Below are 57,671 nucleotides of genomic sequence, written 5' to 3'. Positions count from 1 at the left end.
TCTGCTTGACCCGCTTCGCGCTGTTACTGGCGAGGACTGGATTCCCGGCAAGCGTTACAAGGTGCGTGGTTTCTGGGTTGCTGATGCAAAAACCATGTGCTTTGACCTCAATGAGGGCGTTCAGGAGGACTTTCGTCCTGTTACGCCGAGCAATGACGCAGAATAATCCCTGATATTCAGGGAGAAAAGTGAGAGTAAAAGAGCGGCGGCAAGCCGCCTGAGCGAGAAAGCCACCTCTCCCTTTTCTCCCTCGCTGCAGCTATGGAAACCGTGGAAAACCGCAAGCGGTTTACGCACCGTTCCCACAGCCTGCGCTCACTCTCTTTTTCCTCTCTTGCTTTCTCCCTATACAAAGATAAGTGTCCATTTTCTATCCCGAAAACGCACAGTCGCCACGACGAACAGAGGGCAGCGTGTCAATATGTCAAAGAAAAGCAAACGGCACACAGGCGGTTTTATCCTCAAAAAAGCCCCGAAGCACGACAAAAATAAGCCCAGCACCACGCCGTTTGACGTGATGCTGGGTTTTTAGCCGTAAACTCACTCTGATATTAAGCCAAAATGCCGCAGCGCATCCTTGATTGCCTCGACCTTTTCAGGCGGGCAGGGATGATACTCATGTTTTCTCTGCTCCACTGCGTTCGGTGCTTTGTGCATATCCAGTCCGACCATACGCTTGACCTCTGCAATATATGCCGTATGGACTTTGAAGCCGTACTTCTCCTGCACATACTCCTGAATACGCTTATAGGTCGGATGCTCCTTGACCTCGCCGGTTTCCACTTCCATTCTGACCTCAACCGTCAGTGGATTTGTTCCCGTGACAAGAGGGCGACCGTCTCAACAGTTGTTTCAGTTTCCAAGGGAAGTTCTTTCACTTCCTCACCATCAACAGGCACAGGGAAGTTGAATACAATCTTCTTTATCCAACTTCCGTCTTTCCTTTTCTCCGGGAACATCTCAATTCGCTCGATAAAGGCCTTCATAAACTCTTTCTGCTCCGCTTCCGTTGCGGAATGGTAGACTTCATCAAATGCCAGCAACAAGCGATAGATATTGTCACCGGAAATCTTCTCCTGCTGAATGCTGCGGATCTGACTTTGCAATTCGCCAATCTGAACTTCAATTTCCTCTATGGTATCATACTGCTCATCATAGCGGCGCTGCAAGTCCAAAATTTTTCTGTCATAGTGGGCATCGTTGATGTCCAAGGTATCCATCTGACGCTCCAAGCGGCTTTTCGTTCCAAAGGCTTGCTTTAGCCGCCCTTGTAGGACAGCTATCTGCTTTTCCATATCTTCTGTATCAACTGCTGTTCCGATTTTCGCCTGAATCGCTTCTACAAACCGTGGATTATTGACCATAGCGGAGATAACCTTCGCCACAAATTTGTTGATCTCTGTCTGCTCGATATTCAGCCGGAAGCTGCACTCATGTCCGGTAGGCGTAACCGTATTTTTGCAGTAGTAATAATACCGGGTTTTCTTGTCCTTGCTGTGTGCCTTGGCGATATTGCCGTACATACTCTTGCCACAGCATGGGCATTTCAAGATACCGGACAGGATGTGGGCGTGGTCTGGATTATTGACCTTTTCCCGCTTAAAGGAATTGACCTTGCGCTTTTCCTGTGCCAGATACCAATCTTCTTCGGAAATAATGGCTTCGTGCTGCCCATCGTAAACAGGGAACTCCGACTGCTCGACCACGTGCATCTCATTTCTTGTACCCTGTTTCTTTTCGGTTCTCCGTCTGCCGTAAGCAATTTTACCCATATAAACGGGATTGTCCAGTACGTCCTGCACAAAGTTCCTTGAAAATCCGGGAATGGTGTTATTCTGCCGCAGCTTCTTGATAAAACCGTTGCGGTTCAGATATTTGGCTACTCCGGCAACGCCCTCGTTGGTATGGATGTAGCGGTCATAAATGACCCGGATCACCTCAACTTCATCCTCTGCAATGACAAGGTTTCCATTTTCCAGTTTGTATCCATATGGAGCGAAACCGCCGTTCCATTTGCCCTCACGAGCCTTTTGCTCACGTCCTGCCATTGTCTGTGTGCGGATATTTTCTCGCTCAATCTCTGCCACCGCAGACAGCACAGAGATCATCAGCTTTCCTGCATCCTTGGAGCTGTCAATGCCATCCTCCACGCAGATCAGATTGACACCGAAATCCTGCATGAGTTGCAAAGAGTTCAGAACATCCGCCGCATTTCTGCCAAATCGGGACAGCTTAAAGACCAGCACATAAGAAACATCATCTTTGCCGTCCTGGATGTCATTCAGCATCCGTTGAAACTCCTGCCGCCCTTGGATGTTCTTGCCGGAAAATCCTTCGTCAGAATACTCCCCGGCAACGATCATATCCTCGTATGCCGCATACTTCCGCAGCTTGTCACGTTGGGCATCCAAGCTGTACCCGTCAACCTGCATGGAGGTGGACACTCTCGTATATAGATAACATTTAAGTTGTTTCTTTTTCAGAATCGCCACCTCCTTCGTTCATTTCTTTTACCACAAGTCCTTCGTTACGGATATAATACTCCAAAAGCCACAGCACATAATCCGGTGCATGGCGGTTGTCCAATTCCCACTCGGTCATCGTCCGGTATGGTATATGAACCAACTTGCAAAAGTCCTTCCGGTTTAATCCCGTGCTTTCCCGCAACTTTATAATTCTGTTTTTACAATCCATCTGCCTATCTCCCTAAAAGCAAAAATACACGTTGCGTACATATTATAGCATATCCGCAACAAGTACGCAACGTGTAAATTGTAAATTTTTACGCAGCCTTATCCGTCAAAGGCTGCGCTTGATTACTTTCCTCGGAATGCTCCACTTCCTGCGGAGCGTCCTGTTCCAATTTATCCAAAACCTGATGTCCATATTTCTGGAGCATCTGGCTCATAACATCCACACAGCGGTCAAATGCCGCATTATATTTCGCTTCCTCATAATATTTCTTCAATAGGCGATTCCTCCATCAAAGTTCCATATCCTGTCCACGCTTCCGTGCAGTGTGTTCGTGCTCCTGCGTTTCTTTTCCTTTGCTGAGGACAACATCAAGAAAAGCCCGAACCCTTTCGGATGCGATTTCCAGTGCATCCAAGAAGGGCTGGGCTTTCTTTTTCAGCTCTTGATATTGTTCATGCAGCGCATCGTACCGCTGCTTCCATGTTTTTGCACTTTTCTCCGCTTGCTCGAATTTCTGCTTGTACTTGATCTTCTCTGCCTTTTCCGCAAAGCTACTGACAGCATAATCTTTGAGTGTGCGGCATTCATCCGGTGTCAGAGTGATATTGTTTCCGAATGTGGCCTTCTTGCCCATCGCTTCAATATCCTGCACCGTCAGTGCAAGAGTCTTTGCCGTCTTGGTTTCCTTTTGCAGCGCTTTCAGTTTCCTTTTCTGTTTCTCCGTGGCAGCTTTGGCATTCTCCAAACTCTGCTCCGCCTGTGCCACCTGTCCGGTCACAGCTTCCAAACGCTGCTGTTCTGCCTGCACCTTGAACTGCGTCACCGTCAGATGTTCCTCGGTGCTGCCACGCTCTCCACGCTCCACATCGGTGTAACCGGCAGTTCGCATGAAATTGAAAAAGTCATCCTGCAACACACTGTAGGATGACTTCAAAATCTTTTTCCCTTTTGCATTCAACATGGGATTTCCGTTCTCACCAAGCACCGGCTTGGACTCCCATTTCTTACTGCGGCTGACCTGTGTGATGACCTCCTTGACGGTTCCCCGGAGGGCTTCATCCTTGCATCGCTTCGACCAAAGGATCTGCTTTTTCACCACCGGGATATAAACCACATGAAGATGATAGTGGTACACATCCTCGCCCAGAGCTTCGGACATTGCCCGGTTGCGCTCATCGGCGTGCATCACAGCGGAGAGGATATACTGTTCACCGCCCACGATCTCCACGGCTGCTTTGTAGGCATCGGCATAAAACTGTTTCGCAAATTCATAGCCGCCGTGGTTGTAGAAGTAAGCAGAGTTCACATCGAAGATCAACTCGCCGTATTTGACGGCATCCGGTTTCAGACCTCTGGTGGAGATCACGCCATCCTGTTCCATCTGCTCAAACATTTTTACATAATCGTCCGTGGGTGCTTTGAAATGGACATTCAGAGAAGTGCGTTCCGGCACGATGTCCTGATTGCTGTAGCTGTCCTTTTCACGCTCATTGTGTTCCTGTACCTTAGCCACATCTGCCGGGGTTTCCAAGTCCTGATTTCTGGCTACGGTACGGTCTATTCCATCATTTCTTGCCATAGAATTTTTGTCCTTTCTTTGAGATTTGCAGACAGCGGAGAACTACGGAGAGGCACTTTTTCAAAGTGTAATAACCCACTATGACACTTTCATCCATACTGGCTGCAAAGTGCCGTGGGCTCTCCGAGGGCTCTCCCGAGGGGGAATGCGGTCACTGCGGTGACCTCTGCTGAACTGCCCGAAAACTGTCTGCATCGTTTTCTGTTGTTCAGCCCGGATAGCTGCTGTTTTGCGAAACACCACCCATCCCGGCGGCAGTGAAAATCAAATCTTTCACTGCAATAGAAACAGCCCAAATAAAGGAAATGAGCTGTTTCTATCACAAGCGTTTCACGCTCTTTTGCTGCGTACATACGTACCAGCCAATGGGATTTACTCGACCTGCCGCCATTCCTCCGGAATGTCCTCCGGTACGTACGTACACGGCGAATCTCCGTAAAACCCATTTATATGAGGTCGTGCAATGGCTTCCACTCCCATGAATCCCCAAACCCGCCGTCCGGCAGAGTTGGTGATATTGTTGCAATGTTCCAGATTAAATTTCTTGGCATTGGCAATCATGGCGTCGCTGAAGCTGCGGGCTTTCAGCGGTGCAAGGGAATTTTCTTCGCACCACATCCGGTAGATTTCATAGAAATCCTTGGAACTGATGGACGCATCCGCTTTACGCTGGATGTATCCCTCGGAATCCATGAAATCAAAGATATTGTTGTCACGCTTGACCGCTTCCCGGTTTTCCCGGATACGCTCACTCTCCGTAAACTTAAAGTTGTTGGTAACAAGCCGCTGTAAGCCTTCAAATGCCCACAGGAAGATACCCTCGGCTTCAGGTTTCATCTTCTCCGCAAGGTCGGGATCGTCAGCTCTGTCCACTGGCTTTTCCTTGGTGGTCAGCACAAGCTGTCTGCGATAAAATCCGTCACTGCGGTCATACAAGGCTTGCAGATCACCGTTGCTGAATGCCAGCAATCGGGCGAACATCCAACCCTGATAACTCTGCTTGCCTTTGCGTTCCAAATCCATCTTGCCCTGTGCGGTGACAATGGATTTTACATAGTTGGTCTGGCGCAGAGCTTCCATCCGCATATCATCATCCACGCACAGGAGAATGTGTTTCAAATCGGCACGGGCGAAGCGGTTTTCAGAAATCTTGCCGATGCTGCCGTCTTTCATATCCGTGCCGAAGATGGTAGACAGTACCGCACCGATTTGAGATTTACCCTCGCCGCCGTTGCCTTTAATCACCATCATGCGCTGCCCCTTGTTGGAGGGAATCAGGCAATAGCCGATAAACTCCTGCAAAGTTGGAATGTCCTCGGCGTAAAGCAACCCATCCAGAAAGTTCAGCCAGATCACCGGCGCAGTAGCATCGGGATTGTAAGCAACCGGCAAACGGCTCCGCACGATAGCCGGTCTGCCCTCGGTAAATGTGCCGTTCAATAGCAGCGTACCGTTGGACAAATGAATCCGATCCTGCTCCGGTGGAAAGTCCGGCACTTGCGCTTCCAGTTTCAGCACTTCCAGAATGTTGGTGATCTTCCGGGGGATATTGTTTACGGCACAGAATTTCAGCTTGTCGTAAATCTCCCCACGCAGAGGAAGATCGTCCGTCACTCGACCATCGGGCGTGAAAAAAGCTCCGTTTGCGAAGATGATCCTGCGCTCTTGCAGAAATTCTTCACAAAACAGAGCTTCGTTGATGTTCTGCCCGTCAAACCACATGGGCAAGTTCATATCAGGCGTTTTCCGGTTCTTCGCCATGGTGCGCCACCTCCTTTTTCTTTCGTGCGGTATACTCTTGCAGAAAAGCAATTTTGCCGTCCTGCATCAGCTTGTCCACCAATGCCACCCGTTCTTCCAGATCACCCACCGTCAGCACATCTGCCATATATTCGATATGGCAGTGCATCTGGCAGGCTTCCACAAAACGGTCATCCAGAGCATCTTCCGGTGTCTTGGGAGCATAGCGCACTTTCCAATCTTCCAACAGATGCAAATAATCCGTCAGCACCCGGAAGCACAGCACTTCATCCTCCCGGAACTGACGGATATAGGGACGCTTCGGCTTGACCATAGCTGCGGCAGTGGGCGGTTTCGGGTCAAGCCCGAAGTCCAAAGCCAGCTTTTGCGCTGCTTCATAACTGCTCAGATTGAACAGCCTTGCCACAAGGTCGATCACATCCCCTTTGGCTCCGCAGCCGAAGCAGAAAAAATAGTCCTCATTCAGCTTCAAGCTCGGATGCCTGTCGTTGTGGAACGGGCAGCAAGCCATGCCGTTGTGGCTCACTTTCAGCCCGTAGTGTTCGGCGGCTTGCTTGACGCTGATTGCCGCCTTGATGGTTTCATAGATTGTCATAGAAAACCCTCCGTTCATAATATTCTGGAAAGCACGAAGCACCCGCCGTGATTGGCAGGTGCTTCGCTCCTTCTATTATGGTTATGACGGATTTTTCAAAAAACAGGCTAATGACAGGACAATCCTGTTTCAAAAAACAGGACAACTTATCTGAGGACGTAGATTTCTTCACATTTACATGATATAATTAGAAAAATGAAAAAACAGGACAGGAGGGCAAGCATGAATCAAGAATTGATGACATTGGATTTCTGGCAGGATACGGTCATATATGAGAGCAAAACATTTCCTGTCGGTACGCTTGCCTGTGATGCACTGAATGTTCCTGTGAATACCATTGCAAAAATAAACGAGCAATGCGAGAAAATCAATCTGCTGCTTGGAATATTAAACGCCGGACAGGATGCTTCTGCACTCTGTCCTATTGCAAAGGAAGCTGCTCTGACGATGCTCGATATTCTCAGTCAAACACCGCCGTTCTCCTATATGAATATCTCAAAGCACAGAGAACGGATTGAAAAAGTCTTTACTGTGGACAATGCGCTGAAATATGTGGAGTTTGCCATAAAAGCCGCAACCAATTCTTTGCAATTTGAAGAAATCCAGAACTTTACCGATGCGATGATGCTCCAACGCTATACCGCAGTTTTCGGGCATCTGGCATACTCCCTTAGGGAATACCAAACGGCCATGCTTGATTTTGCAGAAAAAACAGACGGCAACGAAGCAGACCGCACCGCAGAGGGTTTTGCAAAAATGTTCGGCAGCTATTTCCCGCCGGAGTTTTCCATCACGGAAGGCAATGCCTGGATGTCTACCCTGAACAATTCCGTTCAGTATGTATCCGTCATCCGTCCCGGCGAAAAAGTTGCGAAGCTGGTCAAGCGGATGCACTATGTATCCTTTGTAGGGATGTTCCGGTCTGATCTTTTTGAGGGCTTATGTGTTGGTCATGCCCCGAAAAAATGCAAAATCTGCGGCAAGTGGTTCCTCACCACCAACGCAAGGCACACCAAATACTGCGGCGGCTATGCACCGGGGGACAAGCTGCACCGCACTTGCCGGCAGATCGGCAATCTAAAAGGCAGAGAACAGCGAGAGCTTGCAGACGATCATCCGATTATCCAGATATATGAAAAGAGGCTGAACACCATAAATCGCTATGTAAAGCGTGGTACTCTGGACGCTGACCTTGCGGAGGTCATGAAGAAACTGGCAAAAGATAAAGAACTCCGGGCAAAAAGTGATGTTGCTTATGCCAAAGGAGCTTATGAAAAAGAAATGGAACAGGCTGCTTTGCTTGCAGAAGCTAAGATACATATTTAGTGGGGGAACAATATGAAACAAATATATGTGCATGGATTAGGACAAACATCTGACAGTTGGACAAAAACAATAGATATTTTGCAAACTACTGATTACAGCTTGTGTCCGAATCTTCCTGATTTAGTTCATAGCAAAGAAGTGACCTATGATAATCTATATGCTGCATTTTCAGATTACTGCAATCAATATGATGAGCCTATTGATTTGTGCGGTTTATCGCTTGGGGGCGTATTAGCTCTGAACTATGCTATACAATATCCGAAAAAAGTTCGCTCCTTGGTGCTTATCGCCACACAATATAAAATGCCCAAGAAGCTTCTGAAATTTCAAAATCTTCTCTTTAGATTTATGCCTAAATCCATGTTTCAACAAATGGGATTTAGAAAAGCTGATTTCTTACTTCTATGCGAAACCATGATGGAGTTGGACTTTAACAACTCTCTGCACAAAATATCATGCCCTACACTATTGTTATATGGCGAGAAAGATACTGCGAATAAAAATGCTTCTATTGAATTGGCAGAATTGCTTAAGAACGTGGAATTAAAAACGATTATTGGTGCCGGACATGAAGTTAATATTGAATCACCGCAGGAATTGGCAGAAATACTTCATGCTTTTTATGAAAGAATGTCTTAAGGGATTCTTATAGAAATGAGAAGGGAGGTGCGCTATGCTGAGTGATTTTTCATGGGACATGACCGGATACATACCAAAACACGCTGTCAATCCGCACGGTGACGGCATCATTCCTTATGCGGCAGAGCGCATCTTTCAACTGGAACCGGAGCCTCCAGCGGTGGGCAATCTGAACGAATATATCCTGTCTGCCTTGCAGGAAAAGAATTTGATATATTTCTCATTCTTCCTACACCACTACGAGCCGCAGCTTAACAAGCGCATCAAAGACTTTCTCGGTGTGGATGGCGGCGATCTGTATGACACAGACCGATTTATAGATATAAAGCTCTCCTGCCGGGAGCAAATGCTCCAAAAGCTGATGGACTATGACCTTGCCAAGGGTGCAGAGTATGCTACATACATTTTCCCGTTCATCCGGGATGCTATGCTCCGTTTTCGCATGGGCGAAGAAAAATGGTCGGTGTCCTCTCTGACCAATTACAAAATGGTGCGGTCAATGGCTTGGCTGTACCACAATACCAAGGATGCGGTCAACGAATTTTCCAAGAAATACAACTGCGATCTTGCCCTTGCGGAAGAATATCTGAAAGTTGTCCGTGGAATCCGCAATCAGCAGCCTTTCTATGTCACAGACGAGGACGGCGAAGAAACAGGCGAGGATGTAGCCCTTGACGATAGCTGGAACTATACCGATATCCTCTGGAACGGCATACAGGCAGAAAAGGTGCAGCGGGCATTTGAGAAACTGAATTACCGGGAACAGACCTTGCTCGAAAAACGGTTAGCAATTTGCATGACCTGTGGGCGAGTTGGCTCATGGAAGAACCGCCCCACCTTTGAAGAACTGGCGGTTATGTTTGAGGGCAGTACAGCCAGCGGTGCAGAACGAGCCTACCGAAAAGCAGTGGACAAGTTGACGGAATTGTTGGTTGCCGAGGGCGCAATCCATGCAGTCCGGCTAAAACAGAAATCCAAGATCAAGCGAAAAAAGAAAATCGCCGCCGCAATCTACGAATATCAGGCAGACTGCGACGGCGAATGGGGCGAGATTTCATTTGATTTTGAGAATGGTACGGCAGAGATCATTCGCCTTGCCGATTGGGATACGATAAAAACCAACCGCTTTGCGAACAAGGCCGTAGCCTATCTTCTGAACTGTGAGAACGAAAAATTGCCCAAGGAAACGATGGTGGCATTTGAATAACGAAGGAGTGAGATACATGGAACAATTATTGATTATTGAAGATGATATCGGTTTGAATCAAGGCTTATGCAAAGCGCTGAAAGCAGATGACCGTCAGATTATATCCTGCCATGATCTAAAAGCGGCAAGAGAACAATTGCTTTGCGGGAGTGTATCCCTGATCCTGCTGGATATCAATCTGCCGGATGGCAGCGGGCTCGAGCTGCTCCGGGAGGTCAAGGAAAACACACCCTATATTCCTGTTATTCTGCTGACTGCCAATGACACCGATCTGGACATCGTAGACGGACTGGAGAGGGGCGCTGATGATTACATTACCAAGCCCTTTTCTCTTTCGGTTTTGCGGGCAAGGGTGAATACCCAACTGCGAAAGCAAGCGTCAAACCATAAAAATGCGCCGTTCCATATGGATCTATTTCACTTTGACTTTGAGGCTATGACCTTTTATGTGGGAGATTCAAAAGTGGAATTGAGCAAAACAGAACAAAAATTACTGCGTCTGCTTGTTGAAAACCGAGGCCGAACCATGACCCGTGGAGACCTTGTAGACCGGATCTGGACAGATGGCTCAGAATATGTGGATGAAAATGCTTTGTCTGTTACGATCAAGCGACTGAGGGATAAGCTTGGCGCACAGAAATATATTAAAACCGTCTATGGAATCGGTTATAGCTGGGTGACAAAAGATGAATAAAACCGGCATTGTGATCATACTGCTATGTTTTCTGGCGGCGATAGCTGTTGTATTATGGGAGCGGAGAAAGGCCAGAAAAACGATGGAAGAAATCGAAAGGATGCTGGACGCTGCCATAACCGGTTCCTTTTCTGAAACCAATTTTGATGAAAGCCAGCTGTCTGCATTGGAAACGAAGTTTGCGCACTATCTTTCCGCCGCAGAAGCATCTTCTCAAAATATAGCGCAGGAAAAAGACAAAATCAAAACCTTGATTGCGGACATTTCCCACCAGACGAAAACGCCGATTGCAAATCTGCTGTTATACAGCGAGCTTCTGATGGAGGAAACTCTGCCTGCATCGGCGAAGGCAAATGTGGAGGCGCTGTACAAACAATCGGAAAAGCTGCGATTTCTGATCGATTCTCTCGTAAAGCTTTCCAGACTGGAAAACGGGATCATTTCACTCTCCCCTCAGCAAGCAGCGCTGCAGCCGCTGCTTGAAAGCGTAGTAGAACAATATGCCGCCAAGGCTTCTGAAAAAGGATTGTCTTTGCGACTGCAAGATACCGATGCTTTTGCTGTATTCGACTTCAAATGGACAGCGGAAGCGCTGGCTAATATCGTAGACAACGCCATCAAATATACCGAGCATGGCACCATTACTATTTCTGCCGTAAGCTATGAAATGTTTGCAAGGATCGATATATCGGATACCGGTTCAGGCATCCCGGAAAATGAGCAAGCGAAGATATTTGCTCGCTTTTACCGCTCAAATAGTGTGCAGAAACAAGAAGGGGTCGGCATCGGCTTATACCTTGCCCGACAGATCGTATCCGGCGAGGGCGGTTATATCAAGGTTGCTTCCGTTCCGGGAAAAGGAAGTACGTTTTCCATATTTCTCCCGAAATAACAACAATTCTATCAAAACTGTTAGATTTCATTTTTCGCCGGAAAGAATGTGGAAAGATTCCTATGCGATAATCTGTATGTATCAAAGGATCATTTCCTTTCATACATACAGATTTTTTCATGGAGGTACTCATTTATGGAAGTTTTACAGGCAAAAAACCTGAAAAAGATTTATGGCTCCGGCAATAACGCAGTTCATGCGTTGGATGGAGTTGATTTAAGTGTAAAGAAGGGCGAATTTGTTGCAATCGTCGGCACATCCGGCTCCGGCAAGTCTACCCTGCTGCACATGCTGGGTGGGCTGGATCGCCCTACAAGCGGCACAGTCATGGTGGACGGACAGGATATTTTCTCCTTGAAGGATGAAGCCCTGACCATCTTCCGCCGCAGGAAAATCGGCTTTGTGTTCCAAGCATATAATCTTGTTCCGGTGCTGAATGTGTATGAAAATATCGTTCTACCCATTGAGCTGGACGGTGGCAAGGTCAACAAGGATTTCGTACAGCAGATCGTGCAGACCCTTGGACTGGATGAGCGTCTGGATGCCCTGCCCAATCAGCTCTCCGGCGGTCAACAGCAGCGAGTAGCCATTGCCCGTGCGCTAGCGGCAGCACCCGCTATCATTCTGGCAGATGAACCCACCGGCAATCTGGATTCCAAAACCAGCCAGGATGTATTGAGCCTTTTGAAAGTCACCAGTCAAAAGTTCGCCCAGACAATCGTAATGATCACTCACAACGAAGAAATTGCGCAGATGGCAGACCGCATTATCCGTATCGAAGATGGTCGGATCGTCTCCCAGAACTAACGGGAGGTGGCTACGATGAATGTCAAAAACAGAAAATGTATTCGAAAGCTCAGCTTAAAATCTCTTTATGCGAACCGTCGCCGCAATCTGATCGCCATTTTTGCCATTGCGCTGACAACGCTGCTATTTACGTCCATGTTCACCATTGTCTTGTCGTTGAACGCCAGTTATGAAACCTACCAGTTTCGGCAGGTAGGCGGCTATGCGCATGGCACCTTTAAGGATGTTTCCCCCGAGCAGGCGGAACGCATCGCTGCCCACCCAAAGGTGAAGGCTACGGGGGCACGGAAGGTAATCGGTATCACTGCGGAGGGGGTCTTTGCCAAAATACCGGCAGAGATCAGCTACATGGATGCCAACTGCACTAAATGGAGCTATGCAACCCCTACTATCGGACGGATGCCCGAAAGCGGCAAAGAGGTAGCCATGGATACGGCAGCGTTGCAGCTGCTTGGCGTAACGCCGGAGCTGGGCGCCGAGGTCACGGTTTCCTATTCCATTACGGACAAGGATCAAACCGCCTTTACTGTAACAGATACCTTTACGCTGGTAGGCTATTGGGACTATGATGAACTAATGCCTGTTCACTGCATCAACATCAGCCGTGATTACGCAGATGACATCGAAGCGCAGGCAGTGAAAACAGGGCTACAGCCCTTCCGCACTGACCTGAATGTCATGATGGCTTCCAGTACAAACATTCAAGGGCAGATGGAGCAGGTGGATACCGATCTCGGCTACACATGGGACAGCTATACCGATCCCAACAGCGTCCGGATCGGCGTCAACTGGGGATATACCTCATCCCAGCTGGAGTCGCAGCTCGATCCGGAACTTGTGATCGCCATAGCAGCTTTTTTGCTGCTGGTGATTTTCACCGGGTATCTTATCATCTATAACATTTTCCAGATCTCTGTTGCGGGGGATATCCGGTTTTACGGGCTTCTGAAAACCATTGGCACAACGCCCCGGCAGCTCAAACGCATCATTCGCCAGCAGGCACTTCTGCTTTGTCTGATCGGCATTCCGGCGGGGCTGCTGTTGGGCTACGGCATCGGCGCTGTTCTGGTACCTGTTGTCTTGCGCTCCACCCAGTTGGAGGTGGGCATCGCTACCATCAGCACCTCGCCTGTGATCTTTGTTGGCTCCGTGCTGTTTGCTCTGCTGACAGTGCTCTTGTCCTGCTCCAAGCCCGGAAAAATGGCAGCCAAGGTTTCTCCGGTGGAGGCTACCAAATATACGGATGCAATGCAGACCAAGAAAAAACGGCGCAGCACCCGGGGAGCAAAGCTCCATCAGATGGCCTTTGCCAATCTGGGACGAAACAAGAAAAAGACGGTACTGGTGGTGTTGTCTCTGGCACTGTCGGTGACACTGTTCAATGCGCTGTGTGCCTTTGTGGGCGGCTTCAGCATGGAGAAGTATGTATCCTTCATGACCTGCGCCGATTTTATCGTCAGCACGCCCGACTATTTCCGTTACAACCCGGCAGATGAATTCATCACGCCGGAACAGATCGAAGAGATCGCAGCAAACACAAAGGCCAGTCTTTCCGGCACGGGATATGCTGTGCGAAAACCCGCATATCTGTGGATGACGGAGGATGCTCTGCGGCAGGACTATGCAAGGTACGAAAGCGCCGAGCAGTTGGACAGCCATATGAGCCGTCTGGAGCACCGGGGCAATATGGTGATGGGAGATACCAGAATCGAGGCTCTGGATAACAGCCTGTTTGACAAGCTGCAAGTGTTCGACGGAGATATTTCTCCTATGCTGGAGCCGGACAATAACGCCATTGCCATTGCGGTTTCCTTAGATGACTACGGTAATCTGCCCAATCCTGAATACTACCCCAAGGTGGGAGACACGATCACCGCCACCTATGCGGACGATGTGAAATATATCGACAGCCGCACCGGGGAACTCCGCACCGAAGATACACCGGAGGAGTACTTTCAGGAAAAACTGTATGGAGCCAGAGATGTAGAGTACACGGTCTGCGCCTTGGTAGAGCTTCCGTATTCCATGAGTTATCGTTATGGTGGTATTGGATATGAGACAGTTTTGTCTGTGGATACCGCACAGAGGGACAGCGGTGGTGCGGCCATTCCGATGCTCTACCTGTTCGACACAGCAGACGAAGCTGACGAGACCGAAGCAGAGCAATATCTATCGAAGCTCACTGCCGGTGAGTTTTCGCCCTTGATGTATGAAAGCAAGGCCACGGCTCGCTCTGAATTTGCTCAGTTCCGGCAGATGTTCCTTCTGATAGGTGGTATCCTCTGTGCTATCATTGGGCTGGTGGGACTCTTAAATTTCTTCAACGCCATGATGACCGGTATTTTTTCCCGCCGCCGTGAATTTGCTGTGCTTCAGGCTGTAGGAATGACGAACCGGCAGCTCAAAACCATGCTGATCTATGAGGGGTTGTTTTACGCAATGTCTTCTGTAGCGGCGGCCTTTATTTTGTCGCTGGCGGTGGGACCTCTTGCGGGAAAAATGCTGGGCAGTATGTTCTGGTTCTTTGAGTATCGATTCACCATTCTGCCTGTCCTGCTGACAATTCCGGTATTTCTTCTGCTGGGGTGGCTGATTCCTTGCATGATGTATGACAACGCAGCGAAATGCAGTGTTGTAGAGCAATTAAGGGATGCTCAATAACTGTTAAGCAAAAAACGGCCCTCTGCCAATGAAAAGGCAGAGGGCTGAGTTTTAATCTAAGGGTTTACATTCAGTTACAGTTTTTAGATAAATTTCGGGATCACCGTTCAATATCAAGTCTGCATATCCAATCGGATCATTGTAGATCAGATAATCCAGCTCTGACCGCTGATACATATTGTCGGCAACCTCCTTTTCCACGGCGATGGTGTCAATGGCAATGATGCTGCCATCAAAGAATTTCAGCTCTACACAGGCAGTATCCATGTTGAACTCACAAGAAACCAATCTATCCATAAGAAACCTCCATTCTGCGGGATGTTAGATTATCCCAAAATATTTGAATGCTTCTCGGATTGCTTTCTCTTTTTCCGGTGGGCACTGCGGCTGTCTGGAATCCTCGGACTTCGGCAAATTATAGTTCTTACCAACCCCAATCCCACATTTTCGCTTAATTTGTGAGATATACAGGTTGGATACCTTTAACCCGCTATGCTCCAGCACATAGTCCTTAATCTGGGTGTAGGTTGCCCCATCTTGAAATTCGGACATATCCATATCTTCCAAAGAGAACTCAACCCGAATCTTTTTCGAGTCGACCTCGCCCTTGGAAAGCAAGACTACCGTCTCAACATGAAAAGTTCTCGGGAACAGATCGAACGCCTGTGCCTTCTCAAGCGTATAGCCTGCGCCGCACAGCTCCGCCACATCGCGCGCAAGCGTTGCCGGGTCGCACGAAACGTACACGACCTTAGGCGGTTGCATTTTAAGGATCGCGTCGCGTGCAGTCGCGTCCAGACCCTTGCGCGGCGGATCGACTACCAGCACATCAATACCGCGCTTGGCCAGCCGCTGCGCTGCCTGACCCGCATCCGCACAGAAGAACTCTGTGTTTTCCATGCCGTTGCGGAGCGCGTTGCGCTTGGCATTTTCGATGGCCTCCGGCACGATTTCCACGCCAATGGCAGTCTTTGCATGCTCGGCCAGCGCCAGCGTGATCGTACCCGCACCGCAATAGAGGTCAAGCACGGTCTCCTCGCCGGTCAGACCGGCGTAGTCCACCGCACACGCATACAGACGCTCGGCCTGCGCGTGGTTGACCTGATAAAACGCCTCGGGCGAGAGCAAAAACGTGTGCCCGCACAGGCGGTCCTCCAACATTGGTTCACCCCAGAGAACATCCGTCCGGTCACCCAGAATCACGTTGTCATCGCGCTGGTTGTGGTTGAGCAGAATACCCGTCAGCGACGGTGCTGCCGCGCGCAAACGCTCGACCAGCACATCCAGTCCAGGCATTTTCTTGGTCGCGGAAATGAGCGTCAGCTGGCTTTCGCCACTTTTTTCGCCCACACGAACATAAATATGGCGAATCGTGCCGCGCTTGCTCGCATAATCGTACGGCTTGACCGAAAATTCCGTCATCCATTCACGCACCACAGCGGCAATCTTATCTGCCGTCTCGGACTGGATCAAACACCTGTCCACCGGCACAATGTCGTGGCTGCGCGGACGGTAAAAGCCGGTAACGATGCTGCCCTCTTTGTCCCGTCCGACCGGATACTGCGCCTTATTGCGGTAATGCTCAGTCGTCGGCGCACCCGTAATACCGAGCAGCTTTGCGCCGTCCTGACCGCCAATGCGCGTCAGCGCATCACGCACCTTTTTCTCCTTTGCACGCAGTTCTTCCCCGTAGGTGATGTGCTGATAACAGCAGCCGCCGCACTTGTCCGCCACCGGACATGCAGGCGCAATGCGCTGTCCCGACGGCACGATAATCTTCTCTACCCTGCCGAACGCCACATTTTTCGTCACCTTGACAATGCGGACATCACACTGATCGCCAACTGCTGTGCGCGGCACAAATACCGCCCGGCCTTCGATCTTCGCAAACCCCGTGCCGTCTGCCGTATAATCCGTAATCTGACAACGATACGTCTTATTCTTCTGCAAATCCATAAAAACCCCTCAATAGTGGAAAATTGAGAATGGAGAATGGAAAGTGAACTTCTCCCCTCAATTACTACTTCCTAATTACTAATTTTTATAATGGTATTATAGCACGAACTTCGGAGATACTGCAATCGAAAGGAGCGTGCAATTATGGCGCAGGACAGGAAAAAACAGGTCTCCGGCGAGATTCCCTTTGATTTTATGCAGGAAATGGGCCACAGTCCGCGGGCAATGGAGCAATTCTTCGATCTGCCGTATCAGGCGCGGCAGGTGCTGACCGATGCGGTATGTATCTCAGACGAACCTGAGGAACGCCGCGCGACGGCTCTTAAGTCGCTTGCAAACGGCGGCGAAGGCTTCTGCGAACGGTTCTGACCGCTTTTCCCGCTCGAACGGCTGTACCTTACGGTGCAGCCGTTTTGCTGTATTCGCCAAAATACGCTGTCTTGACACCTTTTATTTCTAATCGCTTTTCATTGCGTTAGTGCATATTTGGTGGTAGAATAGATACTGAATTATTGTATAAACAACGACTTATATATAATGTAATGGAGAATATTTATGTGGATCGCAGATCATTGGAAAGACTACGCCGTGCTCGACTGCGGCGGCGGTGAAAAAATTGAACGATGGGGCAATCAGATTCTGCAGCGCCCCGACCCGCAGGCTATCTGGCCGCGCGACAAGGACTGCAAAATCTGGAATAAGCCGAACGCTATCTATCATCGCTCGAACGCGGGCGGCGGCAAGTGGGAAATCCGCAAGCTGCCCGAGCAGTGGGCTATCCACTACGGTGATTTGACGTTCCAGCTCAAGCCGATGAGCTTCAAGCATACCGGTCTGTTTCCCGAACAGGCTGCCAACTGGGATTTTATCGACAAGATGATCCGTCACGCAGGCCGCCCGATCAGCGTGCTCAACCTGTTCGCGTACACCGGCGGCGCTACGCTTGCGGCGGCAAACGCCGGCGCGTCCGTCTGCCATGTTGACGCATCCAAGGGCATGGTGCAGTGGGCCAAGGAGAACGCCGCGTCCTCCGGTCTGAGCGACCGCCCGATCCGCTGGATCGTGGACGACTGCAAAAAGTTCGTGCAGCGCGAGATCCGCCGCGGACGCAAGTACGACGCGATTATTATGGACCCGCCGAGCTACGGCCGCGGTCCGTCCGGCGAAACGTGGAAGATCGAGGAGGACGTTGCCGACTTCGTAGACCTGACCATGGGCGTGCTGAGCGACAAGCCGCTGTTCGTGCTCATTTCCAGCTATTCCACCGGCCTTGCGCCGTCTGTGATGAGCTATCTGCTCGGCATCACCGCCGGCAAGCGCGCCGCCGGCAAGATTGAGGCGCAGGAGCTCGGCCTGCCGGTTGAATCGACCGGTCTGGTGCTGCCGTGCGGATCATCGGCACGCTTTATCGCCGAGGAATAAGCAAAATTGAAAATGGAGAATTGAGAATGGAAAATGTAATTCTGACGCAAAGTTTCTCCTTCGCAGTACGAATTGTTAAATTATGTACATCCCTTGCAAATGATAAGAAAGAATTTGTTCTTTCCCGTCAGCTAATGAAGTGCGGTACCAGTATCGGAGCCAATGTTCGCGAAGCACAGCAGGCGCAAAGCAAAAAGGACTTTCTTTCCAAAATCAGCATTGCACTGAAAGAAGCAGACGAAACGCTGTACTGGCTGGATTTACTGAATGCTACTGATTTTCTAACAAAAGAACAGTATGTTTCTTTTTATCGCGAAGCGGCATCTCTCAAACGTCTGCTGGTGGCTATTGTTAAAACCACCCGGACAAATCTGACCGAATAATTATCCATTCTCCATTTTCAATTCTCAATTCGTCACCAACTTTACCTTAACGAAAGGTACGAAACCATGAGTGAAATCATCAAAACTGAAAACCTGCAGTACGCCTACCCGGCCGAGGACGGACAGCTTTCCGTTCCTGTGCTAAAGGGCGTAAATCTTTCCATCCGGCGCGGCGAGTTCGTCGCGGTGCTCGGTCACAACGGCTCGGGCAAGAGTACGCTCGCCGGCTGCTTCAATGCGATCCGTCTGCCGACCGGCGGCGTATGCTACGTTGACATGATGGACACCCGCGACGAAAACAACACCTACGATGTGCGTAAAACCGTCTCGATGGTATTCCAAAACCCGGACAACCAGCTTGTCGCTACCGTTGTTGAAGAAGATGTTGCATTTGCGCTGGAGAACATGGGCGTGCCGCCCGCAGAGATCCGCAAGCGCGTTGACGATGCACTGCGTGCCGTCGGCATGTACGAATACCGCGCACAGGCGCCGCACCGTCTGTCCGGCGGACAGAAGCAGCGAATCGCCATCGCAGGCGTTATCGCCATGATGCCGCGCTGCGTTGTGCTCGATGAGCCGACCGCCATGCTCGATCCGCAGGGCCGCCGTGAGGTCATGAATGTTGTCCGTGAGCTGAACCGCAAATTCGGCATCACCGTTATCCTTATCACCCACCACATGGACGAGGCCGTACAGGCGCAGCGTGTGGTTGTCATGCACAAGGGCAACGTGCTGATGGACGGCGCTCCGCGCGAGATTTTCACGCAGGTGGACAAGCTGCGTGCGGCTTCCCTGACCGTACCGCAGACCATCGAAGTCCTGTACGACCTCGATCAGCAGGACGGCGAAAAGCTGCCGATCGACGCACTTTCGATCGAGGAATGTGCAGATATTCTCGAACAAGAATATTTGAATTGATTATCCGAAGGAGAATCTTATGTCAACCATACTTGAAACGAGGGGCTTGACGCACGTTTACGGCGCAGGCACCCCCTTTGAGCGTGTTGCGCTTGACCATGTTGACCTGAAAATCGAAAAAGGCGAAATTCTCGGTGTGATCGGTCACACCGGTTCGGGCAAGTCTACGCTCATTCAGCACCTGAACGGTCTGCTGCAGCCGTCCGAAGGCGAGGTCCTGCTCGACGGCAAGTCCATCTGGGATGCCAAGGGCAAGTGCAGCCGCGAAACGCGCTTCCGCGTCGGTCTGGTGTTCCAGTATCCGGAATACCAGCTGTTCGAGGAGACCATCGCAAAGGATATCGCCTACGGCCCGACCAACATGAAGCTGCCGCAGGCCGAGATTGACGAGCGCGTGCGCGAATCCATGGCGGCAGTCGGCCTTGCCCCCGAGCTTGCCGACCAGTCTCCGTTTGCACTGTCCGGCGGCCAGAAGCGCCGCGTTGCCATCGCAGGCGTCATCGCCATGCGGCCGGACGTACTCGTGCTCGACGAGCCGACCGCGGGCCTCGACCCGGCGGGCCGTGACGAGATTTTTGAGCTGGTCCGCAGCTACCACAAGCAGTCCGGCGCGACCATCCTCATCGTGTCCCACTCGATGGAGGATATCGCACAGGTTGCCGACCGTCTGCTTGTGATGAATCACGCCAAGGTGCTGTTCTGCGACACGCCGCGCGAGGTTTTCTCTCACGCGGATGAGATCATTGCCGCCGGACTGGACATCCCGATGATCACCAAGGTCATGCTTGAGCTGAAAAAGCGCGGTCACGATGTTGATACCTCGGTCTACACCGTAGCGCAGGCCATGGATGCTCTGCGTGCCTGCAAGCGGAAGGAGGCTGCTCACGAATGCTGAAGGACATTACCCTCGGTCAGTTTTTTCCGGGCAACAGTGCGGTGCATCGTCTTGACCCGCGCGTAAAGATCGTGCTGACGGTGGCATTCATCGTGCTGCTGTTTCTCGCGCAAGGCCCGGTTTCCTATGTGCTGATCATCGCATTTCTTGCTGTTGTCATCGGTATTTCGCGTATTTCGCCCAAAATGGTGCTGCGCGGCCTCAAACCGATCCTGTTCATCGTCATTTTCACGGCGGTGCTCAATCTGTTCTATACACCGGGTACCTACATTTTCCAGTGGCACTTCCTGCACATCAGTATGGAAGGCATTAAGCTGGCCATCTTCATGGTGCTGCGTCTGATGCTGCTCATCATCGCAACTTCCATGCTCACCTACACCACCTCACCGATTCAGCTGACCGATGGACTCGAGCGTCTGCTTTCTCCGCTCAAAAAGCTGCACGCGCCGGTGCATGAGCTGTCCATGATGATGTCGATCGCACTGCGTTTTATCCCGACCCTCATCGAAGAGACCGAGAAGATCATCTCGGCACAGAAAGCGCGCGGCGCGGATTTCGACTCCGGCAACCTGATTCAGCGTGCCAAGGCCATGATCCCGATTCTCGTGCCGCTGTTCATCTCGGCGTTCCGCCGCGCGGATGAGCTCGCTACCGCCATGGAGTGCCGACTGTACCGCGGCGATGTCGGCCGCACCCGCATGCGCCAGCTCAAGATCGCCCGGGTGGATATTTGTGCTCTACTTTGGGTAGCAGCCTTGTTTGTGGTTATTATTGCACTGAAACACTTTGGACTGTAACGTAAATCTATATTGTAGGGCGGGCTGCCCTCAGCCCGCCGCACGGAATACTTTTATTATCATCCACTTCCAACGCTTAACTTTTATAGCTATGAAGAATATTGCATTAGTTTTATCTTATGACGGCACAAATTTTAACGGCTGGCAGATTCAGAAAAACGGTCCTTCGATTCAGGAGAGCATGGAGGACGCGATTTTTCATCTGCTGAAGCAAAAAGTTCATGTTTCCGGTGTCGGACGCACGGATTCCGGCGTTCATGCCCGCCGGTATGTGGCAAACTTCCACGCAGACTGCACGATCCCGATGGACCGTCTGCCGTATGCGCTCAACAGCTTTCTGCCCGAGGACATTGCGGTTTCCGGCGCAGTCGAGGTTCCCGAGGACTTCGATGCGCGCTTCAACTGCACCAAAAAGGAATACGCCTATTATCTGTTTCCTTCCACCCTGCGGGACCCGTTCCACGCGCGGTACGCATATCGGTACAATTATCCGCTGGATATTACAAAAATGCAGGAAGGCGCACAGTATTTTGTCGGCAAGCAGGACTTTGCATCCGTGAGAAGTCAGGGCACACCGGTCAAGAGCACGGTTCGTACCATTTTCTGGTGCGAGGTGGAGCCGGTGGATGACCTCATCCGCATCCGCGTCTGCGGCGACGGCTTCCTGTACAACATGGTCCGCGCGATTGCGGGCACGCTGACGTATGTCGGCGGCGGCAAGCTGGCGCCCGAGCAGGTGCGCGACGTACTGCTCGCCTGCGACAGAGAGCAGGCCGGACCGACCCTGCCTGCCTGCGGTCTGTTCATGAACCGCCTGTGGTACGACGATACGCCCGAACTGGACAGATTCCGCCTGTCAGACTGACAGATTTCAAGTTTTATTCACATTTTCACCCATCAAACACGCTACAATAAGGAGGCGGGATTTCATGAGCGAACAAAACCCAAAGCAGAATATCATCCGCTTTCCGCTCTCCAGGCGGGAGCGCCGTCAGCGCCTGCTCGACAGCAAGGACGCGCGTATCCGCATGACCGCCCTGCTCCGCATGCTCTGCGGCTGGGCTCTGGTGCTGGGAACAGCCATGTTCCTGATCGCCAACTACCGTATTTTTACGCCGACCTCGCTGCGCACACTCGGCAGCTATATTGCGGCCGGTATTCGCTCGCATGACGGCGATATCACCACCATCAACTACGAAAACGAGACCTTCAGCGACGGTGCGCTGTTTGAATCCGGTCTGGCGTACGCGGACAGTGACGCGCTGTTCCTGTCCCGTGCGGGCAGCATGACCACGCTGCGCTATTCGCTCGGCTACTCCGATCCCGCGGTGGAAAGCAGCACGAATTATGTGCTCGTGTACGACCGCGGCGGCGTCAAAGCCGCACTGGTCGGCTCGGCAGGCGCTGTCGCGGAGCTGAAGCTGGAATCCACCATCCTGAACGGTTCAATCGGCCGCAGCGGTCGTTTCGTGCTCACTACCAACGAGCACGGCTACCGTACCGCCGCTGCCGTTTACGACACCGCAGGAAAAGAGGTTTTCAAATACCGTGCTTCGGAATACTATATTGTATCCGCCGTGCTCTCGCCGGACTGCAATACGCTCGGCATTCTCGCCTTCCGGCAGAACGGCGTAACGCTCGAATCCCATGTGCTGTTCTTTGATGTGTCCTCCGGCAAGCAGGTTTCGGACACCGCACTGACTGACGCGCTCGGTGTAACGCTCACTTATTCCGAGAACAACGCCGCGATCGCGCTGTGCGACACCGGCCTGTATCATGTCACCCGCAGAGGCACGGTCGATGTGCTGCTCGAGCTCAGCTCGCAGGATCTGATCGCCACTGCGTCTCAGGGCAGTACGATGGCTGTCGCTGTACGCTCCTACCTGAACGATGCACGCAGCGATCTCTATACCGTCCGCAACGGCAGCCTGCACGGCCCGTTCGCACTGACCGAGGAGCCGACGGCGCTTGCTGTCTCCAACGCCGGTACGGCGGTGCTGTCCGCGTCCGGTGTTACGGTCTACAACACCTCTGCCGAGCCGCAGTGGCACAATGATGACGCTGTCGGCGCACGCCGTGTGCTCATGACCGATGACGGTACGGTTTTCCTGCTCTACAACCGCAACGCGCGTATCTTTACCGCGCATTCCGAACGATCCGAGGAAGTGTATGCAGATAACTGATATCAACGATATTATTTCCACAGCGGCGCAGCTGCTCAACGCGCCTGACCTGATCCTCATTGCCGTGCTGCTGACCAACGTCTGGCTCGGTGCCCGTCGGGGACTGGTCGGTGCGCTGTACGGCGTGATTGGCCGCATCGGCATGATCGCCGCGTCCGTTGCCGCCGCCAAGTACACCGCGCCGTATATCGCGCAGTGGGTGGTCGTGCCGGCAGTCGGTCAGCTGTTTGAAAAACAGGCCGCGCTCAAGACCGCCGAAGGCGTACTGGACGGTCTGCGGCAGACCGTTACCGAAGCGGCTGTCGGCATGTCGGAGAGCATCGCGTTCTCCATGCTGGTAGTGCTGTTCAGCGTGCTGTTCGGACGGCTCATCTGGATTTTCGGCCGCAGCCTCAAGCTCATTGTTCGGCGTACTCCGCTCAGCGCACTCGATTCTGCAGGCGGCGCACTCATCGGCTTTGTAACCGGCGTCGCATTCGTCTGCATCCTGCTGATCGTGCTGCAGTGGCTGTTCCCGATCACCTACACATCGCTCGGCTATCTCTCGCCGGAGCGCGTCAAGCATACGCTGCTGCTCAAACAGCTGGTGGACGTTTTACCTATCGCCATTTAATGGAGAACACCTTAATTCTCCATTTTCCATTTTTCAATTTTCCATTCCCTAAAGGAGTTTAACCTATGAATATGCCAATGTGCTCGCGGTGCAAGAAAAACATCGCGGTGGTGTTCATCACCAAAATCGAGGGACCGGATAAGACCACCCAGGAGGGTCTGTGCCTCAAGTGCGCACGCGAACTGGGTGTCAAGCCGCTCGACAACATCATGGAGCAAATGGGTATCACCGAGGACGACCTCGAAGCGCTCTCCGGTGAGATCGGCTCCCTGTCCGACCTGAACGACCTGGTTCCCGCCGGTTCGGACGGCACGGACGACGACGCACCCCACGAGACCGACCCGGTTGCTGCCGGCACTCTGCCGGGACAGCCCGCAGGCGGCTCTCAGGAGGAGACCCGTACCCGTTCTTCCCGCAAGGAGGACAAAAAGCGTAAATATCTGAATAATTACTGCGAGAACCTGACCCAAAAGGCCGCAGAAGGCCGCATTGACCACATCGTGGGCCGCGACCGCGAGACCGACCGCGTCATTCAGATTTTGAACCGCCGCCAGAAGAACAACCCGTGCCTGATCGGCGAACCCGGTGTCGGCAAGACGGCCGTTGCCGAGGGTCTGGCAGTCCGCATCAACGAGGGCCGCATTCCGTTCAAGATGCGCAATAAGGAGGTCCATCTGCTCGACCTGACCGCTCTCGTGGCGGGCACGCAGTTCCGCGGCCAGTTTGAGAGCCGCATGAAGGGCCTGATCGACGAAGTAAAGCGTATCGGCAACATCATCCTTGTCATCGACGAGGTGCACAACATTGTCGGCACCGGCGATTCCGAAGGCTCGATGAACGCCGCAAACATCCTCAAGCCTGCCCTCGCCCGCGGTGACATTCAGGTCATCGGCGCGACTACGCTCAAGGAGTACCGCAAGTATATCGAGAAGGACGCTGCGCTCGAGCGCCGTTTCCAGCCGGTCTACATCGGTGAGCCGTCTGTTTCCGAGACCACCGAGATTTTGAAGGGCATCCGCTCGTACTACGAAACCTTCCACGGCGTTACTGTTTCCGATGAGATGTGCCGCCGTGCCGCTGAGATGAGCGAACGCTATATCACCGACCGTTTTCTGCCGGATAAGGCCATCGACCTGATCGACGAAGCCTGCTCGCGCCTCAATCTGGATTCTCCGCAGCTGTCCGAGATTCCCGAGCTGCAGAACGAGCTTGAGCGCCTGCAGGCACAGCTTGACGAACTGACCCAGTCCTCTGCCCGCGCCGAGGAGGAGGAGACCTACGCCAAGATCGCCACCTGCCGCAGCCGCATTCTGCAGGCGGAGGCACAGCTGCATGAGCTGCTGACCAAGCCTGCACCGCAGGTTGACGAACAGCTCCTGGCTGAGGTGATCGAAATCTGGACCGGCATTCCGGCATCCAAGGTAGCGGCGCAGGAGTCCGCACGCCTGCGCGATATGGAATCCCGCCTGAAATCGCACGTTATCGGTCAGGACGAAGCCGTAGACGCGGTCTGCGCGTCCATCCGCCGCAACCGCGCGGGCATCAGCCCCAAGCGCAAGCCGGCATCCTTCCTGTTTGTCGGCCCGACCGGCGTCGGCAAGACCGAGCTGGTCAAGCAGCTTGCTCTCGACCTGTTCGACTCGCCGGATGCACTCGTGCGTCTCGATATGTCCGAATATATGGAAAAGCACACAGTTTCCCGCCTGATCGGTTCCCCTCCGGGATACGTCGGCTACGATGAAGCCGGTCAGCTGACCGAGAAGATCCGCCGCCGTCCGTACTCTGTCGTTCTGTTCGACGAGATCGAGAAGGCGCATCCAGATGTGCTCAATTCTCTGCTGCAGATTCTGGATGACGGCCGTCTGACCGACGCGCAGGGCCGCGTTGTCAGCTTCGAGAACACGGTCATCGTTATGACCTCGAACGCCGGTTCGCAGTCCAATAACACGCCTGCAGGCTTCGGCCGCACCGTGTCTCAGATGAGCAAGGACCGCGTGATGAAGGCTCTTGAAGAAATCATGCGTCCGGAGTTTCTCAACCGCATTGACGAGATTATCGCGTTCAACCAGCTGTCCGAGGATAACTTCCGCCATATCGCAGAGATCATGCTCGGTGAGCTGCGCACCACGCTCGCAGACAAGGATATCCGCCTGACGTGGGACGACAGCCTGCTCGGTCTGCTCACCGAGAAGTCCTACTCGGTCAAGTACGGCGCCCGCAATCTGCGCCGCCTGATTGAGAAGGAGATTGAGAATCCGCTGGCCACCGCCATCGTCGCCGGTGATAAGCCGCTGATGGGCGCTCACCTGTCCGCTGTGGACGGCAAGGTAAAACTGGATACCATCTAACACGCGAAAACCGCCTGAACAGGCGGTTTTCTTTTGCACGCAGATTGACAATTCCTGTCGAATACGGTATAATCGTGTAAATTACTGGAGGTGTTATTTATGGATTTCAGCGATTCCTCGACTTTCTCCACCGCATCCGGCAAAGACTATCATTACGTTGTTCTGCAGGTTACTTTGAAGGAAAAATTTCTCGGCACCGGTTCCGGCAACCTGACCGAACTGGAAGAAGCGATTAACCATCAAGCGCAAAAGGGTTATCGCCTGCACACGATTACTACATCGAACGGCGGCAGCAAGGGTCTGATGGGCGGCGACCGCATTCAGGCAACCATGGTATTTGAAAAAGTTATTTAATAAAGCAAAAACCGCTCTTTCGAGCGGTTTTTGCTATTTATCTGCAAATTGGAACCAGAACTTCGGTCCGATTTCGGTATTCTCCGCTCCGCAGGCGTATCCATGCAGATCGAACACGGTTTTCGCAATCGACAGTCCCAATCCGTCGCCTTTTGCGCTGCGCGACGGATCGGCCTGATAATACGCCTCCCACAGCCGCGGCAGCGCATCCGCCGGAATGGCATCGCCGGTGTTTGTCACCGAGAGCACACCGTCTGCGAGGTACACCATAATGCAGCCGCCCTCCGGCGTGTGCTGCACGGCGTTCTCGAGCAGTGCGTCCAGTGCCCGCGCAAGCAGTGCCCTGTCTGCATTGACCTCAAATTTGTCCTGTGCTGCAAATTCGGTGCGGATGGTGGAATCGGTCGGCAGAGCTGCCTGCAGGCGCTCCTGCGCCAATTCTGCCAGAGAGAACGCGGTTCGCCGCAGCGCCTTTGCGCCGGTCTCCAGTCTCGACAGTTCAAGCATGTGCCGCACACTGCCGTCCATCCGCTGCGCCTGCTGCTGAATGACACCCAGATAGTGCGCCTGCTTTTCTGGTGCAAGGTTGTCACCGAGCAGCTCGGCGGTGGCGCTGAGCACGGAGAGCGGCGTTTTCAGCTCGTGCGCGAGCGCGGCTGTCGTTTCACGGCGTACCCGCTCTATGCGCTCCTGTTTGCGCCAGACGCGCAGTAAGGCGCAGGAGAGGATAATGGCACACAGTATCGCCAGAATCAAGCTGAGCACGCCTGCAGGCACCAAAATCGGCAGGCACGCTTTCAGTGGGCAGCCTTCCGCGGCAAACGACATCATGACATAGCCGCCATCGACATAGTCGCAGTATTTCATTGTCCGCTGATACTGGCGCACCAGCCACGGACGCACGACCGGTGCAGCACTGCCTGCTTCGCTCGGGTTCTCCACCCAGGCACGCATTTCTTTTCGTTTCGGAGAAGTCATATCGGCTGCCACTTGCTTTGCAGTCAGGCTCACTCCCGGATGGCCGGGAAAGGACATGCGGTGTAATACCAGTTTTTTCAGCGGCAGATCGCTCATCTTGTCCGCATCATACGCGCACTCGACCGTATTCACTTCGTCGGTCAGCTTTAATTCGCCATTTACTTCTTCATACGGACGCACGGTTACCGACTTCAAGTAGGCTTCATCGCCATCTACCCATGCTTCAAAACGCATATCGTATGGCAGCGACTCTTGATCGACTACACCGCTGCCAATGTAGATTGCTTCGAGAACATTCTGCGGCTGGTCACTCATATCCACCAAGTATTCCTTATCTGTCATGTGGTCGATATCCGTATCATCTGTCAGGATCAGCCACCAACGGTCGCTCTGCAGTATATTTCCGCCCTGGTCGGTAATGGCCGTCACTATCATCAGTGCGTCAGACGAATTTCTCCGATAGGATTGCTCCTTCAACATCCTGCGCAGTTCCGCCGGATCATTTTCTTCATGCTCCTTGGAATCCAGCATATACCTTGCATAATCGCCGGTATACCAATCCGCAGAATCCTTAATATCCGCCGCCATCAGCTCCGCGCGCTGCTGTCCCAGCAGGAGTGAGAACGCGCCCATCGACAGCAGCCAGAACGCGAGGAAGCCTGCGCCCACTCGAACAAAGAAATTTCCGAAATTCTTAGGCTTGGTTTTCATCTCCGTCCACCTCCAGCTTGTAGCCGCGCTTCACCACGGTTTTGATGCAGTCCGCATGCGGACCGAGTGCTCGGCGCAGCTTTTTGATGTGCCCGTCGATTACCCGGTCCGTGCCGTCAAAATCCCAGCCCCACGCAAGGTTCAACAGCTCGTCACGCGTCAGCACGCGGTTTTTGCGCTCCATCAGCGCCCGCAGCAAAGCAAATTCCTTGGGCGGCAGGTCGATGCGCCTGCCGTCCGCTGTGACAATCCCCCGTTCCGGGTCGAGTGACAGGGTACCCGCTGTCAACGTATTCCCGGCATTGAGGCCCCGCGCTCGCCGCAGGAGCGCCAGTGCCTTGGCGTACAACACCGCCAGCGAAAACGGCTTGACCACATAATCGTCCGCACCGAGGCCGTAGCCGTGCAGCTTGTCCTGCTCGTCCTCGCGCGCCGTGACGAACAGAATGGGCGCGTCTCCCTGCTGCCGTGCTACGCGGCACAGCGCGAAGCCGTCCGTGCCCGGCAGCATGATGTCGAGCAGCAGCAGGTCGAACCGCCGGGTTTCGATGAAGTGCAGCGCCGTGTCGCCGTCCGGCGCAGACACAACCGTGAAATCGCCGCCGCTCTTTGCGGTGAAGTAGTCGGTCAGCACCTCCCGCATGGCCTGCTCATCCTCGGCCAGTAAGATCGTTGCTTTCATGCTCTCTCCCTCCTTTGATTACAGTATAGCATGACCGTCTGCCCTTTTGATGTTCTTTGCAAATCTGGCCGAAAAAAGTTTTTAAAAAAATTTTTAAAAAAGATGTTGACATTATAGGGTTTTATTGATATACTAAATGAGCGTCAGAAAGACCCGCGGGTGTAGTTCAATGGTAGAATGTCAGCCTTCCAAGCTGAACACGTGGGTTCGATTCCCATCACCCGCTCCATTTTCTTCGAATGGGTTTGTCGGAATTGATATGCGCCAGTAGCTCAGCCGGATAGAGCAACTGCCTTCTAAGCAGTAGGCCGGGGGTTCGAATCCCTCCTGGCGTGCCATTTCCGTCGGCTGCAAACTTTATATGGTGGGTATAGCTCAGTTGGTTAGAGCATCGGATTGTGGTTCCGAGGGTCGAGGGTTCGAGTCCCTTTACCCACCCCATATAACCCTGTGACGCGCTGCGAACGCAGCGCGTTATCTTTAGGGTAACGCTGTTTCGAGCAAACGAATACGGGGGCGTCGCCAAGCGGTAAGGCATCGGCCTTTGACGCCGACATTCGCTGGTTCGAATCCAGCCGTCCCTGCCATTATGGCAGATTTTGAATCCTTGGATTCGAAAGGCGGCTCTTGGCAATATGCCGGTGGCATATTGTAACCGCCGTGGCTTTTGCCGCAGCAAAAGCGAATCCAGCCGTCCCTGCCATTACGGCATGCGACTCAATTTCATACTCAGCGCAAAACTTTTTTGACCTGACCCAGTAGCTCAGTCGGCAGAGCACCTGCCTTTTAAGCAGGGTGTCCGGGGTTCGAATCCCCGCTGGGTCACCAAAATGGAAGTTTAGCTCAGCTGGGAGAGCATCTGCCTTACAAGCAGAGGGTCACAGGTTCGAGCCCTGTAACTTCCACCATCAAGCACTTACGAAAGTAAGTGCTTTTTCTTTTAATCTTTATTTTAATCTTTAGCAGAGACCATTCCCGACACCGGTTTTGCTTGGCACACGAGGCGCGTATGCGCTACGCCCTGTCCGAGCGGTAGCTTTTTCAGCACCGGCTGAGCGGAGTACTCGAACTGCGTAAGCGTGTTCGTCCCTAACGGACGGGATGTTTTTCGCTGAGATTCAGCGGGGATTTGCCTACCCGGCAGGGGCACAAGAGGGTAGACACCTACGGTTTCCACCCTCTGATTTTCATCCCTTTCCCTTGGATAGTCTGACGCAGACCAGAGACCGGCGACCGCTCCGAAATGGGGAACGGCAGCCGGGTTACTCTACCGTATCTTTCGTAAAATATTCGCAGTTCACAGACAGCGTACTGCTACACATACGGTTAAGGCGATACCGCAAGCGCGACACGAGGTGAATCGCCGAAGAGCAAGAGAGAGGCCCTGGGTGATAACAGTGCTGCACAACTCGTCAGTCTGGTGGCGATGGACAACACCTGCGAATCTAACAATTAGTACAATCTGCCCCACAGGGTGCGCCGAGGTCGGTACATCATCCGGAATATCAACGGTCGGCTTGCTGCTGCCGCCGCCACCGCCGGACGATCTGCGGGTCCATACGCCGATCAGCTTGACATCCTGCTGAATGTCCTTGATCTCGGTTACAACATCACCACTACCGTTGATCCGCCAGCCGCTGAACGTGTAGCGGCTCTGCGAGGTGGTCTGTACCGGTGCGACGGTGTAGCTGCCGCCCTTCTTCACCTTGGCTGCCGCCGGAACTGCGCCTGCATCAGACGGAATGTCGCCGGTTACTTCGTAGGTTACGCTGCAGAGCTGACCGTGTGCAGCCTTGAGAGCCAGCGTTTCGGAAACAGCCTCTTCGCTAACCGTATATTCGTCAGCGTAGTAGGCATCGCCTTCACCATCACCGTTCCAGCGCTTGTATGCATTGTCCGTCAGCTTTTCCTTGCCGTCGTGATACCAGCCTACGATCGGGTCGTTGCAGTCGTCCAGTACCCAGTCCTTGCCGACAGGTGCAAAAGTGATGCGGCCATCGCAAGTGTAAGTTTTATACTTATAGGTACCGTTGTAAATATCATCGCCAGCAATCAGTGCATGGTTGTTATACAGCTGTGCACCAGCAGAAACAGTAATTTCACCGTAATTGCGGATACCGCCGCCATACTGAGTTTTGCTACCGTTGTTCTTGATAACCGTGTCGGCACCGATTTCGATCATACCGCAGTTTCTGATTGCGGAAACTGCACAAATCTTCAATTTTCAAACAAAAAGGACGTGCCTTTTGGCACGTCCTTCCGTTTACGCTTTATCCAGCAGCTTGATGATCTCTGCGATCTTCTGCTCACGCTCGTTCTGATCTCCGGTCTCAAACGCATCCTGCACACAGCCGGAAAGATGTCCGCGAAGAACCTCTCTCTGCGCCTTATGCACCAGCGATTCCACCGCCTGCAGCTGCATCATAATATCCATGCAGTAGCGGTTGTCCTCAATCATTTTGAGCACGCCGTCGATCTGCCCGCGCGCGGTTTTGAGCAGCGGCTCGACCTTTTTACGATCTGCCATCATTTGATGTCAACCACCTCATAGCCCGCCTCGGTGACGGCTGCGGTCAGAACGGCATCCTCCGGCAGCGTTTTGCCCGAAACGACTGCCTTGCCTGCATCCAGATCGACCGCAACATCACAGCCGGCTGCTGCACCCTCGAGTGCCTTTTTGACATGTGCCACGCAGTGCTGACACATCATGCCATCAACCTTGATTGTCTTTTCCATAACATTTTCCTCCTTTTTATGTGCCGTAAGCGGCTTTTCGCCGCTTATGGGCAAAACAGCAGGCGTCCCCGCCGTTTTTCTCGGTGTTGCGCTGAAAAAGCGCAGGCGCAGCGCGTTGGATACCACGCAGACGGACGAAAGGCTCATTGCCGCCGCGCCGATCATCGGACTGAGCTTGATGCCAAACGGTACCCACAGCAGACCCGCCGCAATCGGAATGCCGATGCAGTTGTAGAAGAACGCCCAGAACAGGTTCTGGCGAATGTTGCGCATAGTCCGGCGCGACAGCCGGATGGCGTCCACCGCGTCCATCAGGTCGCTCTTCATCAGCACAACGTCCGCAGACGAGATAGCCACGTCCGTGCCTGCACCAATCGCAATGCCGACATCGGCACGCGCAAGCGCCGGTGCATCGTTGATGCCGTCACCGATCATGGCAACCTTGCGATCCTTGCCCTGCTTTTCGCGCACGATGCGCTCCTTGTCCTGCGGGAGCACCTCAGCGATCACATCGGTCACGCCCAACTCGGACGCGATGGACTGCGCGGTTTTCTGGTTGTCGCCGGTGAGCAGCGTTACGTCAATGTGCATACTGCGCAGTGCTTCGACTGCCGCCTTACTGGTCGGCTTGAGCACATCAGCGACCGCAAAAATACCGACAATCTGGCGGTTTGCCGCAAAGAACAGCGGCGTTTTGCCTGCCGCGGCGAACTCATCGCCCAGCTTCTGCATCGAGCCGGACAGCGCCAGTCCGTTAGCCAGCAGCATGCGGCGGTTGCCCGCAAAGCACGGTACACCATCCACAAACGCGCGAATGCCCTGCCCCTCGAGCATCTCAAAGTCAGTGACCGAACGCTTCTGCGCGTTCTTCTCGCGTGCATAGCGCACAATGGCGTCCGCCAGCGGATGGTCGCTGCGGCTCTCGAGTGACAGCGCCAGTGAGAGCAGGTCAGCCGACTCCACGCCGAAGGATTTTACGTCGGTTACGACCGGACGTCCTTCGGTTACGGTGCCGGTCTTGTCCATGATAACCGCGTGGACATTGTGCAGATTCTCAAGCGCCTCCGCCGACTGGAACAGCACGCCGTTCTTTGCGCCGACACCTGTGCCGACCATGATAGCGACCGGCGTTGCCAGTCCCAGTGCGCACGGGCACGAGATGACCAGAACCGAAATCGCGCGTGTGAGCGCAAAGCTCGGCGTTTCACCGACCAGCAGCCAGATGATTGCTGTCACGAGCGCAATGCCCATAACGACCGGAACGAATACCCCTGCCACCTTATCCGCCAGCTTGGCGATTGGCGCCTTGGACGCGCCTGCCTCCTCTACCAGACGGATGATCTGGCTCAGAGTCGTATCGTCACCGACACGCAATGCCTTCATGACAACATAGCCGCTCTTGGACACGGTTGCACCGATTACGGTGTCGCCGACATGCTTTTCGACCGGCATGCTCTCGCCGGTGATGGCGCTTTCGTCCAGATAGGCGCTGCCCTCGGTGATCTCGCCGTCAACCGGCACGGACTGACCGCCGCGCACGATAACGAGGTCACCAACCTGTACCTGCTCAATCGGCAGCTGCATGGTCTGACCGCCACGGATGACCTCGGCGGTCTGCGGACGCAGGTCCATCAGTGCCGCAATGGCTTCGCCGGTCTTGCGCTTGGCACGCGCTTCAAAGAACTTGCCGAGCGTTACCAGCGTCAAAATCATGCCTGCGGATTCAAAATACAGGTCGTGCATAAAGCTGTGGGCTGCCTCAGGCGTGGGCGCGAGCGCGATTTGAATCAGCGCGTAAATGCCGTACACAAGCGCCGCACCCGAGCCAACGGCGATGAGCGCGTCCATAGTTGGGGCACGATGCAACAGCGTTTTGAAGCCATTGATATAATATTTGCGGTTGATAATGACGATCGGCAGCGTGAGGAGCAGCTCCGTGAGCGCCAGATGGAACATGCCGTCCATGCCTGTCGCATAGGACGGCAGCGGCAGCCCGACCATCTCGCCCATCGAGAAGTACATCAGGACAAGCATGAAAATCGCCGAAACGATAATACGGGTCTTCATTTCCTTCAGCGCCTCGTCCGCCTGCGGGCTTTGCGCCGGAGCCGATGTCTGCCTGCCATCGTCCACCGCAGCCGTGTAGCCGCCAGACTCGACCGCCTTTATAATCGTCTGTGCGTCGCACGCGTTTTCATCGTACTCGACCGCCATGCTGCCAGCGAGAAGATTTACCTGCACGCCGCTGACACCCGGCACCGCCGAAACGCTTTTCTCCACATGGGCGGAGCAGGCCGCGCAGCTCATGCCGCCCACCCGAAACCGTTGTTTCATATCGCATCTCCTATCTGTACCCCTCCCCCGAGGGATGGGGTCTATTTACAGACAAAGTATACACCCAGGGAACAGTATTGTCAAGAACGAAGTTAGTCTTGACGAACGCCCATAAAATATGGTATGATATTTATAATTAATGGTAGTTGAAGTAGTCCATAGGACGAAGTAGACGAAAGTTTACTTCGTCCTATTTTTTTGCGTTCAGCTACATTTCTATTCGTTATCAAAAAATATTTCACATACACAAAAAGGAGAAAACAAAATGCCAAAAAACAAATTTCAGGACGTTATTTACACCATTATCATGGCTTCTGTCATGGTATACGGCATGGTAGCGTACAACATCGTGCTGAACACCGGTTCCATGCAGAACTGGGTATTTCTCGCGGTATTCCACGAGTGGCCGATCATGACTGTTATCGCAATTCTGCTCGAGCTGGTGTTTGTCGGCAAGCTGGCGATGAAGGTTGCATTCCGTCTTGTCAACCCGCGCGAAGCCAGCCAGACCAGCATTATGCTTGCCATCTCGGCTGCATCCGTATGGCTGATGTGCCCGTGCATGAGCTTCTTTGCCACCCTGCTGTTCAAGGACAGCCATAACGCACAGTTCTTTGCAATCTGGGTACAGACCACCGTTATGAACTTCCCGATGGCGCTGCTGTGGCAGTTCTTTGCAGCCGGTCCGCTGGTGCGCCGCATTTTCGGTCTGCTGTTCCGGGAGAACGCAGACAAGTCCTCTGCAACGGAGATGGAGTCGGTTCAGGGTTAATCTGCTTACTTACGCATAAGGAATGGGTGCTAACCCTTAGCTGGGGTTCCAAAAGGATAGACACCAAGGTTTGCCCGTAGGCCACTAAACCTTGTTCCCACGCCGTGCGTGGATTAGATGAGTACTATCCTCTTGGGACTCCAGTTTCCTTTTATTTGATAGTCTGGCGCAGACCAGAGACCGGCGACCGCTTCGAAAAGAGAAACGGCAAAGGATTTTTTCTTCCGTAGGGGCGCACAGTGTGCGCCCATTTCTCTACCTCTACGCAGTTCTCGCCTACCCTGCTGCTACATATACGGTTTACTCTCCGCAGGCGCGACGCAACAGTGTCGCTGTGATAGACGGCACCTGCGAATATTTTCTTGTGCCTGCGTTTCACCTTACCTCTCTTCACTCTAATCCTCAGCTCTGTACCAATGAAAAAGGAGAACCCACCCGGGTTCTCCTTTTTCATTACGCCATATCCTTGAGCAGACCATGCTTCTCATAGGTAGTGGTGCGGACGATCTTATTTTCCTCATCCACGAACACGACCTGCGGAGCATAGCCGTTCCTGACCTCCTCCGGCGTCAGCTGCGCGTACGCCATCAGAATAACCTTATCGCCCACGCTGACACAGCGCGCCGCCGCGCCGTTCAGGCAGATCATGCCGCTGCCGCGCTCACCGGCGATCGTATAGGTCTCAAAGCGGTTTCCGTTCTCAATATCCACGATGGCAACCTTCTCATATTCGTAAATACCGGCCGCATCCAGCAGATCGGCATCAACGGTAATCGAGCCGACGTAGTTCAGCTCAGCCTGCTTGACCGTTGCACGGTGAATTTTACCCTTGAGCATCTGTACTGTCATGGCTTATCCCTCCACCGAAAAGTTGTCGATCAGGCGTGTTTTGCCGATATAGACCGCCATAGCGACCAGTTCACCGCCGTTGATCTCATGCACCGGCAGCATGGTCAGGCCGTCCACTGCGGAAACGTAATCAATACGCGCGAGCGGCTCCTGCTCGATAAGCGCACGCATGGCATCCACGACCTTATCCGCGTTTTTCTCGCCGTTCTGTACCAACTCCTGACCGAGCTTTACAGCGCGCGACAGCACGAGCGCCGCCTTGCGCTCCTCTGCGCTCAGATAGGTATTGCGCGAGGACTTCGCCAGACCGTCCGCCTCACGGATGATCGGGCAGCCGACAATCTCAATGCCCATGGACAGGTCGAGCACCATGCGGCGGATGATCGCCAGCTGCTGTGCGTCCTTCTGACCGAAGAACGCCTTATCCGGCGTTACGATGTTGAACAGCTTGGAAACGACCGTGCACACGCCGCGGAAATGAATCGGACGGGTCTTGCCGCACAGCTGACGCGGCATTTCGGACTGCACCTCAACAAAGGTGGCAAAGCCGTCCGGATACATCTCGGACACCTCGGGATGGAACACCATGTCACAGCCGCACTCGGTCAGCAGCGCACAGTCGTGCTCGAAATCACGCGGATAGGTCTCCAGATCCTCACCCGGACCGAACTGGGTCGGATTGAGGAACACGGACGCTACCGTGCGGTCGCACTGCTGCACGGACGTTTTGACCAGACTGGCGTGTCCTTCATGCAGATAGCCCATGGTCGGCACCAGACCGACGGTCAGACCCTGCTGTTTCCACTCGCGCACCTGTGCGCGTACTTCTGCGATGGTTGTTGCGATTTTCATTGTATATGCTCCTGTTTCTCTCAAAATTCAGCGTCGAGTTTGGCGAGATATTCATCGCTGCAGTCGGACTTGACAAAGCTCTGCTTTTCGGTCGGGAACGTGCCGTTCTGAACCTCGTTCATGTAAGCGCGGAACGCGTCCACCATGCGCTCACCGATATTGTCGAACTGCTTGGCGAACTTGGGCGTAAAGTCCATATTCATGCCGAGCATATCCTGATAAACCAATACCTGTCCGTCACAGCCTGCGCCCGCACCGATACCGATGGTCGGAATGGTCAGCTTTTTCGAGATGAGCGCCGCCAGCTTGGGCGGTACGCACTCGAGCACGACCGAAAATGCACCGGCCTCCTGTACGGTAAAGGCATCCTCGAGCAGCCGCTTTGCCGCATCCTCGCCCTTGCCCTGTACCTTAAAGCCGCCGAACACGTTGACGCTCTGCGGCGTCATGCCGATATGTGCCTGCACCGGAATGCCAGAATCCGTAATGGCGCGAATCTGCTCGGCAACGGCTGCGCCGCCCTCCAGCTTGACCGCGTGTCCGCGCGCTTCCTTCATCAGCCGGCCTGCGTTGCGCACGGCTTCGGAAACCGACGCCTGATAGCTCATAAACGGCATATCCATGATGACCATGGTGTTCTCGCACGCGCGCACGACGCATGCACTGTGGTGGATCATGTCCTCCATCGTAACCGGCAGGGTCGTGTCATAACCCATCATGGTCATGCCGAGCGAATCACCCACCAGAATGGCGTTGATGCCCGCTTTTTCCACCAGCTTGGCGGTCGTGTAATCGTAGCTGGTAATCTCGGTGAGGCGCTCGCCGTTTTGCTTCATCGAGAGAAATGTACTCACTGTGTTCTTCATTCGTTCTGCTCCTTTTCCCCGTTCAGCAGGGCGGCAAGCGTGCCGTAATCCTGCTCAGGATGTTTTTCCTGTGCCATTTTGACCTGTTCGAGTCCCAGCAGCGCGTAAAGCTGCCGGTCGTCTCGTTCCGTCAGGCACGACAGATGCTTTTGCACGGTCTGCGTGTCGCCGCGCTCAATGGGTCCGGTCAGCGCTGAGACGGCACCGTGCTCGATTACATGCGCCAGATTGCTCCGCATGAGCGGCGCAAGCGCGTGCAGTGCGTCCGTTTCGGAGAATCCGCAGCCGCTCAGCAGCTCTGCGCTGCGCTGCACAAGTGCGCAGACAAAGTTGCTTGCCAGTGCACAGCTGAGGTGGTACTGCGCCTTGCTCTCCGGCGAAATGGTCTGCACCTGCAGCCCTAGCCCGCGCAGCAGCGGTACAAAGACCTCGACCGCCTGCGCGTCACCCTCGACGCAAAAAAAAGCACCTGCCAGCTCCCGCCAGCAGTTATACTTGCTGCTGATCGGAAATAGCAGATGAATGGATATTGCATAGGCTCCCTGCGCGTGAATACCCGGAAAGGCTTCCTCGGCTGTGCAGGCGCCGCTGCAATGACATATATACTTGTCCTGAATTTCAAATTCTGCGACCTGCCGATACACCTCGGTGATCGCATTATCCGGAACGGTGATGAAAATCGCGTCACTATCTTCGATGAGTTTGCCCAGGTCGGTATAGTGTCCGGAATTTGTAAATTCTGCGGCTTCTCTTGCGCTGTCGGAATTGCGGCTGTAATAGCCGGATATCCGCACGCCCTTTTCGGCAAGCAGTCTGCCGAAGGAAAAGCCGACTTTTCCTGCTCCAACAATGCCAATGTTCATGCTGTCACCCGCTTTCTGTGGTGTGACGCAACGTAAAATCACTGTCGGAAAAATTTGAAAAACATGTTGTGACAAGGTATAGCTTCCGCTCTGCGGAATGCCATCCATCAATGGGTATTATACCCGCTTGAGATAAGAATGTAAAGGAAAAGTTTTCGGCTTTGGGGAGTCAATCAACAGTAAACGTACGTTCATTTATGCAGATTTTGTTCTGTAATTCTGCTTATAATCGTTAAAACCGCTCTGTATCAAAAGATACAGAGCGGTTTCCGATTATGCGTAATATGCGATCCTGAGCAGCTCCTCCGGTGTAGTAACACCCTGTTTTACCAGTTCCAGACCCTTTTCCTTCAGGCTGCGCATGCCCTGCTGTTCCCGCGCGTAGGCCTCGATCTCCTCGATTTCGGCGCCGCGGCTGATCATGCGGCGGATATTGCGGTCGATCGTGACGATCTCATGCACGGCAATACGGCCACGGTAGCCGGTGCCGTTGCAGTGCGCACAGCCTGTGCCGCGCTTGATGGTCGTGATATCCTTGCCGAGCAGCGCCTGCTCCTGCGGCGTAACTGCGACCTCTCTGCCGCAGTGCGGACACACCTTGCGCATCAGTCGCTGCGCGACCAGACCGACCAGCGAGTTTGCGATCAGATAGTGGTCGATGCCCATATCGGCCAGACGGACGATACTCGAGACCGCATCGTTGGTATGCAGCGTACTCAGCACCAGGTGACCGGTGATGGCGGCACGAACCGAAATACCGGCGGTTTCGCCGTCACGGGTCTCACCGACCATGATGATATCCGGGTCCTGACGCAGCAGTGCGCGCAGACCGGACTCAAACGTCAGTCCGGCAACCGGATTGACCTGCGTCTGGTTGATGCTCGGCACGTTCTTCTCCACCGGATCCTCAACCGTGGAGATATTCACCTGCCGGTGCGACAGGTACTCGAGCACCATGTACAGTGTGGTGGACTTACCCGAGCCGGTAGGACCGGTGATATAAATAATGCCGTTCGGTGAGTTGAGCATAGGCAGGAACCTTGCATAGCTTTCGTCGTCCATGCCGAAGTGGCTGGCGTGATCGACCTGACCCGCCGTTGCCAAAATTCGCAGCACCGCCTTTTCTCCGAACACGGTCGGCAGCAGCGATACACGGATGTTGACGTACTCGCTCTGTCTCACACGGATACGGAAATGACCGTCCTGCGGCAGACGGCGCTCGGCAATATCGAGGTTCGCCATGATCTTGATTCGCGCGATCAGCGGCTGATGCACACTACGCTGCAGCGTTACATAATCAACGATCGTGCCGTCGATACGCATGCGCACGCGCGTGCTGCCCTCAAACGGCTCGATATGCACGTCGCTCGCGCCGGTGCTGATTGCACGGTCGAGCAGGCTGTTGAGCAGCTTGACGATCGGCGCTTCCGGATCGCCGCTTTCGCTTTCTTCGACCTGCAGCATCTCCACATTACGCTCTGCAAAGTCCTCGTTGGCGGTCTGTGCCGCCTGCTGCGCGCCGACCTCGGCGTAATAGTAGCGAATCGCGCTCTGCAGCGGACCCATTTCACTCAGGCGGATGACCACCTGACAGCCGGTCAGCTGGCGCACTTCCTCAAAGGCAAAGTAGTTGAGCGGATCGTTCGTCACGACCTCGAGGCTCTTGTCCGCAAAGCCGACCGCAAGCAGGTTCTGCTTTTCCGCCAGCTCGCGCGGAATCATGCGGACAGCGGTCAGATCGACCTGCATCTGTCCGATGCTCACAATTTCCAGTCCCAGACGGGCAGCCAATGCCTCGATCACCTGCGTCTCGGTGACAAAGCCCAGCTCGATCAGTATCTGACCGACTCGCTTTTCACGGTGCTCCTTCTGGTAGGCGAGCGCCTGCTCCATCTGCTCCTGCGTGATATAATTGCGCTCCATCAGCACTTCGCCGATACGCAAATTGGTTTTCATGCGTCTGCCTCCTTGTCGCTGACACACATGTAGATCTCCAGCGTGCCGGTGATCAGATTGGTGCTGACCGCCTGCGTGTTGTTTGCCACATAATCATAGTCTGCAATACTGAAATTGGTCACGCGCAGACCCTTGTACCTGTGCTCCACCTCATCGAGGAAGTTCAGCCACTGGGTTACGGCGCCCTGCGCCGAGATAGTCGCAGTGCCGATGTAAACGCAGTTGACCGGCTGCACCGGCGCTGCCGATGTATCATCGGTCGAATCGGCGGATTCCGCATCGGACGAGGTGTCCGCACTTCCGTCCGTCTGCGCAGCTTCCTGCTCGGCGAGATACGCGCTGACCGCACCCGGAGCGGCTTCCGTCAGCGTCAGCGACTGCGGAAACAGTCCGTTCTCGAGCGCGATACCCGTGATGATATCGTCCATCTGACGGGTTTCCAGATCGCCCTTGTAGTATTTTTCGCTTGCCGTGTTCAGCGCGGCTTTATTCTGCGCGATAATATCGTCAATCGTCGCAAGTGCGGCAATCTGCGTCTGATATTCCTGCTGCTTCTGTTCGGCGGCGTCATATTCGTTCTGCAGCGTTTCGTGATTTTTCATCGCAGGACGGATGAGATACATGCCGAAAATGACGATTATCGCCAGACAGGCCACCAGCCGGAGCAGCTTTTTATCACGTTCGGTTACAACGATGTTCATTCGGCTGCCTCCTCTCCCAGCAGGATACAGTTCAGGCTGAGGACGTACACGCCGTCCTCATAGGTATAGCCGGTGTAGTCCACCTTGCGGAACAGGCCGGTTTTCTGCAGCTTGAGCACATAGCTCGGAATGTCGATAACGCTGCCGCTTTGTGCATCAAACTGCAGCGCGCCGGTGGCCGCATCGTAGCCGGTCAGCACCATGCTGACCTGAGCGCCGCCTGCCGCGCCGATTTTGCTCATCAGGGTGCTGTCCACCTGCGGATAGGTGGCAAGCGCGTCCGTCAGATTGCGTACCTGCTGCAGTCCCTGCACCAGATTGTCATTGCGCTGCTGCTTTTCGGCAGCCTCGTTGTACTGCTCGATCACAGTCGGATCGTTCAGCCAGTCATTGATGTCGTCGGTTCTGTGGCTCAGGCTGCTGTTCATCCGCAGGAACACACACCAGACCGCGGCGCACACCACCAGACACACCGCAATCGGTGTGTAGAAGCTGTGCAGCAGGCCGGTCTGCTTTTTGCTGCCGCGGGACAAACGCCGATAGCTGCGGAGCAGATCCAGCTCCTTGTTTGCACGAAGCACGCGAATCAAAGCCTCGGCACAGCCGAGCCAGTCGTTCAGCCGCTCGCCGTTCGGCAGGGCGCGGAACACACGGCATTCGGGCAGACGGCTCACTTCCAGACCCAGACCGCGGATACCCGCCAGACACACCTCGAAATCATCATCCGAGCAGCCGGCGTAATACACATCGGTCAGCGTGCCGCCCGAGCGGCTTGCCGTGTGGAACTGCATCGTACCGGAGACATCCCTCGTCATCTCGGTGCCGAAATCCACCGTGCCCGGCTCACTGAAAATACGGTTGCGGCTGGAATAACGGTACTCTCCGTTCTCGACCAGCAGCGAAAGCACGCTGCTGCCCTCAAAGCACAGCCAGATACAGGTCTTGCCCTGCATGGGCTGCATGGCATGCAGGAGCTTGAGCCGTCCTGCCATGGTAACGGTAACGTTTTCCAGGTGCAGACCGAGCCGATCGGTCATTGCAAGGTATTCCTCCATCGTTTCCTTGCGGCAGGCAGCGCAGAACAGCTGCTGACGGCCTTCGGCATCTGTGCCGAGCGGCACATAGTCCGCCGCCACAAGCTGATCCTCCCGCGGACGCATTTCGTGCCGCACAAGCTCCTCCAGCTTGTTTTCCGGCATGCTCGGCGCGGTGATAGTCTTGGTGGCAACCGCCTCATCCGGCAGGACGAGCGTGATGCCGCGGGTCGGCAGCCTGTGCTGCTGCCAGAGTGCGCCTATCGCCTTCTCCCAGTTTTCCATGCCGCCGCCGTGTGCGGGAGCACTGTAAAGCGCCTGCACGGAAGGCTGTGCGCCGGACTTGCCGACCGCGACAAGCACCTGCTCCTCCTGCAGCGCCAAAACGGTTGTGTTCATTCTCATTTCTCCCCTTTTTGTGAGGTTTACACGTTTCCGAGATTATACGTTCCCCGAACTCTCAATCGCGCTGTACGAGCCGATGATCGGCGACATGACTGCGATAATGATAAAGCCGACCACAAATGCCATCAGCACGATCAGCATCGGCTCCAGAATGGTCATCATGCGCTTGCTCGCCTGCTGTGCATCGTACTCCATCGAATCCGCGATGGAATCCAGCATGGAGTCCAGTCGTCCGGTCTCCTCGCCAACTGCAATGCTGCTGCACAGCTTGCGCTGAAAGCCGTCTACGTTCTCGAGGGCGGCGGACAGGCTGACGCCCGAACGCACCTGCACAAGCACGTCATCGAACTGTGAAACGATGTAGGCGTTGCCGATGGTATCACGGGCGGTCTGCAGCGCAGTGACGATCGGCAGACCGCTCGAGTACAGGCTGCTGATGGTTCGCGCGAACCGCGCCGTGCAGATAACCTGATTGAGCGGACCGAAAACCGGCATTTTAAGCTTTCGCCGGTCCATTTCCAGCCGGACGGCCGGAATGCGCAGCAGCGAGCGGATAACCATGACCACTGCCGCGACACCCAGTATCATCAGATACCATTTGGTAACCATAAAACCGGAAAACGCCATCAGCGCCAGCGTAACGCCCGGCAGCGAATCCATTGTGGAGAACAGATCGCTGAACTGCGGCAGCACGAAGGTTACGATAACGATAACGACCGCGACCGCCAGAATCGCAAGGATCATCGGGTACATGAGCGCCGACTTGACCTGCTGGTTCATCTGGTGCGCCTTCTCGTAGTGGAGGGCGAGCCGCTCCGCGACCTGATCCAGCTTGCCGCTGCCCTCGCCTGCGCGGATCATGCCGAGCATGAGCGTTGGGAACACCTGCTGCGCCTCGAGTGCGGCGGAAAGGCTCGAGCCCTTCCGCACCTCACCCAGCACATTCTCGTAAATGCGGCGCAGACCCGCGCTGATGCCCTCATCCTGCGAGATGATCGTCAGCGCGCGCACCAGACTGACGCCCGAAGCCAGCAGCGTGGACAGCTGACGGCACAGGTCGCTCAGCTCCTGCGGACGCAGCGTGCGCGGCTTGCGGGCCGCACCGCGGCGGGTCGCACTCTGCAGATACAGTCCCTGCGCGAGTAATTGGGTATACAACGTGTCATAGTCCGCAGCCTCCATTGCGCCGCGGACTATCTTTCCGTCTATGTCCTTTGCCGTGTAGCGGAACAGCGTGTGACTGCTGTTCGGTTTGACCGTGACGGTCAGCCTGCGGTTGTTGGATGCAGCCATGCTGACCCTCCTCTCCATTCATTACAATAATCCCATATACCAGTCCGCGATCGTTTCTCCGAAAAACATGGCGATCGCAATGCCGATGCACAAAAACGGACCGAATGCGAACTGGCTTTTCCGGTTTGCCTTCTTTTGGGCGAGCAGCAGCGCGCCGAAGCCGCCGCCGAGCAGAATGCCGATGAACGCGGCAACGACCGTCAGCTTTGCGCCGAGAAAAAAGCCCGCGCCGAACATCAGCTTGATATCACCACCACCGAAGCCGCCGGGCACGATGAGCGCCAGAAGCAGCATCGGTACGCTGACGATCACGCAGCCGATCAGCCGCGATTTTATCCCCAGGCTGGGGATAAGTATGTGCGCAGCGATGCCGCAGACAAATAGCAGCGCCGGAAACCGGTCGTAGATTTCAAGCGTGTCCATGTCCATGAGCGCCACGACCGTCAGAATACCGAGCACAACGAACGCCAGCGCCGCCTGTGCGCTCTCGCCGCCGAAGGCGTATGCACAGGCACAGGAGCACAAGCCGCCGAGCACCTCGATCCAGAAATCCCTTGCGGGGATTTTTGCACCGCAGCCGCGGCATTTGCCGCCCTGCAGGAGAAAGCTCAGGCACGGGAGCAGCTCCGCCGCCGACAGCGTGCGCCCGCACGCCGGACAGTGACTGCGTCCCTTCACCACGCTCTCTCTGCGCGGCAGGCGCCATACCACCACTCCGAGAAAGCTGAATACGCATGCGCCCAATGCAAACCGTAACAGCCATAATACAGCATAGGCGATGTAAAGCATTGGTTTCCTCCTCGTTTGGGTTGGTTTGAAATGATTTTTTACAAATAGAATCTACCATGCAGAAAACCGCATGGCAGGTCACAGCCTCTTAACTGTTAAGGGGCTGTGACCCGCCATACCGTCCGACGGCGAACGCGCACCGTGCGTTCACTGTGCTGCGGCGGCATGAATCAGGTCAACACCGACGGACACGTTCCAAGTGACCGGATCGGCGGTGTAGGTTACGGTGAAATCCCCTTCGGTGTAGATCATCTGCTGTACGGTATAGCCGTTTTCGTCGGTCTGCAGCACCCAGAAATCACCGGGCACCTTGCAGGCTGTCAGCACCTCGTTGTAAACCGCCTCCGAGACCCCGCCCTCATGGGCGGAGTCCGTGAAGGGACGGTTTTCACCGTAGGCCTCGATCGAGGCGGCGTATAGCGCCATATGCACCGTTTTTGCATTGCCGAGCGCCACATGCGCGTCTGCCCGATAGAGCAGACCAAGCACGCTGCCCGCCGCCGCGATCACAGCCAGAAGGATCACACACACCACCGTCAGCCACCAGCTTACCGCGCCGTATTTTATCGGCGCAGTCGGTCCGTGGCGTTCGGTGCGGTTAGGCATGATTACTTAACCGTATACTGGTTGTCCTTGTACTCGCAAGTCTTACCGTTCTTCTCATATACAACCTTGCTAATCTTATTATTCTTAGTCTTATCCGAGCTCTTGGTCGTAACTTCGATGTCAGTAATATTCTTAACCTCTACTTCTGCCAGACTAGCAACACTTGCATATGCAATTACGATACCATCATCTGCCGTCTTATCTTTAGAAAAGCTCGGGAAAGTGGTTGCATCGGTAGAAATTGTACCATACTTTTCATCATACAACGTCTGTGCAGCCATTACAACCTGACGGCACTCAGCGGTGATGGACTTCTCCTTCGCCTTATCAATATAACCGGTCAGCGCCGGAATCAGCAGTGCTGCCAGAATTGCCAGAATAACCAGAACCACGATTAGCTCTACCAGCGTAAAGCCGCCCTTCTTGCTGCGGCGCTTCTGCTGCAGCGCGATCATTTTTTCCATCATGATCTTATTCCTCCAATTTTATTTTTGTTTTTCTATCTCTGTAAGCTGCGGCGGTGCTCCGCAGAGTTACACATATTACATTGCCGTTATGCCGGCTTTTTCGTTGCCGTTACCTCGGTTTTCACCGGAATATCGTACCGCAGGTCGATGATGAGCGAATCCGAATAAATTTTATCGGTCAAATCCTTATCGCGGTAAATTGTCACGGTGGCGGTAACGGTGTGCTTTGCTTCGTCGATTTTGAAATGCAGTCCGGCGCGGAGACCCATATAAAAGCCCTCTGCGTAGGTTTTCGTCATGGCTCGGGCAATGGGATTGCCGTCCGCATCCTGACTGTAGCCATCTTTATAATAGCGCTCGACAAGATAACCCTTTTCCACCTGAGGCTGCTCACCGGAGTCCTTATCGGCAATCACGATTTTGGTTGGTCCGCAGCCGTCTGCCGTCAGCAGTTCCGCCGCGTTATATCCCTGTTCGGTCTCATAGCCAAACTCGATCGCCGAGCCTTCGGACGAGCCGGTTTTATTCGTCACATCCGTGCCGCTGTCGTAGCATTTGATGTAATCCATGGCGGTCTCCACCTTGCTGCGCACGGTTTCGAGCAGGTCGTCCGCGATCAGCTCGGCGCTGTTCAGCTCCTGCGTGCGGCGCGATACCTCGGCCGCCGGCCGCAGCGATGCGCTGAATATGCCGATGACCAGACACAGCAGTCCGGCGCCGACCACCAGTTCCACCAGTGTCATGCCTTCCTGGCCGCGCAGGATTGAGCGAATGCGTTTCATGCCGTCACTCTCCCTTCGCAAACCGGTAGAAGGGCACGGTTTTGCCGTCCTCGGTTTTGGCGTTTACGGTCTGCTTTTTTACCTGTACGCGGAAGGCGTCAATATCGGTATCTTCGCCGTTCGACGTCGTCACCTTAAAATCGTACGCGGCAGCTTCGCCGTCCGCGACTTCTGCACTCCCGCGCACGCTTTCCTGCAGTTCGGTCGCGTCCCTGCGGAGCTGCTCCGACTTGCGCTGCGCATTTGAGGCAAAGCCGACTGCGCCGTTCAGCGCTCCCAGCAGCAGCATGAACACCACCGTGGAAACCAGAATTTCCACCATGGATTCGCCCCGGCGGTCGCGCAGCACGCGAATCAGTCTATTCATCGGCTGCACCTCCGGTTGTCCGGGCTGCCGGCTTGTGGATGGGTTCGTATCGGCTGTACGTTGGATTGTTGATATCATAGGTGTAGCTGATCTCCACATGCTCCGTGCGGGCATCCTCGCCCTCGCCAATGACCTTGGGTTCTACCGGCTCCTTGCCGTTGGCACTTCGGCAAAAGCGGCCGTTTACCCAGTAGACCTGGAACTGTCCGCTGACGCCGTCTTCCCCTTTCCATGTGTAGATTGGCTGAAAACTGTCCTTTCGGCGGTATTCTGTGGTGTACATGTAGCTGTCCGCTCCCTTTTCCGCCTTGACGCCTACCCAAACCTGATGTCTGTTAAAGGTTGTCTGCTCTGCTTTTTCGGTGCCTTCGTTCCGATCATCGTATGCAAAGGTATCGCCTGTGATCGGGTCCTGCACATCGGTAACATCACGGAGCAGAATCGTAATCCTGCCGTAGTTATCCTCGGTCGAACCCGCATTATAGCAGGCAGTGGTTTCATCCGAACGATCCGGATCGTAAATACCCAATCCTGTATCTTCCGCTAAAATGTTGTTCACTTCACGGTAGAAACAGCCTTCCGGCGCAAAATTGGTATCTAATTCCGGTTTTATTGTTTTGTATTCCTGCAGTTCGCTGTCCAGCACCTGTGCAAAGGACTGCGCCAGCTGATAACAGCGTTCCCTGCCGATCTTGCGGTTGGCCCGCGAGAGCAGCATGGAGGAGGAATACACGATACTGAGCGAAAGTCCGATCAGGACGGCGACAGCACAAAGTGCTACGATCAGCGAAACACCGCTTCGCCTGCTGCGCCGCAGGGTGTTCCAGCCCTGACGTATCCGCTTCATGTCTGCCGCCTCCCTTCGTAACTAAAATTTGCGCTCAGCAGGATCGGATTCCGTATAACGGTCGCTCTTGCTGTCCGCAATGACAGTTACCCTGCTGATCTGTATACCATTCGTCAGCTGCAGGGTCTGATTCTCGTGCGTTACCACGGAGAAAATGTTAGGCAGCTTCAATGTAAATGTGCCGTTCTTCACCTGCAGCATGGTATCCGGCTGATAGCTGTAATAACGAATGCTGCCATTGGTAAGGCTGTATCTGCCGTTGACCGCACTGCCCTGTTTTACAGTATACCAGTCATCCCCTGCAACTGCAAACGTATTTTGACCATTTATGATAATCTCCGGCAGGTTCCCGCTCATATCGACGGTAACAGTCGTGGATTTATCGTCCTTATCGGTCAATTCAATCCGATACAGGTCAGCCTCTGCCACCTCGTCCCACGAGAGCGCGGTAAGCTGTGCATCCCACTCTGCCGTGTTGATAAGACGATTCATCGGGCCATAGCTGACCGCAAGCGTCTCATTCACGTTTGCCAGCGACGCGCTCGGCGCTTCCAGCTTCACACGCGGGAATACCACATCGCCGCTCGATACCCAGACCGAGCTTACCTGTCCCGCCGACTGCGAAATACGAGCCTCAAACCGTACAGAACAGCCTGCGTATTTCGTATTCAGATCGGTCAGGCTGCAGACGTAGCTGCCGCCGCTTTCGCTCATTGCGGAAACGGGGTAAGTCTCCGTTGTGCCGTCCGTCCCGGTGATTTTTGCCCGCAGCAGATAGGTGCTGCCGCCGGGCGGTACACTGGCCTCATTCTCCGGCGTAACGGTGACCTGCAGGCCGCCGCTTCGGAAGCCGGCCGCCGGAATCGGGTTGTTTGCTGCCGCATTCCAGTTGTACGACCACTTGACGCTCGGCGTATCCAGACGCTTCGGCACGGTCATCGTGTACACGATACCGTTCGGGCTGTCCGCATAGCCGGAATCATCAGCAGCCACCGCCACCAGATAGAGGTCGATTGTCTTGCCGGCGTAAGACTCCAGACTGCGGCTTACCGAGCAGGTGCCGCCCCTGACGGGCACAAGCGCACCCAGGGCAGCGGCCGTTTCGCCCTCCGGCTGCACATAAATCTGATAGCCTGCACAGCCGTTTTCGCTGCCGATGGCACTCCAGCCGATGGTGTATTCCAGCTCGTTGGTATCCGGGTTGGTTACCGACGGCTGTCCCGGACGCTCAAGGCGCTGCTTGACAGCGTACTTCTTCGTCGTACTCAGGCCAACCTCGCCGTATGCCTGTCCCAGACGGGTAACGGTCAGCTCAACCTCGGCATACTGCCAGTCGTCCGCGCTGATGGTGAACGATTGGGAAGTATTCGGATTCTCCTGCGTACCGTAAACCTCGTTGACCGGAATGCCGATTCTTGCGCCTGCCGCAGTAATGCCGGTCAGCTTGACGCTGTAGTGCGGCACTGCAGTCCCCTGCCCGGACTGCGTCCACGAGAACCGGTAGCTGATACTGCCGTTATCTTCCTGCATCAGTTCCGGGTCGTTCAGCTCCGGCGCCGTCAGCGGCTTGATGTTCAGCGCCGCGGTTCTAATGTAGTTTGCAAAGGCAGTCGCGTGGCCAAGGACATGGCTGTAAATGATCTTGTCCTGCTGCTGAACGCCCTCCGCGCTGTAAGTCCGCATCGTAACAGACGCATCGCCGGTCTGCCGGGTATCACCATAGGTGTAAACCGGTCCCAGACCGGATGCGGCGTACCATGCACGCACCCGACGATTTGTGACATTCTCCGCGAAATACTCCTTCGGCAGGTCGCGGAAGTTTGCCGTAACCGTGTTGCCCGCCGAGGTCAGCACATCCTCATATGCAAACACATACTCATTTGTGCCAACCGTGCCGAGCACCTCGATACGGTAAATCGGCGGTGTTTCCATCTGCGACTCGTTGACCGTCAGTGCAGCCGTGACCGTGCAATCATCCACCGTACTGCCCGAGTACGATACCGACAGCCTGTTAATACTGCCGTCCGGCTTGTACTTCGGCGTGTCAGTCGGGATGGTATCCGTCACGGAAGCCGGCTGAATGCCGTTCGTAATGCCTGCCGCTGCCGTGACGATCAGCTCCTTCAAATCATCGCCGTTGATCTCGGCGGTATGATTGTTCTGATCAATGGTCACGGTCTGCGAGCCAAGCCTGAAGGTGACCTTCCAGTTGCTGAAGACCGCATAATCCGCAAGGTTTTTCAGCGAGATCTGGTATTTAGCGCCATTGTTCCAATGGCTCACCAGTCGGATATTGACATCCGGTGTCGGCAGCACCGACACATCCTGCGTCGCCGCAGTTTTCCATGCAGAAGGCGCGGTATCCTCAAACAGACTGACAGCACGAACCGACAATGTAACGGTCTTGCCTGCTGTGTCTGCCGCAAGGCTTGCCGGCAGCTGGAACGAACCGCTGGTCGTACCGGAGCCGTACGCCTGTATGCCGTCCAGCTTCGGGTCCCACTGTCCCTGTCCCTTTCGGTTCGGGATAAAGCGCAGATTGGACATTACTTCCTTGTCATCAACGAGCACTGTACCCTCGTAGTACAAAGGACGGTCCGTATCCTCGATGGATACATCGAAACTGCCGTCTGTCTGCTGTTTCAAATCGACCATGAACGAGGCATCCAGCTTTTTGTCGGTTTGGTCGTGCTCCATGTCGCGATAGTTCTCTCGAACATACTCATCAAACAGCTTTTGCTCTGTGTTGAACACCGTATTCTTTTGATACAGCAGCGGGCGCAGCCACGAAGCACCGTGTCCATTCGTCTGTGCAATATCTCTATATGTTGGTGTATCCGGCATGGTGAACAAAATCCGTCCCGTAATTTGGTCAGAACCATTGATATTCGTACGGATAATGCCATGCTCATCGATCGTAGAGTTTGCCGTTGTTACATTGTAATACATCCGGTTGTCTGTATAGTCGATCACGCCAAGCTGCGGACCGGCAATGGCGGCAAAGCTCTTATTCGCCCATTTTCCGTCACTGCCTGCCCAGTATCCATAGGCAACCATGCGGGAAAATCCCTTTCGTGATTCATTGCGCGTATTACTGCTGTCAAAGATTCGTCCGGCAGTGTTCGTCAAGCCCCATGTATCAAAGAAATAATAATTGTTTCCCACCTTATCACCGCTCAGGGAGCTGCTCAGGCTGGCGTTATTCAGCGATACGATGCCTGTACTGGTACCCGCATCCGAACCGATGACCGAGTAACAGTTCTGGATATAAGTATTATCCTGCGCCACAGTGCCGTCCTTATACCGGTCGCCAAAGATGCCGGCGATATAATTGTTGCCGCCGACCAGTGTTTCCGCATAGTTGCGGCAGCGGTCGATATTCAGCACGATATTTGCGGTCGAAGTGCCGATTGGACCGCCGTTCTTGCTGCTTGCCGTATCTGTTGAGAAGTAACCCACGATACCGGAGGCCATGGAGGATGAATAGATCTTAACGCCCGGCGCATTGACACAATCCGAAACGTTAATGGTGAACTTCTGTGCAGCATTTATATCATACGTCGTATAAACCGTAACGTTGCCAAGGATGCCCGCACTGTCGTTCGCGCAGTCCTTGACCTTCCTGCTGTTCTCCCAATGATAATAGCTTGCACCATCCCGGCCAAAAACGCTGCCGTGATTCTGACAGCTGATGATATTGAAATCCTGACCGGAGGCCGCATGATACATCTGTGCCACGATACCGCCGGATGCACCGACCCAGCCGGTTTCATACGTCGTCTGCAAATTGCCGTAATTGTAGCAATCCTCAACCGTACCGCCGTTATTGGTCCACTGGCCGACGATACCGCCCGAATAGTGCGATTGATAGCCGTACACCGTGCCATAGTTGACACAGTTTTCGATCGTCCAGTCGGTTGTGGTCTGGTTGGTCTGTGTGCCGATGATACCGCCTGCAAATCGGCTGGTCGCGCCGTTTGCCAGCTGGCGGCCGACAAACGCCTGATTGAGCAGATAGGACAGGTCCTTTTCGCTCTCGTTCATACCGACAATACCGCCGGTGCCGACACCGATGCCGTCCGACTTGTTGACCAGCAGCCAGCTGCCGCTGACGCAGCGATTCAGCTCACCGGTCGGCGCATTGTAGCCCGCCACGCCGCCAAGGTTGCCGTTGCTCGATACGATGATCTGCATGGTGCGGTCTGCCGCTACGCTCTTGCTGCCGCCGTTGTAGGACAGCTTTTCCACATCCGTCCGGTCTGCCCACTTTACCCAGGTGGAATCCGCAGACAGCTTCTGTGCCTTGGCATTGGACAGCAGGTCGCTCACCTTGCTGACATTTTCCATCAAGTTTTCGGTGCTCTTATCGCCGGACATGGTGATCGTGCCCTTGTTATAGCCGGTCACACCGCCGACCATGCCGTTTTTGACCGTGATCGTGCCGGTTCCGGTATTGTCTATGTAGCACCGCTCGATGATGCCGGTCGTATCATTCTTGCCTGCAATGCCGCCGATATGCGAGGACAGGCGTTCCTTCTCTGCCGCCGAACTGGTGGAGGTTGCGGTGTACACACCGTCTGCCGTCAGCGTCAGCCTGGAAACGGTGCTGCCCTGCAGCAGACCGCCGTTCAGTCCGGCAATGCCGCCGTAGCAGTTGCCGACCGCGCTCTTTCCTTCGTCGATCGTGCCGGAGTACGTGCATTCGGTTACCTTGCCGCTTGCATTATTCTGACCGACTACACCGCCGAGATAGGTATACTTCGTGAATTTCTCAAAATTCGAGGTGACCTTCACCTTGCTGACCGTACCGCCCGCTCGATTGATGCCGACTGCACCGCCGACCTGCAGCGTACTTGCGGAAACGCTGTATGTCGGCTGCTGCGAAACCTCGGTTGCAGTGACCGTACCGCTGTTGTCTCCGACAACAGCACCCAGAATGAATGCACTGCCGGAAATCGTGATATGATCGCCGAGTGTCGCTCCCTGAACCGTACCGCCCTTGTGGTTTACCGCACAGATCGCGCCTGCCGCAGTCTTGTTGCGGGTGATAAGCGTTACCCTGTTATCCGTGCCGACGCTGCAGCTTCTGATCGTGCCGTAGTTTTCGCTGGCAACGCCGCCTGCATAGCCGTCGTTACTGGTGACGCTGCCGTTGCCGATACAGTTCTCGACCGTGCTGCCCGCGCTGTTCATGCCGACAATGCCGCCTGCCGCACCGACATTCGCGGTCACCTGACCGAGATTCTTCGCGTACCGCAGAACAGCCTCTGCGCCCTCCTGCGCGCCGACAACGCCGCCTGCACTGCCCGCCGCTGCGCGGACCTCTGCCGCCTGATTGGTCAGGCAGTTGATGCTCGTGCCGCCGAGTGTACCGCGGTTAATGCCGGCAATACCGCCGACCATACTGCTGCCGCGCACGGTCAGCCTGTTATCCGCGGCAATGGCATCGCCCTGCATGCTGCCGCTTGCCGGACTGAGCGTGCCGGTTGCGGTATTCACGCCGATCACGCCGCCGACACCGCTGCCGCTGCCGTTGACACGACGCTTTCCTGCCGGTGTGCTCGAAAGCGTAATCGCACCGCCGTTTTCGCCCGCAATACCGCCGACACGGCCTGCACCGCTGACATTGGCGCTGCTGGTATTGTTCTGTATTCTGCCGCCGCTGAGATTATAGCCGACGATGCCGCCGACCGTGTTCCGTCCGGTGACAGTGCAGTTTTTCTCGGTCGTGCAGTTTTCAATCGTGCCCGCCGTCCTGCTGCCGACGTTCAGACCCGCGATACCGCCGATATAATCCTGCGTTGCGCTGCCCATGCTGCCGGAGAGCGTGCAGTCGCGGATGATGCCCTCGTTCAGACCGACCACGCCGCCCATGGCATTCAGGCCGTTCATCGTGCCCTTGCTGGCACAGTGATCTATCACCTGATTCTCACCGTTGACGCCGATCACACCGCCGATAACGGAAACACGCAGCTCGCCGCTGCCCAGCTCATCGGAGAGCGCCTTCGCGGCATCCGTGTACTTCTGCGCCTGCAGATAGGATACCATATCCACACCGGTTTTCAGCTTGCTGTCCGGGAAGGTGTCCTCTGCCGGACGGTCAAAGCCGCCTGCGTTCAGGCAGTGCTCCACCTTCATCCGGGTCTGCGGCTCACAGCTGCCGATAATGCCGCCTGCATACGCATACGCGCGGATGGTCATGTTATTGGAAACCGCAGACAGTCTGCCTGCACTGTTGCCGTCCGCTGTGATGGTGATGGTATGCGTATTGGTAGATGCCTCGACCGTTCCCGGCACATTGCTGTTGTTTGCTGCGATGCCCGGCAGAAGCGCATACAGCGTTCCGTCTGCCCGGTCTTTCTCCGTGTAGGTGCGCTGATAGCCGATCAGACCGCCGCAGAATGCCACTGCAGTAACCGTGCCAAGGCTGTTATCGACCTTGAGACCGCTGACCGTGACATTCTCTCCCGGGTTGACCACATTTGCACCGATCGCACCGCCGACATAGTACCGTCCCTGCACACTGCTCGGCTTGATGGTCAGCTTCTTCTCGAGCAGCTTTGTCGAAGCATTCAGACCGATCAGACCGCCGACACAGTCTCCGGTTGCGGCAACACGGCCGCCGATGAGCGTGTAATTGATGTCAATCGTGCCGTCCGTGTCGTTATAGCCGACCAGACCGCCGACATAGTGTCTGCCGACAACGATACCCGCCACACTCCGGTTAGAGACTTCGTTATCCTTGTCGCTGAAGGTGATCGTGCCGCTGTTGTAGCCGGTCAGACCGCCCGCATAGCTGCCGACGGCTCCCCAGTCCGTGACACGCCTGTAGATCGCATTATTGGTGTCCGAAACATAGCTTGCACAGTTTATGATGGCCGCATTGTTCTCATTTGCACCGCAAATACCGCCGATAAATACATTGTATCCCGCAGCGACACCTGTGTTGACGCAGTTTTTGATCGTCGAACCGCCTTTATTCTCACCGATGATGCCGCCGACATACGAATTGCCGATGACATAGCTTGCGTTAACGGTTGTTCTGGTGCCGTTTTCACTGAGCAGTGCCGTCTGCGTATCAGACTGATTCAGCGCACCGATGATGCCGCCGACATACTCGCTGCCAAGAACGTAGCCGTTTGCCTCGGTCTCGCAGTCATACAGCACACTTTGTTCGCCGTAGCCGACAATGCCGCCGACATATCTGCCGCGCAGCTTGTCTCTATCCTCCTGCTTATAGGTGTAGCCGTCCGCATATCCGGCACGGCTCCTGCATTCGGAAAGAGACGCGTTATGCGCGTAACCGACAATGCCGCCGATATAATGTCCTGCCAGCGAATGATCATCTGCGGCTGTGCTGCTGAGAATCAGCCCCTCATTTTTGCAGTCAGACATATCTTTTCCCGTGGCCTGATCCTTGCCGGAGAAATAGCCTGCAATGCCGCCAACCGAGCGATTGCCCGTTACAGCAGCGCTGTTGGTCAGGGCCTTGACTGCGGCACCGTTTGTTGTCAGGCTGCCCGCAATACCGCCGATACCGCGCGCAGTACCGCCGGTCGGCAGCGTACCGGTTACGGTACCCGATGCAGACAGCTTGATTACTGACTTAGAATCGTTGACTTCAATCACACCGGCCACACCGCCGATGCCCTGCGCCTGTGCCGAGGTCAGCGCAGCTTCCACCTCGGCTTCGGTGCCGTCCACGGTATCGCCCTTCAAAGAGCCATTGCTGTAACCGCAGACTGCGCCGACACCCTTGAGCTTACCCGAGTCAATCTCCACCTGCGGATTGAGCAGGCGCAGATCATGGATCGTGCCTGCGTTTTTTTGGAACAGACCAAGATACTCTGCGTCATCGGCAATCGAGGTCTCATTCAGCTTGAGATTACTGATGACATTCCCGCCGGTAAACACGCCGGCAATGCGGTTCAGCAGACCGCCTGTGCCGTCCAGTGTCTGATTGCTGCGCAGCGCAGGGATGCTCGGGAAGCCGATATCCTTGCCGGTGGAAACCGAAAGTGCGCCGCGGGCTGCCGTACCGTAAACCTTTACACTGTCGCTCATCCAGTCCAGTGAACGCGCGGTAACGGCAAATGCCGCCGCCGTATCCATATAACGGATATTGGACAGATGACGGAAGGTTTCGATCTCGCACCGGCTGTTATCCGACCGGGTGCCGTCACCGAAAAGCGTGTTCGCCTTATTGGATTCGATAGCGTCACTCTTTTGATACTCCTCACCGCGGGTGTTTTCTGCGTTCGGGTCCGGAAACACCTGCACGGCTGCATAAACATTCAGCGGGGTTTCCAGCTTGCCGCCGAAGCGCGTGATGCTGGTATCGCTGCTCTGCCGGAAGGCTGCTTTGTTATCAGCGGACAGCTTATCCAGCCGGTCGTACAGCTTCGCATTCATCATACCGTCCAGCACGAGTGTTGCCCGCTTGCTGGTCCGGTCATATTCCATGGGGAAGGTATAATTCTCCGCCGCATTATCCTCGGTCGTAACCGCAACCGACTGTGAACCCGTTTTCAAATTCCTGCCCGGAATATTGATCGACAGGAGCTGTGCTTTATCCTCACTGCTGTACAGCTTGACCTCGTAATAAACCTTATCCAGATCCTGATCCTTCACATTGCTCGACCAGTTCAGCGACAGGGTTTCACCATTTACCAGATTGATCGAGGTGATCTTCAGCTTAGTCGCATCCAGACTGACAGCATTGACCGCATCCTGAACCGAGTAATAGCCCAGCCGTTCTTCCCTGCGCGTATCGCGGCCGCGCTTGCTGTAATCAATATCCAGCCAGCTGCCGGACATATCCGCCGGTTTGCTGTCCTCATTCGATCCGTAGTACAGTCCCTTGCAGTTTGTGCCGTAGAAAACCGAATAAACCTGACCGCTTTCCACGTCGATTTCGATGCAGATTGCAGCATTCAGCACACTTTTATCGTAGGTATCCTGCGCAAGAAGCGCACCGACGAGCGCACCGTCACCCGACAGCTCGCCTTCTGCGTATTCGCCTGCATCCAGACGAATGCCGTAAATACGACCGACCAGCTTTTTCCGGTCCTCATCCGACTCATCAAACGACTGATTCAGCACGCCTTCCTTCTTCACCTTGCTGCAGAATGACTCCCATTCACCGCCGGTACGAAGGTAGGTCAGCTCAGATTCTGCCGACAGATACATGGTCTTAGCGTACGATTCATTCTTTCGGAACTGCGACAGATGGATATACCCCAGAAGGCTCGGTACAGCGATGGCAAACAGAATGCTCAGAATGACCAGCGTAACCACCAGCTCTACAAGAGTAAAGCCGCCTTTTCTGCACTTTTTGCGCTGCTGTGTCATATTCGCTGCCTCCTTCCCTTTGGATACAAGATAAACGGGTATACTGCCCAAATTTAGTCGTTTTATATTTTACCAACTCCTACGTTTTCTGTCAAGTATCGACACCGTTCAACTGCAATCCCCGCTGTTTTCGCTTATTTTCTCTGATATTTACCATGATTTTCATGCCACAAAAAAGGCTGCCGAAGCGAGCTTCGGCAGCCTTCTGCAATCTTTACGATTTCTGAATTAGAGGAAGATATACTTGAGTACGAACAGTACTGCCAGAACGTACATCAGCGGAGCAACCTTCTTGCCCTTGCCGGCTGCAACATTCAGCAGAACGTAGGAGATAACGCCCAGAGAGATACCCTCGGAGATGCTGTAGAACAGCGGCATAGCGATGATGGCGAGATAAGCCGGGATGGACTCGGTCAGGTTGTCCAGATCGAAGTTGATCTCGGTTACGGTGCCTACCATCAGGAAGCCAACCATGATCAGCGCCGGAGCGGTTGCAAAGGACGGGATGGCGGTGAAGATCGGCGCAAACAGCGTGGATACAAGGAACAGGATGCCGGTAACCAGAGCGGTCAGGCCGGTACGGCCGCCGACTGCAACGCCGGATGCGGACTCAACAAAGGTGGTGGTGGTGGAAGTACCCAGAATTGCACCTGCGGAGGTTGCAATCGAGTCTGCCAGCAGAGCGGGCTTGATGCCCGGCAGCTTG

Annotated in this window: 51 protein-coding genes and 6 tRNA genes (2 of these 57 running past the window's edge); 26 read left to right on the top strand and 31 right to left on the bottom strand. The window is 54.4% G+C overall.

Annotated features, from left to right (window positions below; translation table 11 throughout):
* Positions 1-166, top strand: the 3' end of a protein-coding gene (locus DWZ82_RS01320) for a hypothetical protein (RefSeq protein ID WP_118478214.1). Its footprint begins 266 nt before the window's first position; the window shows 166 of its 432 coding nt (coding positions 267-432); the start codon falls outside the window, past its left edge; it ends in the stop codon at positions 164-166.
* A 374-nt stretch (positions 167-540) separates the two neighbouring features.
* Here the strand turns inward: DWZ82_RS01320 and DWZ82_RS01315 are convergent, their stop codons facing one another.
* From DWZ82_RS01315 to DWZ82_RS01285, 7 genes are all read right to left on the bottom strand, one after another.
* On the bottom strand, positions 541-789 hold the full coding sequence (locus DWZ82_RS01315; RefSeq protein WP_118359829.1) for a hypothetical protein: 249 nt from the start codon (positions 787-789) through the stop codon (positions 541-543).
* Between the two features lie 14 nt (positions 790-803).
* Entirely contained in the window at positions 804-2,492 is a 1,689-nt protein-coding gene (locus DWZ82_RS01310) for a recombinase family protein (RefSeq protein WP_330424802.1), read from the bottom strand.
* Positions 2,464-2,694, bottom strand: a complete 231-nt coding sequence (locus DWZ82_RS01305) for a helix-turn-helix domain-containing protein (protein WP_040894231.1) — start codon at positions 2,692-2,694, stop codon at positions 2,464-2,466. The genes DWZ82_RS01310 and DWZ82_RS01305 overlap by 29 nt, the downstream gene beginning before the upstream one ends.
* Before the next feature lie 88 nt (positions 2,695-2,782).
* The gene (locus DWZ82_RS01300; RefSeq protein WP_118145877.1) at positions 2,783-2,968 is read right to left on the bottom strand and encodes a hypothetical protein; all 186 of its coding nucleotides are present in this window, start codon (positions 2,966-2,968) and stop codon (positions 2,783-2,785) included.
* A 15-nt stretch (positions 2,969-2,983) separates the two neighbouring features.
* The gene (locus DWZ82_RS01295; RefSeq protein ID WP_118478212.1) at positions 2,984-4,273 is read right to left on the bottom strand and encodes a plasmid recombination protein; all 1,290 of its coding nucleotides are present in this window, start codon (positions 4,271-4,273) and stop codon (positions 2,984-2,986) included.
* Between the two features lie 372 nt (positions 4,274-4,645).
* The gene (locus DWZ82_RS01290) at positions 4,646-6,034 is read right to left on the bottom strand and encodes a DNA primase family protein (RefSeq protein WP_118478210.1); all 1,389 of its coding nucleotides are present in this window, start codon (positions 6,032-6,034) and stop codon (positions 4,646-4,648) included.
* Positions 6,009-6,629 (bottom strand): CHC2 zinc finger domain-containing protein, encoded by a 621-nt coding sequence (locus tag DWZ82_RS01285; protein ID WP_118478208.1) that lies wholly within the window; start codon positions 6,627-6,629, stop codon positions 6,009-6,011. The genes DWZ82_RS01290 and DWZ82_RS01285 overlap by 26 nt, the downstream gene beginning before the upstream one ends.
* 222 nt (positions 6,630-6,851) lie before the next feature.
* Between DWZ82_RS01285 and DWZ82_RS01280 the strand changes: the two genes are divergently transcribed.
* The 7 genes from DWZ82_RS01280 (at position 6,852) to DWZ82_RS01250 (ending at position 14,855) form a co-directional block, all read left to right on the top strand.
* Positions 6,852-7,955 (top strand): DUF6076 domain-containing protein, encoded by a 1,104-nt coding sequence (locus DWZ82_RS01280; RefSeq protein WP_118478206.1) that lies wholly within the window; start codon positions 6,852-6,854, stop codon positions 7,953-7,955.
* Positions 7,956-7,967: 12 nt separating this feature from the next.
* On the top strand, positions 7,968-8,594 hold the full coding sequence (locus DWZ82_RS01275) for an alpha/beta fold hydrolase (RefSeq protein WP_055058962.1): 627 nt from the start codon (positions 7,968-7,970) through the stop codon (positions 8,592-8,594).
* 34 nt (positions 8,595-8,628) lie between these two features.
* On the top strand, positions 8,629-9,801 hold the full coding sequence (locus DWZ82_RS01270; protein WP_117598362.1) for a hypothetical protein: 1,173 nt from the start codon (positions 8,629-8,631) through the stop codon (positions 9,799-9,801).
* Positions 9,802-9,817: 16 nt separating this feature from the next.
* Positions 9,818-10,495: a response regulator transcription factor gene (locus DWZ82_RS01265; RefSeq protein ID WP_118478204.1), complete on the top strand. Its 678-nt coding sequence runs from the start codon at positions 9,818-9,820 to the stop codon at positions 10,493-10,495.
* A complete protein-coding gene (locus DWZ82_RS01260; protein WP_118478202.1) occupies positions 10,488-11,387 on the top strand; it encodes a sensor histidine kinase in 900 nt (299 codons plus the stop codon). The genes DWZ82_RS01265 and DWZ82_RS01260 overlap by 8 nt, the downstream gene beginning before the upstream one ends.
* A gap of 135 nt (positions 11,388-11,522) precedes the next feature.
* The gene (locus DWZ82_RS01255; protein WP_117529609.1) at positions 11,523-12,194 is read left to right on the top strand and encodes an ABC transporter ATP-binding protein; all 672 of its coding nucleotides are present in this window, start codon (positions 11,523-11,525) and stop codon (positions 12,192-12,194) included.
* Between the two features lie 15 nt (positions 12,195-12,209).
* Entirely contained in the window at positions 12,210-14,855 is a 2,646-nt protein-coding gene (locus DWZ82_RS01250) for an ABC transporter permease (RefSeq protein WP_118478200.1), read from the top strand.
* Between the two features lie 51 nt (positions 14,856-14,906).
* On the opposite strand, the gene DWZ82_RS01245 is transcribed toward DWZ82_RS01250, so the two are convergent.
* Together DWZ82_RS01245 and rlmD are read right to left on the bottom strand one after the other, a co-directional pair.
* Positions 14,907-15,152: a DUF6061 family protein gene (locus DWZ82_RS01245; RefSeq protein ID WP_046415199.1), complete on the bottom strand. Its 246-nt coding sequence runs from the start codon at positions 15,150-15,152 to the stop codon at positions 14,907-14,909.
* Positions 15,153-15,176: 24 nt separating this feature from the next.
* Positions 15,177-16,811, bottom strand: coding sequence for a 23S rRNA (uracil(1939)-C(5))-methyltransferase RlmD (gene rlmD / locus DWZ82_RS01240; protein ID WP_118478198.1), 1,635 nt, complete (start codon positions 16,809-16,811; stop codon positions 15,177-15,179).
* A 144-nt stretch (positions 16,812-16,955) separates the two neighbouring features.
* Between rlmD and DWZ82_RS01235 the strand changes: the two genes are divergently transcribed.
* The 11 genes from DWZ82_RS01235 (at position 16,956) to DWZ82_RS01185 (ending at position 26,724) form a co-directional block, all read left to right on the top strand.
* A complete protein-coding gene (locus tag DWZ82_RS01235; RefSeq protein ID WP_118478196.1) occupies positions 16,956-17,180 on the top strand; it encodes a hypothetical protein in 225 nt (74 codons plus the stop codon).
* A 186-nt stretch (positions 17,181-17,366) separates the two neighbouring features.
* Positions 17,367-18,233, top strand: coding sequence for a class I SAM-dependent methyltransferase (locus DWZ82_RS01230; protein ID WP_118478194.1), 867 nt, complete (start codon positions 17,367-17,369; stop codon positions 18,231-18,233).
* Between the two features lie 26 nt (positions 18,234-18,259).
* On the top strand, positions 18,260-18,616 hold the full coding sequence (locus DWZ82_RS01225; RefSeq protein WP_117751399.1) for a four helix bundle protein: 357 nt from the start codon (positions 18,260-18,262) through the stop codon (positions 18,614-18,616).
* Positions 18,617-18,682: 66 nt separating this feature from the next.
* Positions 18,683-19,534 carry an energy-coupling factor transporter ATPase gene (locus DWZ82_RS01220; protein WP_118478192.1) on the top strand — a complete coding sequence of 284 codons (852 nt, stop codon included), beginning with the start codon at positions 18,683-18,685 and terminating at the stop codon, positions 19,532-19,534.
* A gap of 19 nt (positions 19,535-19,553) precedes the next feature.
* Positions 19,554-20,429 (top strand): energy-coupling factor transporter ATPase, encoded by an 876-nt coding sequence (locus DWZ82_RS01215; RefSeq protein ID WP_118284697.1) that lies wholly within the window; start codon positions 19,554-19,556, stop codon positions 20,427-20,429.
* On the top strand, positions 20,423-21,226 hold the full coding sequence (locus DWZ82_RS01210) for an energy-coupling factor transporter transmembrane component T family protein (RefSeq protein WP_118478190.1): 804 nt from the start codon (positions 20,423-20,425) through the stop codon (positions 21,224-21,226). The genes DWZ82_RS01215 and DWZ82_RS01210 overlap by 7 nt, the downstream gene beginning before the upstream one ends.
* A gap of 91 nt (positions 21,227-21,317) precedes the next feature.
* Positions 21,318-22,091 carry a tRNA pseudouridine(38-40) synthase TruA gene (gene truA / locus DWZ82_RS01205; protein WP_117751402.1) on the top strand — a complete coding sequence of 258 codons (774 nt, stop codon included), beginning with the start codon at positions 21,318-21,320 and terminating at the stop codon, positions 22,089-22,091.
* Between the two features lie 64 nt (positions 22,092-22,155).
* Positions 22,156-23,409, top strand: a complete 1,254-nt coding sequence (locus DWZ82_RS01200; protein WP_118478188.1) for a DUF5711 family protein — start codon at positions 22,156-22,158, stop codon at positions 23,407-23,409.
* Positions 23,396-24,022, top strand: a complete 627-nt coding sequence (locus tag DWZ82_RS01195) for a CvpA family protein (RefSeq protein ID WP_158575048.1) — start codon at positions 23,396-23,398, stop codon at positions 24,020-24,022. The genes DWZ82_RS01200 and DWZ82_RS01195 overlap by 14 nt, the downstream gene beginning before the upstream one ends.
* Positions 24,023-24,087: 65 nt before the next feature.
* Entirely contained in the window at positions 24,088-26,370 is a 2,283-nt protein-coding gene (locus DWZ82_RS01190; protein ID WP_118478184.1) for an ATP-dependent Clp protease ATP-binding subunit, read from the top strand.
* A 99-nt stretch (positions 26,371-26,469) separates the two neighbouring features.
* On the top strand, positions 26,470-26,724 hold the full coding sequence (locus DWZ82_RS01185) for a DUF4177 domain-containing protein (protein ID WP_181967608.1): 255 nt from the start codon (positions 26,470-26,472) through the stop codon (positions 26,722-26,724).
* A 33-nt stretch (positions 26,725-26,757) separates the two neighbouring features.
* Here the strand turns inward: DWZ82_RS01185 and DWZ82_RS01180 are convergent, their stop codons facing one another.
* Both DWZ82_RS01180 and DWZ82_RS01175 read right to left on the bottom strand, forming a co-directional pair.
* Entirely contained in the window at positions 26,758-28,413 is a 1,656-nt protein-coding gene (locus DWZ82_RS01180; protein WP_118478182.1) for a sensor histidine kinase, read from the bottom strand.
* Entirely contained in the window at positions 28,397-29,095 is a 699-nt protein-coding gene (locus DWZ82_RS01175) for a response regulator transcription factor (protein WP_118478180.1), read from the bottom strand. The genes DWZ82_RS01180 and DWZ82_RS01175 overlap by 17 nt, the downstream gene beginning before the upstream one ends.
* 155 nt (positions 29,096-29,250) lie before the next feature.
* Between DWZ82_RS01175 and DWZ82_RS01170 the strand changes: the two genes are divergently transcribed.
* The 6 genes from DWZ82_RS01170 (at position 29,251) to DWZ82_RS01145 (ending at position 30,003) form a co-directional block, all read left to right on the top strand.
* Positions 29,251-29,324 (top strand) — tRNA-Gly (locus DWZ82_RS01170).
* 32 nt (positions 29,325-29,356) lie between these two features.
* Positions 29,357-29,433: transfer RNA gene (locus DWZ82_RS01165), tRNA-Arg, on the top strand.
* 26 nt (positions 29,434-29,459) lie between these two features.
* Positions 29,460-29,536 (top strand) — tRNA-His (locus DWZ82_RS01160).
* A 71-nt stretch (positions 29,537-29,607) separates the two neighbouring features.
* Positions 29,608-29,682: transfer RNA gene (locus DWZ82_RS01155), tRNA-Gln, on the top strand.
* A gap of 165 nt (positions 29,683-29,847) precedes the next feature.
* Positions 29,848-29,923, top strand: a tRNA-Lys gene (locus tag DWZ82_RS01150).
* A gap of 4 nt (positions 29,924-29,927) precedes the next feature.
* Positions 29,928-30,003 (top strand) — tRNA-Val (locus DWZ82_RS01145).
* Positions 30,004-30,392: 389 nt separating this feature from the next.
* Here the strand turns inward: DWZ82_RS01145 and DWZ82_RS01140 are convergent.
* From DWZ82_RS01140 to DWZ82_RS01130, 3 genes are all read right to left on the bottom strand, one after another.
* Positions 30,393-31,277, bottom strand: coding sequence for a hypothetical protein (locus DWZ82_RS01140; RefSeq protein WP_118478178.1), 885 nt, complete (start codon positions 31,275-31,277; stop codon positions 30,393-30,395).
* An 81-nt stretch (positions 31,278-31,358) separates the two neighbouring features.
* A complete protein-coding gene (locus DWZ82_RS01135; RefSeq protein ID WP_118478176.1) occupies positions 31,359-31,625 on the bottom strand; it encodes a metal-sensing transcriptional repressor in 267 nt (88 codons plus the stop codon).
* The gene (locus tag DWZ82_RS01130; RefSeq protein WP_118478174.1) at positions 31,622-34,165 is read right to left on the bottom strand and encodes a heavy metal translocating P-type ATPase; all 2,544 of its coding nucleotides are present in this window, start codon (positions 34,163-34,165) and stop codon (positions 31,622-31,624) included. The genes DWZ82_RS01135 and DWZ82_RS01130 overlap by 4 nt, the downstream gene beginning before the upstream one ends.
* 265 nt (positions 34,166-34,430) lie before the next feature.
* Here DWZ82_RS01130 and DWZ82_RS01125 point away from each other — a divergent pair, with 265 nt between their 5' ends.
* Complete coding sequence (locus DWZ82_RS01125) at positions 34,431-34,937, top strand: DUF2798 domain-containing protein (RefSeq protein WP_118359871.1); 507 nt, start codon at positions 34,431-34,433, stop codon at positions 34,935-34,937.
* Positions 34,938-35,088: 151 nt separating this feature from the next.
* Here DWZ82_RS01125 and DWZ82_RS15450 read toward each other — a convergent pair whose 3' ends face one another.
* From DWZ82_RS15450 to DWZ82_RS01040, 17 genes are all read right to left on the bottom strand, one after another.
* The gene (locus tag DWZ82_RS15450) at positions 35,089-35,391 is read right to left on the bottom strand and encodes a hypothetical protein (protein WP_118478172.1); all 303 of its coding nucleotides are present in this window, start codon (positions 35,389-35,391) and stop codon (positions 35,089-35,091) included.
* Positions 35,391-35,786 (bottom strand): aspartate 1-decarboxylase, encoded by a 396-nt coding sequence (gene panD / locus DWZ82_RS01115; protein ID WP_110435293.1) that lies wholly within the window; start codon positions 35,784-35,786, stop codon positions 35,391-35,393. The genes DWZ82_RS15450 and panD overlap by 1 nt, the downstream gene beginning before the upstream one ends.
* 3 nt (positions 35,787-35,789) lie before the next feature.
* The gene (gene panC, locus DWZ82_RS01110; RefSeq protein ID WP_118284686.1) at positions 35,790-36,638 is read right to left on the bottom strand and encodes a pantoate--beta-alanine ligase; all 849 of its coding nucleotides are present in this window, start codon (positions 36,636-36,638) and stop codon (positions 35,790-35,792) included.
* Between the two features lie 20 nt (positions 36,639-36,658).
* Complete coding sequence (gene panB, locus DWZ82_RS01105; protein WP_118284685.1) at positions 36,659-37,504, bottom strand: 3-methyl-2-oxobutanoate hydroxymethyltransferase; 846 nt, start codon at positions 37,502-37,504, stop codon at positions 36,659-36,661.
* Entirely contained in the window at positions 37,501-38,367 is an 867-nt protein-coding gene (locus DWZ82_RS01100) for a Rossmann-like and DUF2520 domain-containing protein (protein ID WP_158575047.1), read from the bottom strand. The genes panB and DWZ82_RS01100 overlap by 4 nt, the downstream gene beginning before the upstream one ends.
* Positions 38,368-38,640: 273 nt before the next feature.
* Entirely contained in the window at positions 38,641-40,323 is a 1,683-nt protein-coding gene (locus DWZ82_RS01095; protein ID WP_116704702.1) for a GspE/PulE family protein, read from the bottom strand.
* Positions 40,320-41,024, bottom strand: coding sequence for a hypothetical protein (locus DWZ82_RS01090; protein WP_118478168.1), 705 nt, complete (start codon positions 41,022-41,024; stop codon positions 40,320-40,322). The genes DWZ82_RS01095 and DWZ82_RS01090 overlap by 4 nt, the downstream gene beginning before the upstream one ends.
* Positions 41,021-42,457, bottom strand: a complete 1,437-nt coding sequence (gene pilM, locus DWZ82_RS01085) for a type IV pilus biogenesis protein PilM (protein ID WP_118478166.1) — start codon at positions 42,455-42,457, stop codon at positions 41,021-41,023. The genes DWZ82_RS01090 and pilM overlap by 4 nt, the downstream gene beginning before the upstream one ends.
* A gap of 42 nt (positions 42,458-42,499) precedes the next feature.
* On the bottom strand, positions 42,500-43,756 hold the full coding sequence (locus DWZ82_RS01080; RefSeq protein ID WP_118478164.1) for a type II secretion system F family protein: 1,257 nt from the start codon (positions 43,754-43,756) through the stop codon (positions 42,500-42,502).
* A gap of 21 nt (positions 43,757-43,777) precedes the next feature.
* A complete protein-coding gene (locus tag DWZ82_RS01075) occupies positions 43,778-44,545 on the bottom strand; it encodes a prepilin peptidase (RefSeq protein ID WP_118478162.1) in 768 nt (255 codons plus the stop codon).
* A gap of 147 nt (positions 44,546-44,692) precedes the next feature.
* Positions 44,693-45,151, bottom strand: a complete 459-nt coding sequence (locus DWZ82_RS01070; RefSeq protein ID WP_118478160.1) for a hypothetical protein — start codon at positions 45,149-45,151, stop codon at positions 44,693-44,695.
* A 2-nt stretch (positions 45,152-45,153) separates the two neighbouring features.
* Positions 45,154-45,618 (bottom strand): prepilin-type N-terminal cleavage/methylation domain-containing protein, encoded by a 465-nt coding sequence (locus DWZ82_RS01065; protein ID WP_118478158.1) that lies wholly within the window; start codon positions 45,616-45,618, stop codon positions 45,154-45,156.
* 86 nt (positions 45,619-45,704) lie between these two features.
* The gene (locus tag DWZ82_RS15315; RefSeq protein WP_199667348.1) at positions 45,705-46,400 is read right to left on the bottom strand and encodes a type IV pilus modification PilV family protein; all 696 of its coding nucleotides are present in this window, start codon (positions 46,398-46,400) and stop codon (positions 45,705-45,707) included.
* Between the two features lie 4 nt (positions 46,401-46,404).
* On the bottom strand, positions 46,405-46,767 hold the full coding sequence (locus DWZ82_RS01055; protein ID WP_118478156.1) for a type IV pilus modification PilV family protein: 363 nt from the start codon (positions 46,765-46,767) through the stop codon (positions 46,405-46,407).
* On the bottom strand, positions 46,760-47,614 hold the full coding sequence (locus DWZ82_RS01050; protein ID WP_118478154.1) for a hypothetical protein: 855 nt from the start codon (positions 47,612-47,614) through the stop codon (positions 46,760-46,762). Before DWZ82_RS01050 ends, DWZ82_RS01055 begins: the two co-directional genes overlap by 8 nt.
* Before the next feature lie 21 nt (positions 47,615-47,635).
* Complete coding sequence (locus tag DWZ82_RS01045; protein ID WP_118478153.1) at positions 47,636-56,965, bottom strand: type II secretion system protein; 9,330 nt, start codon at positions 56,963-56,965, stop codon at positions 47,636-47,638.
* Positions 56,966-57,193: 228 nt separating this feature from the next.
* Positions 57,194-57,671, bottom strand: the 3' portion of a protein-coding gene (locus tag DWZ82_RS01040; RefSeq protein ID WP_118478151.1) for an NCS2 family permease. Its footprint extends 884 nt past the window's final position; the window shows 478 of its 1,362 coding nt (coding positions 885-1,362); the start codon falls outside the window, past its right edge — the gene reads right to left on this strand; its stop codon occupies positions 57,194-57,196.

This window comes from Butyricicoccus sp. AF35-5AC (assembly GCF_003477715.1).
Classification (GTDB): domain Bacteria; phylum Bacillota; class Clostridia; order Oscillospirales; family Butyricicoccaceae; genus Agathobaculum; species Agathobaculum butyriciproducens.
This window is presented reverse-complemented; position numbering and strand designations above follow the sequence as displayed.

What these genes read in the sequence shown, in the direction of transcription:
- DWZ82_RS01315 (WP_118359829.1), bottom strand. Translation starts at nt 789, where the DNA reads ATGGAAGTGGAAACCGGCGAGGTCAAGGAGCATCCGACCTATAAGCGT.
- DWZ82_RS01305 (WP_040894231.1), bottom strand. Translation starts at nt 2,694, where the DNA reads ATGGATTGTAAAAACAGAATTATAAAGTTGCGGGAAAGCACGGGATTA.
- DWZ82_RS01295 (WP_118478212.1), bottom strand. Translation starts at nt 4,273, where the DNA reads ATGGCAAGAAATGATGGAATAGACCGTACCGTAGCCAGAAATCAGGAC.
- DWZ82_RS01290 (WP_118478210.1), bottom strand. Translation starts at nt 6,034, where the DNA reads ATGGCGAAGAACCGGAAAACGCCTGATATGAACTTGCCCATGTGGTTT.
- DWZ82_RS01285 (WP_118478208.1), bottom strand. Translation starts at nt 6,629, where the DNA reads ATGACAATCTATGAAACCATCAAGGCGGCAATCAGCGTCAAGCAAGCC.
- DWZ82_RS01280 (WP_118478206.1), top strand. Translation starts at nt 6,852, where the DNA reads ATGAATCAAGAATTGATGACATTGGATTTCTGGCAGGATACGGTCATA.
- DWZ82_RS01275 (WP_055058962.1), top strand. Translation starts at nt 7,968, where the DNA reads ATGAAACAAATATATGTGCATGGATTAGGACAAACATCTGACAGTTGG.
- DWZ82_RS01270 (WP_117598362.1), top strand. Translation starts at nt 8,629, where the DNA reads ATGCTGAGTGATTTTTCATGGGACATGACCGGATACATACCAAAACAC.
- DWZ82_RS01265 (WP_118478204.1), top strand. Translation starts at nt 9,818, where the DNA reads ATGGAACAATTATTGATTATTGAAGATGATATCGGTTTGAATCAAGGC.
- DWZ82_RS01260 (WP_118478202.1), top strand. Translation starts at nt 10,488, where the DNA reads ATGAATAAAACCGGCATTGTGATCATACTGCTATGTTTTCTGGCGGCG.
- DWZ82_RS01255 (WP_117529609.1), top strand. Translation starts at nt 11,523, where the DNA reads ATGGAAGTTTTACAGGCAAAAAACCTGAAAAAGATTTATGGCTCCGGC.
- DWZ82_RS01250 (WP_118478200.1), top strand. Translation starts at nt 12,210, where the DNA reads ATGAATGTCAAAAACAGAAAATGTATTCGAAAGCTCAGCTTAAAATCT.
- DWZ82_RS01245 (WP_046415199.1), bottom strand. Translation starts at nt 15,152, where the DNA reads ATGGATAGATTGGTTTCTTGTGAGTTCAACATGGATACTGCCTGTGTA.
- rlmD (WP_118478198.1), bottom strand. Translation starts at nt 16,811, where the DNA reads ATGGATTTGCAGAAGAATAAGACGTATCGTTGTCAGATTACGGATTAT.
- DWZ82_RS01235 (WP_118478196.1), top strand. Translation starts at nt 16,956, where the DNA reads ATGGCGCAGGACAGGAAAAAACAGGTCTCCGGCGAGATTCCCTTTGAT.
- DWZ82_RS01230 (WP_118478194.1), top strand. Translation starts at nt 17,367, where the DNA reads ATGTGGATCGCAGATCATTGGAAAGACTACGCCGTGCTCGACTGCGGC.
- DWZ82_RS01225 (WP_117751399.1), top strand. Translation starts at nt 18,260, where the DNA reads ATGGAAAATGTAATTCTGACGCAAAGTTTCTCCTTCGCAGTACGAATT.
- DWZ82_RS01220 (WP_118478192.1), top strand. Translation starts at nt 18,683, where the DNA reads ATGAGTGAAATCATCAAAACTGAAAACCTGCAGTACGCCTACCCGGCC.
- DWZ82_RS01215 (WP_118284697.1), top strand. Translation starts at nt 19,554, where the DNA reads ATGTCAACCATACTTGAAACGAGGGGCTTGACGCACGTTTACGGCGCA.
- DWZ82_RS01210 (WP_118478190.1), top strand. Translation starts at nt 20,423, where the DNA reads ATGCTGAAGGACATTACCCTCGGTCAGTTTTTTCCGGGCAACAGTGCG.
- truA (WP_117751402.1), top strand. Translation starts at nt 21,318, where the DNA reads ATGAAGAATATTGCATTAGTTTTATCTTATGACGGCACAAATTTTAAC.
- DWZ82_RS01200 (WP_118478188.1), top strand. Translation starts at nt 22,156, where the DNA reads ATGAGCGAACAAAACCCAAAGCAGAATATCATCCGCTTTCCGCTCTCC.
- DWZ82_RS01195 (WP_158575048.1), top strand. Translation starts at nt 23,396, where the DNA reads ATGCAGATAACTGATATCAACGATATTATTTCCACAGCGGCGCAGCTG.
- DWZ82_RS01190 (WP_118478184.1), top strand. Translation starts at nt 24,088, where the DNA reads ATGAATATGCCAATGTGCTCGCGGTGCAAGAAAAACATCGCGGTGGTG.
- DWZ82_RS01185 (WP_181967608.1), top strand. Translation starts at nt 26,470, where the DNA reads ATGGATTTCAGCGATTCCTCGACTTTCTCCACCGCATCCGGCAAAGAC.
- DWZ82_RS01180 (WP_118478182.1), bottom strand. Translation starts at nt 28,413, where the DNA reads ATGAAAACCAAGCCTAAGAATTTCGGAAATTTCTTTGTTCGAGTGGGC.
- DWZ82_RS01175 (WP_118478180.1), bottom strand. Translation starts at nt 29,095, where the DNA reads ATGAAAGCAACGATCTTACTGGCCGAGGATGAGCAGGCCATGCGGGAG.
- DWZ82_RS01140 (WP_118478178.1), bottom strand. Translation starts at nt 31,277, where the DNA reads ATGATCGAAATCGGTGCCGACACGGTTATCAAGAACAACGGTAGCAAA.
- DWZ82_RS01135 (WP_118478176.1), bottom strand. Translation starts at nt 31,625, where the DNA reads ATGATGGCAGATCGTAAAAAGGTCGAGCCGCTGCTCAAAACCGCGCGC.
- DWZ82_RS01130 (WP_118478174.1), bottom strand. Translation starts at nt 34,165, where the DNA reads ATGAAACAACGGTTTCGGGTGGGCGGCATGAGCTGCGCGGCCTGCTCC.
- DWZ82_RS01125 (WP_118359871.1), top strand. Translation starts at nt 34,431, where the DNA reads ATGCCAAAAAACAAATTTCAGGACGTTATTTACACCATTATCATGGCT.
- DWZ82_RS15450 (WP_118478172.1), bottom strand. Translation starts at nt 35,391, where the DNA reads ATGAAAAAGGAGAACCCGGGTGGGTTCTCCTTTTTCATTGGTACAGAG.
- panD (WP_110435293.1), bottom strand. Translation starts at nt 35,786, where the DNA reads ATGACAGTACAGATGCTCAAGGGTAAAATTCACCGTGCAACGGTCAAG.
- panC (WP_118284686.1), bottom strand. Translation starts at nt 36,638, where the DNA reads ATGAAAATCGCAACAACCATCGCAGAAGTACGCGCACAGGTGCGCGAG.
- panB (WP_118284685.1), bottom strand. Translation starts at nt 37,504, where the DNA reads ATGAAGAACACAGTGAGTACATTTCTCTCGATGAAGCAAAACGGCGAG.
- DWZ82_RS01100 (WP_158575047.1), bottom strand. Translation starts at nt 38,367, where the DNA reads ATGAACATTGGCATTGTTGGAGCAGGAAAAGTCGGCTTTTCCTTCGGC.
- DWZ82_RS01095 (WP_116704702.1), bottom strand. Translation starts at nt 40,323, where the DNA reads ATGAAAACCAATTTGCGTATCGGCGAAGTGCTGATGGAGCGCAATTAT.
- DWZ82_RS01090 (WP_118478168.1), bottom strand. Translation starts at nt 41,024, where the DNA reads ATGAACATCGTTGTAACCGAACGTGATAAAAAGCTGCTCCGGCTGGTG.
- pilM (WP_118478166.1), bottom strand. Translation starts at nt 42,457, where the DNA reads ATGAACACAACCGTTTTGGCGCTGCAGGAGGAGCAGGTGCTTGTCGCG.
- DWZ82_RS01080 (WP_118478164.1), bottom strand. Translation starts at nt 43,756, where the DNA reads ATGGCTGCATCCAACAACCGCAGGCTGACCGTCACGGTCAAACCGAAC.
- DWZ82_RS01075 (WP_118478162.1), bottom strand. Translation starts at nt 44,545, where the DNA reads ATGCTTTACATCGCCTATGCTGTATTATGGCTGTTACGGTTTGCATTG.
- DWZ82_RS01070 (WP_118478160.1), bottom strand. Translation starts at nt 45,151, where the DNA reads ATGCCTAACCGCACCGAACGCCACGGACCGACTGCGCCGATAAAATAC.
- DWZ82_RS01065 (WP_118478158.1), bottom strand. Translation starts at nt 45,618, where the DNA reads ATGATGGAAAAAATGATCGCGCTGCAGCAGAAGCGCCGCAGCAAGAAG.
- DWZ82_RS15315 (WP_199667348.1), bottom strand. Translation starts at nt 46,400, where the DNA reads ATGAAACGCATTCGCTCAATCCTGCGCGGCCAGGAAGGCATGACACTG.
- DWZ82_RS01055 (WP_118478156.1), bottom strand. Translation starts at nt 46,767, where the DNA reads ATGAATAGACTGATTCGCGTGCTGCGCGACCGCCGGGGCGAATCCATG.
- DWZ82_RS01050 (WP_118478154.1), bottom strand. Translation starts at nt 47,614, where the DNA reads ATGAAGCGGATACGTCAGGGCTGGAACACCCTGCGGCGCAGCAGGCGA.
- DWZ82_RS01045 (WP_118478153.1), bottom strand. Translation starts at nt 56,965, where the DNA reads ATGACACAGCAGCGCAAAAAGTGCAGAAAAGGCGGCTTTACTCTTGTA.